Below are 56,033 nucleotides of genomic sequence, written 5' to 3' on the forward strand. Positions count from 1 at the left end.
AGGGCCTCGCGGATGGTGACCCGGGTGGTGCCGTAAAGCTCTCCCAGCAGCCGTTCGGAGGGGAGCTTGTCGTTGGCCTGCAGCCCGCCCGCCTGGATCTGGGTGGTGAGGGCATCCTTGATCTGCAGGTATTGAGGTTTGCTCATGGGGATCCTTGTGGACGAAAACATGCTTGGTAGAGACCAGTTTTGGTCCCCGATTCAGGATCTCTAGATTATCGCGATGATGGCGCCGAAAATGAATTTTTTGTTGCACGTAGGGGCACCCCTTTGACCCGGAAGGAGGCGTTCAGCACAATAAGCTTAATCTGGTATATACCAAATGGAGCAAGCCATGACCCACATCCCTGCCGCCCCCGCTGCCGTCGACTACCTGCTGCTGACCCCGGGCCCCCTCTCCACCACTCCCACGGTGCGCGCCGCCATGTTGCAGGACAGCTGCACCTGGGATGCGGACTACAACCTGGGAGTGGTGGAGCCCATCCGCCGCGAGCTGGTGCGGTTGGCCATGGCCCCGGAGTATGCCGCCGACTACAGCGCCGTGCTGCTGCAGGGCAGCGGCAGCTATGTGGTGGAGAGCGTGCTGGGCTCGGCGCTCGGGCAAGATGACTGCCTGCTCATCATCAACAACGGTGCCTACGGGGCCCGCATGGTGGAGATGGCGCGCTGCCTCGGCCTGAATCATCTCGAGCTCGACTGCGGCGAGACCGAGCGCCCCGAGGTGGCGACCATCGACGCCCTGCTTGATGGGCATCCCGGCATCACCCACCTCGCCATGGTGCACTGCGAGACCACCACCGGCATGCTGAACCCGCTGGAGGAGGTGGCGGAGCTCTGCCAGCGCCGCGGCATCCGCTTCATCGTCGATGCCATGAGCAGCTTCGGCGGCATCCCCATCGACATGGGGCAGCTTGGCATCGAGTTCCTCATCAGCTCCGCCAACAAATGCATCCAGGGGGTACCGGGCTTTGGTTTCGTCATCGCCCGCCGCGCCGCCCTCGCGGCCTGCGCCGGCCGGGCCCGCTCCGTCTCCCTCGATCTGCACGCCCAGTGGCAGACCATGGAGCAGCAGGGGGGCAAGTGGCGCTTCACCTCGCCGACCCACACAGTGCTGGCGTTTGCCCAGGCGCTGCGGGAACTGGAGGAGGAGGGAGGCATCACCGCGCGCCATCGCCGCTATCAGGAGAACCAGCGCACCCTGGTGGCGGGCATGGCCGCCCTCGGTTTCGAGCCTCTGCTGCCCACGGCCTGGCAATCTCCCATCATCACGGCCTTCTACTCCCCAACCCATCCCGACTACCGCTTCGTCGATTTTTATCAGCGCCTCAAGGCCCAAGGCTTCGTCATCTATCCGGGCAAGGTCTCACGGGCGGATTGCTTTCGCATCGGCAACATCGGCGACGTGACGCCAACCAAGGTGCGTGGCCTGCTGGCCGCCATGGCGGATGCTTGCTACTGGCAGGAGGGGGCGCGATGAGCGGTCACCCGACCCTGCCCGGCGGCGGCCTCGCCGACACCGAGGGGGACATCAATCTGGGGGCGGCGCGCCAGCGCTGGTGGGCGGGTCAGCCTGAACCCGTGCGCGATGGCTTGGCCGACGATGGCCGCTATTTCCTCCATCAGGCCCTCTCCAGCCCCTGTCTCGATCTCTTGACGGGGGCAGAGGGAAGCCGGTTGACCAGTGCCTCCGGCCATCAGTATCTGGATTTTCATGGCAACAGCGTGCATCAGCTGGGCCATGGTCACCCCAAGGTGGTGGCGCGGGTGCAGCAGCAACTGGCGAATCTGCCGTTTGCGCCACGTCGCTACACCCATCAGGTCGCCATCGACTGTGCCCGCACCCTGGCGGAGCTGGCCCCCGGCGATCTCAACCGGGTACTGTTTGCCCCCGGGGGCAGCGAGGTGGTGGGCATCGCCCTCAAGCTTGCCCGCTTCATCACCGGCAACAGCAAGGTGGTGTCGCTGTGGGATGCCTTTCACGGCGCCTCCCTCGATGCCATCTCGGTAGGGGGAGAGGCCTGTTTTCGGGCCGGGATGGGGCCGTTGCTCCCCGGGGTGGAGCGGATCCCGCCCCCTACCCGTTATCGCGGAGCCTGGTATCGCGGGGAAGGGGAGGATCTGCACTACGCCGACTACCTGGAATACGTGATCGAGAAGGAAGGGGGGATAGGCGCCTTCATCGCCGAGCCCATCCGCAATACCGATGTGCAGGTACCGTCCAAAGCTTACTGGCAGCGGGTGAGGGAGACCTGCGATCGCCATGGGGTGTTGCTCATCGTCGACGAGATCCCCAATGCCCTGGGGCGGACCGGTCACTGGTTCAGTTTCGAGGAGTTTGGCATCGAGCCGGACATCATCTGCCTCGGCAAGGGGTTGGGGGGCGGTGTGGTGCCGTTTGCCGCCCTCATCACCCGGGATCGTTTCAATCAGGCGGCCGCCATCTCGCTCGGTCACTACACCCATGAGAAGAGCCCCGTCGGTTGTGCGGCGGCGCTGGCCACCATCGAGGTGATTCGCGAAGAGGGACTGCTGGCCAAGGCGCAGGAGGATGGCCGCTTCATGGCCGCCGAACTTGGCAAGCTCGCCGAGCGTCACCCCCTGATAGGTCAGGTGCGCGGCATCGGCCTGCTGTGGGCGCTGGATCTGGTGACAGACCACCAGAGCCGGGCCCGGGCCAGCCAGGCCGCCGAGCGGCTGCTCTATCGCTGCCTGGCGCTTGGCCTCAGTTTCAAGGTCTCCCAGGGCAACGTCATCCAGCTCTCACCCCCCCTTAACATCAGCCGCGCCGATCTGGTGCAGGCCATTGCCATCCTCGATCAGGCCCTCGGCGAGATCGAAGCCTCACAGGAACAGGAAAACTCACATGACTGACATGCAGACCGCTTCTCACCCCGCCACTGACGTTCAGGGCGTGATCCTCGACTGGGCCGGAACCGTGGTGGACTTTGGCTCCTTCGCGCCGACGTCCATCTTCGTGGAGGCCTTTGCCCGGGCGTTTGATTTCGAGGTGACTCTGGAGGAGGCACGCCAGCCCATGGGTCTTGGCAAGTGGGATCACATCGCCACCCTCGGCCGTCTGCCCTCGGTGGATTCCCGCTGGCAGGCCCGTTTCGGCCACCCCATGAGCCGCGACGAGGTGGATCACCTCTATCACACCTTCATGCCGCTGCAGATAGCGGCGGTGACCCGCTTCGCCGCCCCCATCCCCGGAGTTCTGCCGGTGCTTGCCAGTTTGCGGGAGCAGGGGCTGCGCATCGGCTCCTGCTCCGGCTATCCGCGCCCCGTGATGGAGACTCTGGTGCCGGCCGCGGCCGAGCAGGGCTATCGCCCGGATCACTGGGTCGCCACCGATGATCTCAAGGCGGGCGGGCGTCCCGGTCCCTGGATGGCGCTGGCCAACGTGATAGCACTCGGGATAGGCGCGGTGCATCGCTGCATCAAGGTGGATGATGCCGTACCCGGCATCAGCGAGGGGCTGAACGCCGGCATGTGGACCGTGGGGCTCTCTGTCTCCGGCAACGAGTTCGGCGCCACCTGGGAAGAGTTTGCGGTCATGGGGCAGGAGGAGGTCGCCGCCCGCCGCGCTCCCGCCGAGGCCAAGCTGCGCGCGGCCGGGGCCCACTATGTCATCGACACCCTGGCAGACATCGCGCCCGTGATTGCCGACATCAACCGCCGGTTGGCGCTGGGGGAGCGACCCTGAGAAGAGGCGTTGTCCATCCATTTGACGAAAGGTAAGGGCTCATGGTCATGAGCCCTTACCGGGAGCTGACGGCCCGTTGTTCGCCCCGGCTTGGGCCTTTGCTGTGTCCGGTGCAGGTCGGCTCAGGTGTCAGCATCGAGTCAGCCTGCCGGGATCCTCGTGGATAGCGTCTTTGGGGGCGCGCTGGGCAATGAACGATGGGTGACGCACTTCTGGGTGGCCCGTTTCGTACCTGATATAGTTTTATATGCTGCATTTAATTGGCTTTAGTTGTGTTAAATATGTCAATTGGAGTTTTTATTTACTAAATATATTAATAATTATCACTTTCCCCCTTTTTATGGGATGGTTAGACTTGGTTTCGAGTGGTTCCCCCCCCTCTTTCATATGGCCCAGATGACTCGCGTCACCGGGCTTTTTGTTTTTTGTAGCCTGGTTGTTGCAATTCGTTAACGGCTGGTTCAGCGCCCATTGGGGTTGGGGTTGAACAATATGGCTACCGTTTCAAGCAAGACAATGACATGGATACAACTGACGCATTAGATCTCATCGCCCGGTTTGACGAGGCTGACGATGAGCGCACCATAGTGGCGCTGTTACGGACATTGACGGCACACATGGGGTTCGAGCATTTTCGCATGGCCCTGATCTTCCCCAATACCATACAGCGGCCGGATGTCATCATCTTCAACGGTTGCCCCCAGGCCTGGGTGGATGCCTATACCCAGGCCAACTTCTTCGCCATCGATCCCGTGGTGCAGCGTGGCATGGTGCAGAGTACCCCCATCCTGTGGGCGGACCTCATGAAGGAGGGGGTGTGCGATGCGCAGAGTCTGTCGGTCATGACCCTGGCCCGGGAGGCGGGGTTGTGCGATGGGATCACTTTCCCCTGGCACGGGGCCAACGGTCATGTCGGTCTGCTCTCCCTCATCACCACGGCGCCGCGCACCGAGTCACAGTGGCTGGCGGATGTGCCTTCCCTCACCTGGCTCTCCATGCACATCTTCGAAGCCGTGGCGCGAGTCTGTCTGGTGGGGATCTCCCCCCACGACGCCCTGAGCCTGCGGGAGCTGGAGGTGTGCCGTTGGGCGGCCGAGGGCAAGCAGACCAGCGACATCGCCCAGATCCTGGGGATCACCCCGCGCACGGTGACGTTCCATCTGAATAACGTGGTGACCAAGCTGGGGGCCAACAGCAAGTGCCAGGCCATCTCCTGGGCACTCAAGCAGGGGGTCGTCAGGCTGAATGTGGAGCTGGCATCGGTTGCCAATGTGGATGAGTAGCAGTGGACTCGTCGGTACTGCGCAATGGATTGCCTATTTATTAGCGTAATATTCTGTAAATGCAACTCTTGGTAGTCAAAGAAGCTGGTATGGGCGTCTTGTTGCGCCACTTGTGCTGATGGATATGTGAGGGTAAGTAGTAATTGATTGAAATATAAGGAATAAGCAAGGTGGCATGGACGCTGCTAACGGTTTCGGTTGAGTGTCATTACCGTTTAACCAATCAGGAGCAATTCCATGCCAACTCCATGTTATATCAGCATCGAAGGTAAAACCCAGGGCAACATCACCGCCGGTGCCTTCACCTCCGACTCCGTCGGCAACATCTTCGTGCAAGGCCACGAAGACGAGATGCTGGTGCAAGAGTTCCAGCACATCGTCACCGTGCCGACCGATCCGCAATCCGGCCAGCCGGCGGGTCAGCGCGTCCACAAGCCGTTCAAGTTCACCGTAGCCCTGAACAAGGCTGTGCCGCTGATGTACAACTCCCTGGCTTCCGGCGAGATGCTGCCGAAAGTGACCCTGAAGTGGTACCGCACCTCCGTCGAGGGCAAGCAGGAGCACTTCTTCAGCACCGTGCTGACCGATGCCACCATCGTCGACATCGACTGCCAGATGCCCCACTGCCAGGACCCGGCGAAGGCTGACTTCACCCAGCTGATCCAGGTCTCCTTGGCCTATCGCAAGATTGACTGGGAGCACACCGTTGCCGGCACCTCCGGTGCGGACGACTGGCGCGCGCCGATCGAGGCGTGATGCATGCAAGGAGCACCCCATGGGTGCTCCTTGTTTTGTGTGCCGCAGAGCCTGATGAAGCTCAAAACCCCGCTTGCTTAACTCCTCATCCCCTGACCCATGCCATGGCTTTCTTCTGCCCGTTTGCCGCGTGAGCGGGCACAACAAAGAACATGACGACGGATCTGCACGCACGCCTTGGGGGCGTGCGGTAGCCATGGCGGCGAAAAAGCGGCGGCCATGGCGGATCTCTCTCCCACCTTGAGGCAGCCGGCAGCGATGCGGGCCGACAGCAGAGGCGCACCGATGGCAGACAGCACAGGATTACAATTTACCGTCAAGGTGGGGGCCTTGCCCGAGAGCACCTTCGTGGTGGCGGAATTTGCGCTGGAGGAGGCGCTGAGTGGCCCCTTCCAGCTGAGGCTCGATTTGGCGAGCCCCCAGTCTGATGTCGATTTCGGCGCCGTACTGGACCAGCCCTGTGAGCTGATCATCTGGTACAACGGCGAACTGCAGCGGCGGGTGTGCGGGGTGGTGAGCGATGTTGGCCAAGGGGACAGCGGCTTTCGCCGCACCCGCTATCAGCTGTTGGTGCAGCCCGCTCTGTGGCGCCTCTCTTTGCGCCAGAATTCACGTATCTTCCAGGCCCAGCAGCACGATGAAATCCTCTCCATCCTCCTGCAAGAGCACGGCATCACCGACTACGCCTTCGCGCTGAAAAACGAGCACGCGAAGCGCGAATACTGCGTCCAGTACCGGGAAACGGACTTGGATTTCCTGAATCGCCTCGCCGCCGAAGAGGGGCTCTTCTACTTCCACGAGTTCGAGCAAGGTAAACACCGCATCGTCTTTGCCGACGATGCGGCCGCACTGACCCAAGGCCCCGAGCTCTTCTTCAACCTCGGCAACCGCTCGCTGGAGCTGGGCCCTTATGTACGTCAGTTCCACTACCGGGAAGCGGTGCGAACGTCGGATGTGGAACTCAAGGACTACAGCTTCAAGACCCCGGCCTATGGGCTTTCCCACAAGCAGCGCGGCGCCGAGCTCACCCACCAGCGCGATAGCTACCAACACTTCGACTCCCCGGGCCGTTACAAGCTGGACCAGAGCGGCAAGGCCTTTGCCCGGCACAGGCTCGACGCTCTGCGCAATGACGCCGTCACCGGCCAGGGCAAGTCCAACTGCGCGGCCCTGCTGCCGGGGCAGTATTTCTCTCTGACCGAACATCCGAACGGCGCGCTCAACACCGACTGGCAAGTCGTGCGCATCAGCCACGTGGGCCAGCAACCCCAGGCGCTGGAAGAGGAGGGGGGCAGCGGCCCCACCGTCTATTACAACGAATTCGGGGTAGTGAAGGCCAGCACCACCTGGCGCGCCCGCATCGGCAGCAAAGAGGCGCCCCACAAACCCATGGTGGATGGCCCGCAGATTGCGACCGTGGTGGGGCCGGAAGGGGAGGAGATCTACTGCGACGAGCACGGCCGGGTGAAGCTGCAGTTCCCCTGGGATAGATACGGCAGCTCTAACGATCAGAGCTCCTGCTGGGTGCGGGTGAGCCAGGGCTGGGCCGGCGGCCAGTACGGCATGATGACGATCCCGCGCATCGGTCACGAGGTGATCGTGAGTTTCCTGGAAGGGGACCCGGACCAACCCATCATCACCGGCCGCACCTATCATGCCACCAACCGACCGCCCTATCCGCTTCCGGCCAACAAGACCCGCACCGTGCTGCGCACCGAGACCCATCAGGGAGAGGGCTTCAACGAGCTGCGCTTCGAAGATCAGGCGGGCAAGGAAGAGATCTATATCCACGGTCAGAAAGACCTGAACCTGCTCATCGAAAGTGACACTGCCTGGCACATCAAGCACGACGAGCACAGGGACATCGACAACGAGCGGGTGACCCGCATCAAGGCCAATGACCATCTCACCGTCAACGGTGAGATGCGGGATCATATCAAGGGCGACTATTCGCTCACCGTGGATGCCTCCCTGCATCAGAAGCTCGGGCAATCTCTCCTGGTGGAGGCGGGCACCGAGGCGCATCACAAGGCGGGCATGAAGATAGTGATGGAAGCCGGTGCGGAGCTGACTCTGAAGGTGGGGGGAAGCTTCGTCAAGATAGACCCGAGCGGCGTCACCCTCAGTGGCGGCTCCATCAAGATGAACTCCGGCGGCAGCCCGGGCTCCGGCTCCGGCTGGGCGGGACAGATGCCCATCCAACCCGGTGAAGTGGAAGTGGTGGCACCGCCCCCCCCGATGGAACCTGCGCGTCAAATCGCGACGCTCAAATCGGCGGAACCGGTTTGCGAGATCTGTGAGCAATTGGCGTCGCAGGAGGGTGCCGGAGGATGACTTCTGCCCAAAATGGCATCTTCCCCGACATAGCGTTGTTCGAGGGAGAACAACTCTATCTGATGCTGGATGGAGCCCGTATTGACGGGGTGGAACGCGCCCTGTTCGAACAGGTGGAGACTCCGGCCTATCAACCCCTCTATCTCTATTCTCCTTGGGACAGCCTGCGGGAAGTAAGCCCCTGCCTGGTCAGCGTGACCCCGATGCTGCTGAAATGGTTCATACAAAACCGTGAGCCATCATGGGGTTACCTGTTATCGTCTCGGCTTCCATTGTTACCCATGGCCGAGAAACTTCGCTCCCTGATCGAAGTGGAGAGCCCCTACACCAGCCGGATCCTGCTCAAACTGGCGATGCCCGAAACCATGGGACGCCTGTTCATGGATGATGAACCCTGGCTGTGGCAGGGGGTGGAGCAGGTATGGATCCCGATGCGTCAAGGAACGGACTATGTCTGGTGGCACAAAAAGGCCAAATCGGAGCTGGGTAATCCTGTTGGCGCAAGATTCAGGTTGTCTGATCCCCAGTGGGAGCGCCTGGGTGAGGTGAGTTGGCTGCATATTCTGGATGGGATCAGAGCGCATATGTTCACCTGGTTCCCTGACCGTTGGCAGGAGCAGGCCGAGCCGGAGCGCTGGTTGACCCATTGGGCAGAACAAGCCTATGACATGGGGTTTGAGAGTGAGCGGGATCTGCTGTTGTTTTTCAATGTGCTCGGGTATCTCGGCAGCCATTGGTATGAGGAAGAGGAGCATCCTGGACTCAGGGCATTGGTCACCCAATCTTCGTCACAGACACCGTCACAGCGTATTGAGCGAGCCGCCGAGCTGGCAGAAACATTGAGTAAGAAGGATCGAGACGCATGAGTTCGCCCAATCAAGCCGCCCAGTGTGCAAGCACGACCAATGGCAAGAGCCCGGCAGGGGTCTGTCCACTTAAAAACAAGCAGATAGCCATAGTGCCGGTGCGTTATGCCATTGATGAGCCCTGCTCTTCACCCAAGACGCAACCTCATCCATTGCCTGCGGGGGCCGGCTTCGTTGCCCCTGTCAAATTCAAGTCTCATCACCATACCCTGCGTCAGCTGCGTGATGGCTGGCTCTATGCCTATGACGAGACAGCCAAGAATCTTGATGAGTATGAAGTAAAAGGGGCTGCTTTCATCAGCCAGAGCAAGGGGAGCAAAGGTCATCTGCTCTATCCGGCCACCCATACGCTGTCCTTCATCTATTCTCCCCAGCGTTGGACGGGGCGCATCAAGAAAGAGATGGTGAAAAATAGCGGCTTGCGCAGTGCCTGGATGCGACAAGTCAAACTGGGCAGCTTTGCCAGTACCATGAAGGCCCCCCATTGCGGCTTGCCTGATTCGCTCGACAAGGTGGCAGATCTGGGAATGTCGAATCAGGGGTTTGTCTTGTCCTGTACACCCCTCGCCAAACCAGCCGAAGAGGATCAGCAAGGGATCAAGCTGTTGGCGCATAAACCAGCCGGTTCACCTGCTGCCTACAAGGCGGGGATGCCGGATCCCAAGAGTGCCATGGTAGTGGCGCTTAATGACTATCTGGCCGATCTGGCCGACCTCTCCATGACGGTCAATCAACTGCTTGCCAAGCGTGAAGCCTTGCTGGGTAAAGATGATGCCACCATCAAAGTTAACAGTCACAAGCTGATGATGGCGGAGGTGACACGCAATCTTGCCAGGGTTCGACTAGACGAGAAGGACTTGCCTGCCTCCGTAAGGGGAAATGTGGCCAAGACCCAGGCATTTGAAGATGCGCTGGATGACTATCTGGGGGATCGCTATCTTGCCGACACAGAGGGCATGAGTTCGGAGCCTGGGGTTATCAACTTCAACTCCCCCATGGCGAGACAGGCCGATGCGAAGCTGAAAATCTTGCGGGAGCAATATGGTTTCAACCCCTCTCAAAAGCAGGTCAATCAATGGAAAGAGCGAGCCGCATTTCAGGACGAGGTCAACTGGGGCGGGCTCAATGCCTTTATCAAGCAGTATCAGGTGCCACTCAATGAGCTGGAGCTGGCACTGACTCTGGCTCATGAGGACTTGTTCAATGGTATGACTCGCCTCAAGGCCGATCCATTACCCTTTGGTCTGGACCACAAAACAGACAAAGGCCAAGCCTATTTGCAGGTTCTGTTTGCCGAGGCTGGGCAGGCGCTCTCACTCAGTTGCAGCACTGAAGCCCGGAAGAAAGCGTTGGAAAAACTGCTTGGTGAAAAGGTCAGTGATAACTTGCTGGCACTGGCTCCCTATGGTTTTGATGTCGTGTTGCACAAGGGGCTGAGCGAGCAGACGGTAGACAATGCCTGGCTCAGCACCGCCTCTAGCGACATGACGGCGCTGTTTGGCCGCACGGCGGATTTGGAAACATTACTGGGAGACGATAGGCTCAGGCAGAAGCCCTGGTTCCAGACGATCGAAGCCGTGATAGAGGTCATGAAGGTGGCTGGAAAATCCATTGCCAAGGGGGCCCACGCCCAGATCATGGCGGCAATCTTGCCCCACACCTGGAAGAACAGCCTGGCAGGCAACCTGAGGCTGATACTGCTGGAATCACTGCTTGGTGATAAACCGCTGGAAGTGAATCACGGTTATCGGATGCTTCACAGCAGCTTCCAGCAACGTGTCTGGGCTATTACCAAGGAAATATCGGCTATCAGCTCACCACCACCCGGGCGCAATACCACAGTGAAGGCCATCAACGGTCAGCTAAAAACTTTACAACAACAGCTTGATACCTTGATTGCCAGCGAAATGCCCCTGCTGGTGAAACTGAAAGGCGATCTATATCAGCAGCAGGCCAGACAATATATCGGTGACTATCTGGCGAGCGTACGCAGTGGAGTGAATCAACGCATCACCGCTATGAACGAAAGAGTTCCCAACTTGGCAACCTTTGGGGGATTGGTGGCCCTGCTCAACCTCTGGAACCTGAGTGTGGTGATTGCCGGAGCGGCGCAAAATGCCCAGTCTATCGGTTGGGAGCGGGCAAATATGCAGCTGGGCTCTACCGTTGCCTGGACGGGCAATGCCATCGCCGCGCTCTACCAGGGGGCCGCATGGGAGAAGTTAAAGCCGCTCACTACTGATGGGGGTAAACGAGCCCTGACAGCAATCTCGATAAAAGCAGCAATAAAAGAAGGTGAGCATGCGGTCTGGGTTAGAAGCTTTGCCTGGCGTATGGTGGCTTTTTCTAGCCTGGGGATGGCGGCGGCTGGGGTAGAAATGTGGGACTCCTTCCAAGCCAGCAAGGATCCCTTGATAAGCAGCATGGAAAAAACACTCTTGCAGATGAAAGCAGGGGTATTGCTGGGGCAAGGAATCATCTTTGGCGCACAACTCTTCTATCTGTTGGGGAATGGATTGGGTTTCTCATCAATCGCTGCTATTTTTGCGCCTTGGATGCTGGTTGGGCTCTTTGTGCTAGGTGCCGCCTATCTGGTGCTGACAGTGCTGCTGAATATCTTCAAACGCTCGGATCTGGAGAAGTGGTTATTGCAATCCACCTGGGGCAAGCAGCCTGCCAACTGGTCTACCGAAGATGAGCTGGCTCGCTTTGAAATGCTGATCAATAAGCCTGGGGCCAGTTTGAGTGTGGTTCACTCCAGGCCTCAGGGCTGGATGGACACTGGTCGCCCCCAATGGCAGTTGCAACTCTCGCTCCCTACGCACTTGCGAGGGCAGACTATAGGGCTGAAGGTCATCGGTCAGCCAATTGCTCGCGCCGGTCAAATGGTACCGGTGCGCTCCAAAGAGGATCTGGCGCGCTATCAGGCAGCCATGCAGCCTAGGACGCTGGAGACACAACGCGGACGTTGGGATGAGATGGTCTATACCCTGCCGCTGGGGATTGATACCAATACGGCTATCAAACTGGAGTTAGGGTATCTCGGGGGCATGATTCAGCGGGAGTTTATTTTCAAAGGCAGCAGTAGCAGTGGCGGTCCCGTGACATTGAATGGCAGCAGCGGCGATTTAGGAGCAATGCCCACGTTGGTGGTCGGCAAGCAAGGGAATAAATAATGGAAAAGACACACGAAATTATAGAGGGCAATGAGCAGGAGACGCCTTTCCATCTGCTACCTCAAAAAGAGCAGCAGTGTATTCTCGATGCCAATCAGAAAAAGGTGCGAGAGGCTCCAACTCTTCATGAATGGGACATCCGAGTTCCAGCAGCATTTGCCTGGCTGGGGATACTGTTTTTAATCGGAATACCTACCTTGATTGGTTGTGCCATGATATGGAATGAGTCATCCAATGGTTGGGTGTTTATTATAGTGGGAGCGATAATGTTTCCCTACCTACGCTATTTAGTTATGGCGGATAAAGACTACCATTATCGGTTAACTACGGAAGGTGTAGTCGTCACTTATCAAGATGCTATTCCCGAAGTGGCCTACACCATAGTGCGTGGTTTGGCTTGGCTTGGTGTGGTGGTATGTGTCGTAGCTGTTGTCATATTGGGGCCACTAGCCTTGGTTGGCGCTGGGGGTATGGCGCTCTTTGCGGTCTTTTTTACTGATTTTAAGAGTGAAATATCAGAACATGAAGCCATGTTTAAAAAAGACTGGCCCTACACACTGTCTATTTCTAAGAAAAAAAAGGCACTGAGATTTGAATCAACCCCCTTTAAAGTTGCATATAGCGACAATCTATATTGCAAGCCTGAGGATTTTGAGCGTGTTATTGAACTGATTAAAAATCAAATCAGATGCGTCGATATAAAGAACATCAAAGGTCATCCAATGACTTGATTCTTATATGGCACCTGTAAGGGGAGAGTTATCTAGATGCAATCTAGGTCCCCATAACAGAGCGCCCTTGCTACAGGCAAGGGCGCTCTGTTGTTTTCAGGGACGAGTTTGGCGCGATTATGGCGATACCGAAGGGGGCAGCACCATGGGACCTGCTACTGCGTGGGCAGCTTCATCACCTCGCAGCACCCGCACTATTTCGAGGGCGAATTCGATGGCGGTGCCGGGGCCCTGGCTGGTGATAAGGCGGTGGGTCTCGTCCCTCACTACCCGCTCGGTGCTGAGTTGAGCCGGGGGGAGCTCGGCCTGAAAACCTGGATGGCAGGTAACCCGCGCATCCCCCAGCAGTTGGTGATGCTGCAACACCACCACGGGGGCTGCGCAAATGGCGGCGCGCCAGCGGCCACGCAGAGCCTGCTCCTTGAGCAGGTCGATGGCGAGGGGGGTATCGCGCATGGCTTCGCTACCGGGCAGGCCGCCCGGCACGACGATGGCTTCGAAGCCACGACTGGTCAGCTCGTCGATATGACAATCCGCCACTATCTGTACCCCGCGGGAGGCGCGGATCTGGCGCTGCCCCGCCGGGCAGCAGGAGGCGACTACCACTTCGATGGAGGCCCGCACCAGGGTATCGACGATGGCGACGGTTTCGATCTCTTCCGAACCCGGGGCAACCAGTACCAAAACGCTCATTGCTCGCACCTCCTGCTTGATGCCCGTCACTTCACCGGGTCTATTGCTTCTCTTTGATGGCCTGGTAGAGGCCCTGATTGACGGGGACAGCGATGCCGTACTGCGTCGCCTTGGCAAGCAGGAAGCCGGTGATGGCTTCGATCTCGGTCTCTCGTCCCAGTTCCATATCCTGATACATGGAAGAGTAATTGTCGGCGGTGAGCTCCACCACCATCATCACCCGGCGCAGCAGATCCTCATTGCTGACGGGCAATCCTTCGGCCTGCATCACGTCCGCCACTTCCACGCAGATCTGTTGCAGGGCATCGGTGAAGCGGGTGCCACTCAGTTCGCCATTCTTGACCTTGTAAAGTGCCGTGAGCGGGTTGATGGCGCAGTTGATGGCGAGCTTTTGCCACTGGCGAACCCGGATCTGTTCATCCCATCCGGCCTGGCCGAGGGCGCGGGCGAGTTCATCCGCCAGATAGGCGTGCGCCTTGGCTGCCTCGTTGACCGGTCCGAGCCAGGTTTCGCCCTTGCCGGTGTGGCGGAACACGAAGTGGCCGCTCTGCATGGCGCCGTGGCTGGTGACGCCGGCGATGACCGGGTGGTGCGGGAAGCGTTGAACCACCTGTTCGGCGATGCCCATGCCATTGTGCAGCAGTACGATGGGGACGCCCGCGGGCAGTCGGCCGATCAGCGGGGTCAGGGCCGGGACGACCTGGCTTGCCTTGGTCATCACCAGCAGGCGTTTGATGGCGCCGGGCTGACTGATGAAGCCGCGCTCTATGGTCAGCAACTGGGTATGACCGTCGAGAGAGGTAAAATCGATGCCGGGGTGCAGGGTGGCCCGGTGCCGTTCGCGCAACAGGACGCGGGTCGATTGACCGCTTTGGGCCAGCAGGGAGGCGAAAACACCCCCCAGGGCACCGCAGCCCAGCAGGGTCCATTGGGGAGGGAGGGGGTGACGGCTGGTTTTCAGGTTATTGTCGCGTAATCCGCTTGGCATGGAGAGACTCAGTCAGGGTAGTGGTCGCATTCCGATCAACCGCTTACCGGGGATAAAGGAAGAGGTGGCCTGGCGGACACTAACGGGTCTCGCCATTCCTGTGCGGAGAGGATTCTAGCAGAGCCATCCCATCGAAATCAGCAAATTTGCCCGTTTTCTGGTAGATTTGCCCCCTGTTCACATTACCCCAAAGCACAACATACAGCACAGCATGAGGAGCCCGGCTATGCCGTCATTCGATATTGTCTCTGAAGTCAAAATGAACGAGGTGTTGAACGCCGTCGATAACGCCAATCGTGAACTGGCGACCCGTTTCGATTTTCGTGGGGTGGAAGCCAGCTTCGAACTGAACAAAGAAGAGGTCAAGCTGGAGGCAGATGCCGATTTCCAGCTCAAGCAGATGGTCGAGATCCTGCGCGGGGCGCTGCTCAAGCGCCAGATCGAGAACAGCTCCATGGACGTGGGTGACAGCGTTCACTCCGGCAAGCGTTTCCACCTGACCGTGAAGTTCAAGCAGGGGATCGACAAAGAGGTCGCCAAGAAACTGGTGAAGCTTATCAAAGACTCCAAGATCAAGGTGCAGGCTGCCATCCAGGGTGACGAAGTGCGCGTGACCGGCAAGAAGCGTGACGATCTGCAGGAAACCATGGCGCTGGTGCGCGGTGCCGAGCTGGGCCAACCGATGCAGTTCCAGAACTTCCGTGATTGATCGATAGCTCGATTGATGAGAAAGGGGAGGCATAAGGCTTCCCTTTTTTGTTTGGCGAAAGCCCATAAAAAAACCGGAGCAGTTGCTCCGGTTTTTTGTATCCCAGATACCCGTTCGATTAGAACTTGTAGGTAACGGAGAAGTAGTGGCCGAAACCAGTGGTTTTCAGGCCGAAGGAACCGTTCTGGATACCGTAGATGTCGTTGAAGTACTTCAGGCCGTAACCGACGGCGTAGCGGTCGGAGTGCCAGTACAGGCCGTTGAACATGGCGGTACCGTCGGTGGAGGTGTCCTTGGCATCAAACAGGTGATCCAGGTAACCCTGATAGGCGACGAAGCTGCCGTTGGAGAAGGTGTAGAAAGGCTTGAACCAGTTCATGGAGAACTGATAGCCGTTCCAGCCTTGCTCACCGGAGCCTTCGTTGACGTGGCGGGCATACAGGTTCATGCCAACTTTACCGAACCAAGGCACCTGTACGTCGGCACCCAGACCGGTCATGGCTTCGAACAGACCATCCGGACCACCTACGTTGACCAGGTTGGCGATGTAGACTTCCTGAATCGGACCGAAGGAGAGATCTTTGCCAGTCATGGCATCGATGGAGATACGCGGCGCGAACTTGATGAACAGGTTGTCTTGGTTGTGCTTGTCGTCGTGACGGTTCTGGAAGATGTCGAACACATCGACGTAACCGTACAGATCGAAGATACCAGAGCGGCCACCAAACTCCATTTCGAAGTAAGTATCGTTGTAGCCACCTTCAGACTCGCTGTAGGGCAGCTGGTCGATGGTGTGCATTACGTTGAACTGGAACCACTTGTAGTCGTTCTTGTGGATGTCACCGCTGTAATCGGCAGCAAAAGCCGGGGTGGCGGATGCAGCCAGCAGACCGGCAGCGATCAGAGTCTTGGTAAATTTGGCCATTTTATTGGTCTCTTGTGTGTTTAGTTGAGGTTTTCCGTAGCCTGCCCACAAGGAGCGGGAGGGATTCTAGCCAAATAATTTCAACGGATAAACAAGAGCCAGGGAACTTTGTCAGGATTTGTGAATCTAATCACCCCCTCATTTAGGCAAACGCTTGCTATTTGTTCGTTTGTGGTGACAAACACTTGCCTCGTTTGGCAACCATGATGATCAACAGCATCACGGGCACCCCGAGCAGGCTGGTGCCGATGAAGAAGTGGCTGTAGCCAAACAGCTCGACAAAACGGCCGGAGAACCCCGCAAGCAGCTTGGGCAGCAGCAACATGATGGAGCTGAACAGCGCATACTGGGTGGCTGAGAAGGCGACGTTGGTCAGGCTCGACAGATAGGTCACGAAGGCCGCCGTAGCGATGCCGGCGCTGAGGTTGTCGAGCGAGATGATCAGGGTCAGCAGCTCCAGGTTGTGACCAACCTCGTTGAGCAGAGCAAACAGCAAGTTGGTGCTGGCGGTGAGCACGGCACCGAGAAACAGGATGCGCAAGGTTCCCAGCCGCATCACCAGCACCCCCCCCAGCGCGGCCCCGACCAGTGTCATGATGACCCCATATACCTTGGTGATGGTGGCCACTTCCGTCTTGCTGAATTGCAGGTCCACATAGAAGCTGTTGGACATCACCCCCATCACCACGTCCGAGATGCGATAGCAGGCGATAAGCCCGAGGATCAGCAGGGCCGACCCTCCGAAGCGGCGGAAGAAATCGGCGAACGGGCACCAGATGGCCTCATAGACCCAGGCCCCCAGGCCCGCCAGCGGGGTTGGCCAGCCTTGCTGTTGCAGCAGCAGCTTGCGCTCGGCCTGCTGCTCGTTCTGGCGGGCGAGATCGATGTCGGGCTCATGACAAAACAGGGTGGTGATAATGCCGAGAGACATGAGCCCCGCCATGCACAGATAGGTGAGCTGCCAGCCGCGATAGTCGTAGCCGCTGTTGCTGCCAAGCCAGGCTGCGAGAGCCAGGGCGCCGGCGCCCGCCATGATCATCGCGAGCCGGTAGCCGGTCATGTAGGAGGCTGCCATGGCCGCCTGCAGGCGTTCGGGGGCCGACTCGATGCGGTAGGCGTCGATGACGATGTCCTGGGTGGCCGAGGCGAAGGCGACCAGCAGGGCGAAGAGGGCGAGCTGGGCGAGCTGGGTCTTGGGATCGCAATAGGCCATGCCCACCAGGGCGAGGGCCGTCAGCAGCTGGGAGAGCAGCATCCAGCTGCGCCGTCGTCCCAACAGGCGCGAGAGCAGGGGCAGGGAGAGGCGATCGACCAGGGGAGACCACACCCATTTAAAGCCATAAGCCAGGGCCACCCAGCTCATGTAGCCGATGTCGGTGAGGCTTACATCGGCTTCACGCAACCAGAACGAGAGGGTGCCAAAGACCAGCAGCAGTGGCAGGCCGGAGGAGAAGCCCATGGCAAACAGGATAAGAACCCGGCCTTCGAGATACACGGCGAGGGCGTCTCGCCAGCTGGTGAGGCGGCCCGGGTTACGACTGGGCGGGCGGAGAGTGTTCAAATGCCTGACTCCTCGGGGAAAAGGTGGCTATTTTGTCAGGTTCGAAGGGGATAGCCAAGGCAAGCAGAGTGTCGTCCGCGGGCCTTCAGGGTCGTGAGCCGATGCAGTGAGGCGGACAGGGCCCCTGCTCGAGGAGATAGTTGGCGCAGGCCATCAACTGCAGTCGCAGCCGGGGATCGGTATCGATCTGTTGCTCATCCCATAGATGCAGGCTGTGCAGCAGGTGCCAGAAGACGGATTCCCGCTGACTGGACGGTTGTTTGTCGGTGCAGTGGGGCAGGGCTTGCCAGTGGGAGAGCAGTTGCCAGCTCACATCTTCCAGCTGTTGGTAGGCAATTTCCCGTGCCAGGAAGTGACGAACAGCCTGGGACAGCAGCATGGCGTGTTGGGTTATGTAGGCCTGATAGATCACCGGCGCCTCCTTATTTCTCCTCTGGGGCCCCCGGAATGGGGGCAATGCCAGAGTATAGAAAGGGGCGCCGGTGACCTTGGCGGTGATGAGGCAGGATGTGATCCGCTCCGCGTTATTTCTCCGCCAGCAGCACGACTTTTTTCAGGATGATGGGGCTGGTCGGCACATCGTTGGCTCTCAGGATAGAGCTGTAACCCGTCTGCACCAGAGCCAGTTTGTCCAGCACCTCCATGCCTTGCACCACCTGGCCGAATACGGTGTAACCGGCGCCAGCATTGGCGTTGAGGTTGTCGTTGTCCGCCAGGTTGAAATAGAACTGGCGGGTGGCGCTGTCGACGGCCTGGGTACGGGCCATGGCGATGCTGCCGCGCTTGTTGGGCAGGCCTCCCTTGGACTCGTTCACCACAGGGTCGAAGGTCGGCAGCGGCTGGAACTGCTGGTTGTAGCCCCCTCCCTGCACCACGAAGTTCTGGATCACCCGGTGGAACAGGCTGCCGTCATAGCTGCCGTCCGCCACATAGCGCAGAAAGTTCTTCACCGTCTGCGGCGCCTGCTTGGGGGCCAGCTCCACGACGATGTTGCCGTGATTGGTCTCCATCCTGACCTTGGGGCCGGCAAACGCCAGGGGGGCGATCAGCATGGCCAATAACCAGAGTTTTTTCATGTATCGCTTCCTCGTTTAGCTCGGTTGGCCCTTGAGATAACCGCGCAGAGCCTCGTCGGCCATGATCTGCTGCAGTACGCTGCCCAGTTGCTGGTTCAGGGTGGACTCCAGATCGGCCATGCTCGGCTCACCCGGCTCCTCCTTGCTGGAGGACATGTTGAATTGCTTGGTCAGCTTGCTGCCCTGGAAATCGGCGATCACCTGCAGACTGACCTTGGATTTGGTCACATAGGTGAAGGTCTTCTCTTCCACGGTCACGGCGGCGGTGGAGATGGCCAGGGTCAGGTTGGTGGTACCGCTGTTGCCCACTTCAAGCCCCTGACTGCGCAGGCCCTCGGCCAGTTTCTCGGCCAGCAGGTTGTTGAGGGGCTGGGCACTGTTGACCAGAACGGGGGCCTTCTCTTTCTTCTTGATGGAGAAGACATAGGCGGCTTCGCGCTTGTCGACCCCTTCCATGGTGATCCGGTTGCCGGAGTAGTACTGCTGGTTGGCGGGGATGACTTGCGGGTTGAGCAAGGCGGTCTCCGGCCAGTGAGTGGCACAACCACCCAGCATCAGGGCGGCCAGCAGCAAGAGTGACTTTTTCATCATGGGTTTCCTTTAGCTTTATCTTTAGCGTTTGATGGCTTTCAAAATAACGAACTTGCTGTTCGATGCAACCACTTGTGCGTTGGCAAACAAGCGCTTGAGTTTATTGTGATAATCCAGATGGCGGTTGCCTACTATCCAGAGTTCCCCCCCCTGAGGCAACACCCGGTGCGCATCGGTGAACATCTGCCAGGCGATATGGTCAGTGATCGCCTGCAGTTGGTGGAAGGGCGGATTGCAGAGAATGCGATCGGCCGCTCCCGTTTCTATCCCATCGAGACAGTTATTGACCAGGAAGTGGGCGCGGGGCAGGGCATCGGGCAGGTTGTGCTCGACGTTCAGGCGCGCCGAGTCCACCGCCATGTGGGATTCGTCGATGAAAGTCACCTCCACCTCGCTGTCTCGCGCCAGCAGGGAGAGCCCCAGCACGCCGTTGCCGCAACCCAGATCGATCACCCGTCGGGCGCTGTGGATAGGCAGGTTGTCCAGCATGAAGCGGGCGCCGATATCCAGGCTGGTGCGGGAAAATACGTTGGCATGGTTGTGGATCAGCATGTTGCTGCCTTCCAGCGGCCAGGTGGTGGGGAAGGGATTATCCAGCGCAGGGCGCAGGGCGTCCGGCGTACAGTGAATGAGACGGGCCTTCTTCCAGGCCAGCGAGGTGCGGGTCTCGCCCAGGTATTTCTCGAACAGCTTGAGGGTGGAGGTGTGAATATCCTTCGCCTTGCCCGCCGCCAGGATCCGGGTGGTCGGGGTGACCACCTGGCGCAGGGCCAGCAGTTGCTGCTCCAGCAGCGCCTGATACTTGGACACCTTGATCACCACCAGAGCGGGAGCCAAGGGCAGCGGAGCCAGCGCATCCTGCAGGCGGATGTCGTGGGGATCCAGGCCATTCTCGGCCAGATTCGCCAGGGTCGCCCGTTCGCTGATATGGGAGTCGGTCACGCACCGGGGGGTATGGTCGTGCAGATAGGCAGTCAGGGCGCCGAAGCCGTCGTTCATGATGATGACGGGGCCGCACTGCTCGAGCGGCGACTCGGCGAGTTCGTTGATGAGATATTCGTCTGCCGCATCCCAGGCCTGCAGGGGATCCTGGCTCTGCCGCGGATACCGGTAAAGGGTCAGGCGGCAATGCGCCGTGTCGAGTAGGGTCTGCATAAGAGAAGTATCCAAGGTGATGCTTATATATGGCAACGACAGCCAGCGACGAGCCGGTCGTTGAAGTGGCGCTATTCTAGCGGGGACGCAGAATTTCACCAGCCCGGTGCGTGACTGGCTCATAAGGCCCTCGGCGTGATTTATCCCGGGTCGGCTCTGGCTTACAATGGCCGGACATCCATCTTGGGAGTGTTTGTCGTGAGCATGCAACAACAGATCGAGGCCAAACTGGCCGCCTTGTCCCCCAGTCATCTGGAAGTGATCAACGAGAGCTATATGCACCGGGTGGCGCCGGGTTCAGAGAGCCACTTCAAGGTCATTGTCGTGAGCCAGGCGTTCGAGGGGCAACGGCTGATCGGTCGTCATCGTCAGGTCAACGGCCTGTTGGCCGACGAACTGGCTGGTGCTATTCATGCGCTGGCCCTGCATACCTATACCGAGACTGAATGGCAGCAACGGGAGCAGGCGCCAACCACGCCGAGCTGTGTCAGCAAGCCCCCCTTCGCGTGATAATTGACGTTTTTATTACCTAATTTTTCAACAATTAACGGTTCCGTCACGAATCGGGGTGACCGGTGTTCCATCTGCGGTCGATGGAGTATCGGATTACTTTTTCTAATTACCTGTCTGACGTACAAAAATACCCCCATAGGGTTAGCTGGACGAAAAATCCTTTAAAACCACGGCTTGCGGAGATGAGGAGGAAATATTCAATGGGGGTTAATTTTGTGATAGCGCGGGGATTTTCCCCATTTGGCATGGCAGCTAACTTGCCTAAGGTGGTAAACTCAGGCGCTTTTGAATGATCCTGTATGTTGCTAATTTGTTTGTTTTTTCGACATTTTGTCGCGATGTAGGCGGGCTCATTCAACAACTCGTCGTGATGTATTTCTCGGCGCTAACCAACCTGTCTTCCCTTAACGGTAGTGCAAGTGAGTATGATTACAATTAAAAGAGGACTGGACATCCCCGTGCTGGGTGCTCCGGAGCAAGTAATCTACGATGGCCCGGCCATCACCCGTGTTGCTACACTCGGCGAAGAGTTCGTGGGGATGCGTCCTACTATGTTCGTCAAAGTAGGTGATCGCGTCATTAAAGGTCAGGAGCTCTTCGAAGATAAGAAGAATCCCGGCGTTAAATTCACGGCCCCTGCCACCGGTGTGGTTTCTGAGATCAACCGTGGTGCCAAGCGTGTTCTGCAATCTGTCGTCATCGATCTCGATGGCTCCGACGAGCAGGTAACCTTTGAACACTTTGCGTCTGCCGAGCTTGCACAGCTCGAGCGCAGCAAGGTGCAGGAGATCCTGGTCGCGTCAGGTCAGTGGACCGCGCTGCGTACCCGTCCATTCAGCAAGGTGCCGGCCGTGGGTTCCACCCCCCGTGCCATCTTCGTCACCGCCATGGACACCAACCCGCTGGCAGCCAATGCCGAGATCATCATCAAGGAACAGTCACAGGCTTTCCTCGATGGTCTGGCCGTGCTGACCCGTTTGACTGATGGCGCCGTTCACGTCTGCAAGGGCGAGGCGAGCCTACCCCATGCCGAACTGGCACAAGTCAAAGAAGCCGTCTTCGTCGGTCCGCACCCTGCCGGTCTGCCTGGCACCCATATCCACTTCCTGGACCCGGTCGGTGCCAAGAAAGTGCAGTGGCACATCAACTATCAGGATGTGATCGCCTACGGCAAGCTGTTCACCACGGGTCAGATCTTCACCGACAAGGTGATCTCCCTGGCCGGTCCGAACGTGGTCAAGCCGCGCCTGCTGCGCACCCGTCTGGGCGCCTGCATCAGCCAGTTGACCAACAACGAGCTGCGCGCCGACGAGAACCGTGTCATCTCCGGTTCCATCCTGAGTGGTTCCAAGGCTGCGGGAGTCCATGACTACCTTGGCCGTTATCACAACCAGGTGAGCGTGCTGGGCGAAGGCCGAGAGAAAGAGTTCCTGGGCTGGGTCAACCCCAGTGCCAACAAGTTCTCCATCACCCGCACCACCTTGGCGCACCTGGTGAAAGGCAAGCTCATCAACTTCACGACCACCACCAACGGTAGTGATCGCTCCATGGTGCCTATCGGCAACTATGAGCGCGTGATGCCGCTCGACATCCTGCCGACCCTGCTGCTGCGGGATCTGATCTCCGGTGATAGCGACAGCGCCCAGGCGCTCGGCTGCCTGGAGCTGGATGAGGAAGATTTGGCGCTCTGTACCTTCGTCTGCCCCGGCAAGACCGAATACGGCCCGATCTTGCGTGAGTGCCTGACCAAGATAGAACTGGAAGGTTAAGCGATGAGTTTCAAGCAACTTCTTGAAAATATGGAACATCACTTCGAGCCGGGTGGCAAGTACGCTAAGTACTATGCCCTGTTCGAAGCGGCGTACACCCTGTTTTATACCCCCGGGTCCGTGACCCGCAATGCCGCTCACGTCCGTGACGCCATCGATCTGAAACGCATGATGATCATGGTGTGGCTGGCCGTGTTCCCGGCCATGTTCTGGGGCATGTACAACGTCGGCAACCAGTCCATCGCCGCCATCGCCCATCTGGGCAGCGCGGCCGGTGCCGATACCTGGCAATACACCATCGCCACCCTGCTGGGTGCCTCGCTGGATCCGGCCGTGGCCGGCGTCGGCAGCAAGATGCTGATCGGTGCGGCGCACTTCTTCCCGATCTACATCACCGTCTTCATCGTCGGTGGTTTCTGGGAAGTGCTGTTCGCCATGGTGCGCAAGCACGAGATCAACGAAGGCTTCTTCGTGACCTCCATCCTGTTCGCCCTGATCGTGCCGCCCGAGCTGCCCCTGTGGCAAGCCGCTCTCGGCATTACCTTCGGCGTGGTGCTGGCCAAGGAAGTGTTCGGTGGTACCGGCAAGAACTTCCTGAACCCGGCGCTGGCGGGTCGTGCCTTCCTGTTCTTCGCCTACCCGGGCCAGATCTCCGGTGATGCTGTCTGGGTTGCCGTCGACGGCTACTCCGGTGCGACTGCGCTGAGCCAGTGGGCCCAGGGCGGCCAGATGGCGCTGATCAACGGTGCGACCGGCGAAGCCATCAGCTGGATGGATGCCTTCCTCGGCAACCTGCCAGGTTCCATCGGTGAAGTCTCCACCCTGATGATCCTCATCGGTGCGGCCATGATCGTCTACATGCGGATCGCCTCCTGGCGCATCATCGCCGGTGTGATGATCGGTATGGTTGCGACCTCTCTGCTGTTCAACGTCATCGGTTCCGATACCAACCCCATGTTCAACATGCCGTGGCACTGGCATCTGGTGCTGGGTGGCTTCGCCTTCGGTATGGCGTTCATGGCGACCGATCCGGTCTCCGCTGCCTTTACCAACAAGGGCAAGTGGTGGTATGGCGCCCTCATCGGCGTCATGGTGGTGCTGATCCGGGTCGTGAACCCCGCGTTCCCGGAAGGCATGATGCTGGCCATTCTGTTTGCCAACCTGTTTGCCCCCTTGTTTGACCATTTCGTGGCACAGGCGAACATCAAGCGGAGGATCGCACGTGGCCTTTAATAAAGACTCTACTATCGGCACCCTCACCGTCGTAACCGGTCTGTGCCTGGTCTGTTCCATCGTGGTCTCCGTGGCCGCCGTGGGACTGCGTCCGGCCCAGCTGGAAAACAAGGCGCTGGACAAGCAAAGCAATATCCTGTCCGTCGCCGGTGTCGATGTCAGTTCTGTGGCCAAGCGTGACCTGGCCCAGTTGTATGGCGACAAGATTGAAGCGCGTCTGGTGGATTTGACTACCGGTGAGTTCGTTGACGGCGATGCCGACAACTTCGACACCAAGGTCGCCGCCAAGGATCCGGCCCAGAACATCCGTCTGGCCCCGGCCGACGACAAGGCTGGCCTGCGTCAAATCTCCAAGCTGGTTCCCGTGTTCTTTGCCAAGGATGCCGACGGCAAGGTCGACAACATCATCCTGCCGATCTACGGCCAGGGTCTGTGGTCCACCATGTATGCCTTCGTCGCGGTCGCGGCCGACGGTCAGACCGTCAAAGGCATCACCTACTATGATCACGGCGAAACCCCGGGTCTGGGCGGCGAGATCGAGAACCCGGCCTGGCGCGAACTGTTCGTCGGCAAGAAGCTGTTCGATCAGGACGGTCAGCCGGCGCTGCGCGTGATCAAGGGCCATGCTCCGGCAGGCTCCGAGCATGAAATCGATGGCCTGTCCGGTGCAACCCTGACCGGCAATGGCGTACAGCACACCTTCGACTTCTGGATGGGTCCCAAGGGCTTCGGTCCCTTCCTGGCCAAGGTACGTGCAGGAGAAATCAACAATGGCTGACAAGAGCGAAATGAAAAAATTGCTGTTGACGCCTGTGCTCGGCAACAACCCCATCGCACTGCAGGTGCTGGGTGTCTGTTCCGCGCTGGCCGTTACCAGCCAGATGAAGACAGCGTTCGTGATGACGCTGGCCGTTACCGCGGTCACCGCCTTCTCCAACCTGTTCATCTCCTTGATCCGCAACCACATTCCGAACAGCGTGCGGATCATCGCCCAGATGGCGGTGATCGCATCCCTGGTTATCGTGGTTGACCAGGTGCTCAAGGCGTATGCCTATGACATCTCCAAGCAGTTGTCGGTGTTCGTCGGCCTCATCATCACCAACTGTATCGTGATGGGTCGTGCCGAAGCCTATGCCATGAAGAGCGCCCCGCTGCCCTCCTTCCTGGACGGGATCGGCAACGGTCTGGGCTACGGTGCCGTGCTGCTGGCCGTGGCCACGGTGCGCGAGATCCTGGGGTCCGGCACCTGGTTCGGCATCGAGCTGCTGCCGCTGGTGAACAACGGTGGCTGGTATGTGCCTAACGGCCTGCTGCTGCTGCCGCCGAGTGCATTCTTCATCATTGGTCTGATCATCTGGGGCGTACGCACCAAGGATCCCAAGCAGGTGGAGGCAAAGGATTAAGGTATGGAACACTATCTGAGTCTGTTGATTCGTTCGATCTTCATCGAAAACCTGGCGCTCTCCTTCTTCCTGGGGATGTGTACCTTCCTGGCGGTGTCCAAGAAGGTCAAGACCGCCATGGGTCTGGGTATCGCCGTGATTGTGGTACAGACTGTTGCCGTACCGGCCAACAACCTGATCTACAACTATGTGCTGAAAGACGGCGCCCTGGTACAGGGCCTGGATCTGAGCTTCCTGAGCTTCATCACCTTCATCGGTGTGATTGCGGCCCTGGTACAGATCCTGGAGATGGCGCTGGACAAGTATTTCCCCGCGCTCTACAACGCCCTGGGTATCTTCCTGCCGCTCATCACCGTGAACTGCGCCATCTTCGGTGGCGTCTCCTTCATGGTGCAGCGTGACTACAACTTCGTGGAGTCTGTGGTCTATGGCGTGGGCTCGGGTGCCGGTTGGATGCTGGCCATCGTCGCGATGGCAGGGATCCGCGAGAAGATGAAGTATTCCGATGTTCCGGAAGGCCTGCGTGGCCTCGGCATCACCTTCATCACCGCGGGTCTGATGGCACTGGGCTTCATGTCCTTCTCTGGTATTTCCCTGTAATCGGAAAGGAAATATAGATGGAAATTATTCTGGGTGTGGTCATGTTCACCGTGATCCTGCTGGCCCTGGTAGCAGTTATTCTGTTCGCCAAGTCCAAGCTGGTGACCGCGGGTGACGTGACAATCAGCATCAACGGCGACCCGGCCAAGGCTGTCACCAGCCCGGCGGGTGGCAAGCTGCTCGGCGTCCTGGCCGGCAGCGGTATCTTCGTCTCCTCCGCCTGTGGCGGCGGTGGCTCCTGTGGTCAGTGCAAGGTGCGGGTGAAGTCCGGCGGCGGCGACATCCTGCCGACCGAACTGGATCACATCAGCAAGGGCGAGGCCCGTCATGGCGAGCGTCTGGCCTGCCAGGTCACCGTGCGCGCCGACATGGACATCGAGCTTCCCGAAGAGATCTTCGGGGTGAAGAAGTGGGAATGTACCGTCATCTCCAATGACAACAAGGCCACCTTCATCAAGGAACTCAAGCTGCAGATCCCGGATGGCGAGAGCGTCCCGTTCCGCGCCGGTGGTTATATCCAGATCGAAGCCCCTGCACACCACGTGCAGTACAAGAACTTCGATATTCCCGAGGAATATCGCGGTGATTGGGATCGCTTCAAGATCTTCGAGCTGGAGTCCAAGGTCAATGAGCCGATCATCCGTGCTTATTCCATGGCCAACTATCCGGAAGAGTTCGGCATCATCATGCTGAACGTGCGGATCGCGACCCCGCCGCCGAGCAACTGGACTGCGCCTCCCGGCCAGATGTCCTCCTACATCTTCAACCTGAAAGCAGGGGACAAGGTGACCATCTCCGGTCCGTTCGGCGAATTCTTCGCCAAGGACACCGACGCCGAAATGGTGTTCATCGGTGGTGGTGCGGGCATGGCGCCGATGCGCTCTCACATCTTCGATCAGCTGCGTCGCCTGAAGACCAAGCGCAAGATGAGCTTCTGGTACGGTGCCCGTTCCAAGCGCGAGATGTTCTATGTCGAGGACTTCGACATGCTGGCCGCCGAGAACGAGAACTTCACCTGGAACGTCGCCCTGTCTGATCCGCAACCGGAAGACAACTGGGATGGCTACACCGGCTTCATCCACAACGTGCTGTTCGAGAACTATCTCAAGAACCACGAGGCGCCGGAAGATTGCGAGTTCTACATGTGCGGGCCTCCCGTCATGAACGCGGCCGTCATCAACATGCTGAAAAACCTCGGTGTTGAAGACGAAAACATCCTGCTGGATGACTTTGGTGGTTAATCCATGCACAGCGTTGTAAAGACCTGGCTAGCCTTCGGGCTAGCCTTTTTCTTGACTGGGTGCGGTCAGGAAACGGTCCAATCCAAACCGGAGATCCACATCACCGGCAGCACCATGGGTACCTACTACTCCATCAAGGTGGCGGATGACGCCGTCCAGGATGGAGCCAAATTACAGGCCGAGGTCGATGTCCTGCTGGAGCGGGTCAACGATCAGATGTCCACCTACAGACCCGATTCCGAGCTCTCCCGCTTCAACCAGCACAAGGACAACACGCCCGTGGTGGTCTCCCGGGACACCGCACGGGTGGTGACCGAGGCCATACACATTGGCCGCGAGAGCCGCGGCGCGCTGGACGTGACCGTGGGCCCCCTGGTCAATCTGTGGGGCTTTGGCCCGGACGCGAAACCGACCAAGGTACCGTCCGATGACCTGATCAGCCAGACCCGCCAGAAGACCGGGCTCGGCAATCTGCACGTGATCACCTCCGCCGATGCGGATACCCTGCAAAAAGACATCCCGGATCTCTATGTGGATCTCTCCGCCATCGCCAAGGGCTTCGGGGTGGACAAGGTCGCCGAGTATCTGGAATCCTTGGGGGCACGCAACTACCTGGTGGAGATCGGCGGTGAGCTGCGCCTCAACGGGGTCAACGGCAAGGGGCACCCCTGGCGGGTGGCCATCGAGAAGCCGACCGTCAATGTCGGCTCGGTGCAGGAGGTGATCCAGCCCGGGGACAACGGCGTGGCCACCTCGGGGGATTATCGCAACTACTACGAGATGGATGGCAAGCGCTTCTCCCACACCATCGATCCGCTGACGGGCAAACCCATTCAGCATCGGATGGTGTCGGTGACCGTGATCCACCCCTCCTGCATGACCGCGGACGGGCTGGCGACGGCGCTCACTGTCATGGGGCCAGAGAAAAGCCTGGCCTATGCCAAGGAGCAGGGGCTGGCCATCTTCGTGATCACCAAGACGGACGATGGCTTCAAAGAGTCCTACTCGGATGCCTTCAAGCCCTATCTGGTGAAGAAGTAATGAACGGCCATCCCTTCGGGGGTGGCGTTGACGTATTGAGTGCACGGGTGCCTCTCGCGGCATCCGGTTAAACAGTAAGGGGTAATAGCATGCAGACTTTTCTGATTACCTTCGGGGTGTTTCTGGCGGTGGTGGTGGCCATGGCCATCGGTTACATCTTCCAGAAGAAGACCATCTCCGGCTCCTGTGGCGGCCTTGGCACCATAGGGATCGAAAAGGAGTGCGACTGCCCGGAGCCCTGTGACAACCGCAAGCAGAAGATGGCCAAGGAAGAGGCCCGTCGCAAGATGCTGGAAGAGCACCGCATCATCTGAGCGGCACCGTCGTCATGGCGCCTGACAGAGCGAGCCGACCTTGAGGTCGGCTCGCTTTTTTTGTGGGCAAGGGCCAGTGCTCAGTAATCGTATTGTTGGCAGGATTTTTTATTGAACTCGGCCTTCCTGCGGGTCAGCTCCTCCCGGGTACCCAGCTCATCCCCTTGCTTGATGGCTTTTTCCAGTATCTCGATACGCTCGAACAGCCAGCTGCACTCGGCAGTCGGGTGATCCTTGGCCGCCGTGATGACGGGCAGCAGACAGAGTCCCAGCCAGATCTTGTTCATCCCTCTTCCTCCTTGATGATGGGTTCCTGAAGAGTCTATATGCTCCCCGCGTTGCTACGACTGGCAGAAATCACAGCACTGGGGTAGCATGGGCTCAGTTAACTGTTTATTTGTACAGTGTCATGCGCAAGATCATTCACATCGACATGGACTGCTTCTTCGCGGCGGTGGAGATGCGGGACAACCCGGCCCTGCGAGAGGTGCCGCTCGCCATCGGCGGCTCGGCGGACAGGCGCGGGGTCATCTCTACCTGCAACTATGTGGCGCGCCGCTTCGGGGTGCGCTCCGCCATGCCGAGCGGCCTGGCCAAGAAGCTCTGCCCGCCGCTGGTGCTGATCCCGGGTCGCATGGCGGTCTACAAGGAGGTCTCCCGCCAGTTGAGGGGGATCTTCCTGCGCTACACCGAACTGGTGGAGCCCCTCTCCCTCGATGAAGCCTATCTGGACGTGACGGATAGCCCCCATTGCGGCGGCAGCGCCACCCTGATGGCCGCCGAGATCCGTGCCGCGATCAACGCCGAGCTGGGGCTGACCGCCTCCGCCGGGGTGGCGCCCAACAAGTTTCTGGCCAAGCTCGCCTCCGAGCAGCGCAAGCCGGACGGCCTATTCGTCATCCGGCCCCAGGAGGTGGACGAGTTCGTCCGCCTGCTCCCCCTGGCCAAGTTGCCCGGTATTGGCCGCAAGACCGCCGATCGGCTGGAGTCCCAGGGGCTCTACTCCTGCGAGGATGCCAGGGCCATGAGCAGTGAGGAGCTGATCGCCCGCTTCGGCAAGTTGGGGGAGATGCTGACCGGTCGCATCTGGGGGCTGGACGATCAGCCGGTACAGGCTTCCAGGGTGCGCAAGAGTGTAGGGGTGGAGACCACCCTCAGCAGCGATGTGCTGGACGAGGAGGCTTGCTGGGCCGTGCTGAGCCGGCTCATCCCCGAGCTGGAGCTGCGCTTTGCCAAGGATTGCCCCGCGGAGATGCTGATGGGGCAGGGGATCAAACTCAAGTTTGCCGATTTTCAGCAGACCACCGTCTATCGCAAGGGGAGCTACCAGGCCGCCCGTTTCCACGATCTGCTGCACGAGGGGCTACACAGGGCTCAAGGAAAACCCATTCGCCTGCTCGGACTGGTGGTGGGGCTGCCGAGCACCGGGGAGCGCAATCAACTTAGCCTGGATCTGGGCTGATTTAGTTAAGTTTCTGTTTCCAAATCCGATACAGTGGTTACATCTGTAGAAGTTAGGAAATCATGCATGAGTTCTCTTTCTGTTCAGGGACGGATCACCCTGATAGCCGGTTGTTGCCTCCTGGCCAGTGCCGCTGCACTGGTCGCCTCATCCCTCTTCAACGCGGCCCGTATGCAGGAGCAGGTGCTCGCTTCCACTACCCTGGAGGCGCAGCACGCGGCAGAAAACTGGATGCAGGCCATGGGCGCCACCCAGGCGGCCAGAGTGACCAGCTACCTCGACGAGGCCTATTTTCGCGCCACCTTGCTGGCCGAGAATATTCTGTTTCAGCGCAAGAATGCAGAGGATAACTTCGTCCATTCCGAGGCATTGCGCGGCGCCGTGAGTCAACAGCTGCAGGATGCAGCGGAATCTTCTGCCAACATGATCGGGGTCTACGGCGTGTTCGAGCCCAATCAGCTGGATGGCGAAGATGCCAACTATCAGGGCTCGACCGCCCTCGGGGCCAACGACAAGGGGCGCTTCTCCAGCTACTGGGCCAGGGTGGATGGCAAGGTGACCCTGGAGGTGATGGACGAAGCCATGCTGGCGAATGCCAAGCCGGGCGCCAACGGTCATCCCGAGAACGAGTGGTACAAGTGCAGCATCCAGTCACGGGCCCTCTGTCTGCTGGAGCCCTATCTCGACGAGGTGGGTGACCAGCAGGTGTTGATGACGTCGGTGACGGCTCCCTTGCTGGAGGAGGGCAACCTGCTCGGCATGGTGGGGGTCGATATCTCGCTGACCACCCTGCAGAGCCTGGTGGAGGAGATGGGCAAGACCCTGTATGGCGGACAGGGCAAGGTGCTGCTGCTCAGCCACGAGGGGCGGGTCGCCGGGGTGGAGGGCTTCCAGATCGCGCCAGGCAGTACACTTGAGCAGCAGGACAAGGGGTTGGTGAGCGACCTCAACGGCTGGCTCGGCAAGGGGGAGGTGGTGACGCGCTGGAGCCCGGACGGTGCCCTACTGCAGACCTTCGTGCCGGTACGCATGCGCGGCACGGATCGCAAGTGGGGTATCTATATCGAGCTGCCTCGCGCCGTGGTGCTCGCCTCCGCCCTGCAGTTGCAGGGGGATCTCGAGAGCCAGTCCGACCGTAGCGTCCTCTCCCAGCTGTTCATCGGTGGCGTCATCTCGCTGCTCGCCCTGCTCTGCATCTGGTGGATGGCGCAGCGCATCGTCGCCCCCATCCGCACCGTGGTGGCCCGTCTCAAGGATATCGCCAGCGGGGAGGGTGATCTGACCCAGCGGATCAACTTGCAGCGGGACGACGAGATTGGCGAGCTGGCCAAGTGGTTCAACAACTTCCTGGACAAGCTGCAGAGCACCATCAGTCAGGTGATCGATACCGTGGCGGGCACCCGGGCCAGCGCGGTGCAGGCGGCGCAAGGGGCGGATCGCACCAGCGCCGGCATGCAGGCCCAGTATCAGGAGGTGGATCTGGTGGCGACCGCGTTCGAGGAGCTGAGCGCCACCGCCTTGCAGGTGGCGGGAGATGCGAACTCGGCGGTACAGGCTGCCAACCAGGCCGACAGGGCCGCCCAGGAGGGCAAGGCGGTGGTGGCGGATACCCAGGCGGCCATGTCCCGCCTGATGGTGGTCATCAGCGATGCCAAGCCGGTGGTGGAGCGGCTGGCCGCCAACAGCGACAACATCAACGACATCCTGGCGGTGATCCAGGGGATCGCCGAGCAGACCAACCTGCTGGCCCTCAATGCCGCCATCGAGGCCGCCCGCGCCGGAGAGCAGGGCCGCGGCTTTGCGGTGGTGGCCGACGAGGTGCGCAACCTGGCGGGTCGTACCCAGAACGCCATCGTCGAGATCCAGAACCTCATCAGCCAGTTGCAGTCAGGCACCGAGGCGGTGGTCAAGGCGATCATGACGGGTCACAGCCAGGCGGACGTGACGCTGACCAAGGTGGAACTGTCGGTGAGCGTGCTCGAGCAGATCATCCAGGCGGTCAGCACCATCCATCAGATGAACGAGCAAATCGCGACGGCAGCCCAGGAGCAGAGCGGGGTGGCGGACGAGATCAATCGCAACGTCAGCAACATCCGCGAGGTGAGCCACAGCATCCGGGCCGAGGCGGCGACCTCCGCCGACAACGGACGGGAACTGTCGCAACTGGCGGACAAGCAGCAGCATCTGGTGGGGCAGTTCAAGGTGTAAGGATTACAAAAAAGGCGCCATCCAACCGGAGGCGCCAAACACATTCAGATGACAGACTGGGTTAAATCCGATGGATTTAGCCCTTTCTTCCCGCAGAGGAAGAAACACAACACCACAATCATTGTCGGCTTGCTCACAAAAACCACATGTAAACCAACATGGAAGCAAAGAATGCGAGCCATATGACAACGGATTGCGAGGCGAATTATGTTTATTCACTGGTCGACCCGCAACCGACAATTTATAATGCGCCCCATTAGAAAAATTCATCGTCGGCCGATCCCATGTCTCGTCGTTTACCTCCGCTCAATGCACTGAAAGCGTTTGAAGCAGCGGCTCGTCACCTGAGTTTCACCCGGGCAGCGGAAGAGCTGTTCGTGACTCAGGCCGCCATCAGCCACCAGATCAAGGCGCTGGAAGAGTATCTCGGCATCAAGCTGTTTCGCCGCAAGAACCGCTCCCTGCTGCTGACCGAAGAGGGTCAGAGCTACTTCCTCGACATCAAGGACATCTTCGCCTCCATCTCCGAGGCGACCGACAAGTTGCTGGCCCGCAGCGCCAAGGGGGCGCTCACCGTCAGCCTGCAGCCGAGCTTCGCCATCCAGTGGCTGGTGCCAAGGCTGGTGAAATTCAGCGAGCGTCACCCGGATATCGACGTGCGGATCAAGGCGGTCGACATGGACGAAGGGTCCCTCACCGACGACGTGGACGTGGCGATCTACTACGGTCGCGGTAACTGGCCGGGGTTGCGCTCGGACAAGCTGCATACCGAGTATCTGATCCCGGTCTGTGCCCCCCTGCTGCTGAGCGGCCCCAAGCCCCTGCGCACGCCGGAGGATCTGACCCGCCATACCCTGCTGCACGATACCTCCCGCCGCGACTGGAAGGCCTGGTTCCGTCAGCTCGACATCGATGCGCCCAACGTGAACCAGGGGCCCATCTTCAGCCACTCCACCATGGTGATCCAGGCGGCCATCCATGGTCAGGGGGTGGCGCTCGGCCACAGCGTGCTGGCCCAGCCGGAGATCGAGGCGGGTCGACTCATCTGCCCGTTCGAGCAGGTGCTGGTGAGCAAGAACGCCTTCTATCTGGTATGCCAGGAGCAGCAGTCCGACCAGGGCAAGATAGTGGCCTTCCGCGACTGGATGCTGGAGCTGGTGGAGCAGGAGGAGGCCCGCCGGCGGGCCCGACTCGCCGATGGCTGAGGCGCTGGATGTGATCCGGGAGGGGGCGAGCGACGCCCCCGTTCGCATTCTGCTGGCCCATGGTGCCGGTGCCGACATGGCGCACGATTTCCTCGCCCGGCTCTCGGCCCTGCTGGCGGGGCCGGATATCGAGGTCGTGCGTTTCAATTTCCCCTACATGAGCAAGCGCGCCCTGGATGGCAAGCGCCGCCCGCCGGACCGGCAGCCCGTGCTGCTCGCCCACTGGCGGGAGATGGCAGAGGCCTTTGCCCATCCCAGGCTGTTTGTGGCGGGAAAATCCATGGGGGGACGGATGGCGGCGGAAATCGCCGACGAGATGAATGCTGCAGGATTGCTCATTCTCGGGTATCCTTTCCACCCCCCGGCCAAGCCCGACAGCTGGCGGGGCGAGGTGCTCAAGCAAATCAAGACGCCGACCCTGCTGTTGCAGGGGGAGCGCGATACCTTCGGCACTCGCGTCGAACTGGCTGACTTCCCCTTCTCACCCGCCGTATCGGTCCACTGGCTGACCGATGGTGACCATGGCTTCAAGCCGAGGAAGGCGAGCGGACTCAGCGAGCAGGATAACCTGCGGCTGGCCGCGGACAGCATGAGAAACTTCATCGCGACCACCCCGAGCCGGGGCTGATGGCTTGATAACAAGGAGAGAGGGATGCATATCCAGCGACACTGGCTGGTACTGGCCGGGTTCTTCGGCCTGACGGCCACCATGCTGGGGGCCTATGGGGCCCACGGACTGGCGGCGACCGGGATCAGTCCCGAGCGTCTGGCGGCGTTTCATACCGCCGTGCAATATCAATTTTTTCACGCATTGGCCCTGTTGATCCTGGGGTGGTGCGGGGTGCGCGGCAAGGTGATCACCTTCGCCGGTACCGCTTTTGTGCTGGGGATCCTGGGATTCTCTGGCAGTATTTATGCCATGGTGCTGCTCGGCAGCAAGGGGCTGGGGCTCATCACCCCGGCCGGTGGCCTCTGTTTTATGTTGGGATGGGCGGCTCTGATATGGGCCGGCTGTCGTCTTGGAGGAAAGAATGAATAATCTGCTGCTGTATTGCCGCCCGGGTTTTGAGAAAGAGGCGGCGGCAGAGATCACCGAGCGTGCCGGCAACATGCAGTGCTATGGTTTCGCCCGGGTCAAGGACGACAGCGGTTATGTGATCTTCGAATTGTATGACGAGGAGCAGGCGGATCTGCTGGCGCGCAAGCTGCCGTTCCGTGAGCTCATCTTCATCCGCCAGATGCTGGTGGTGACCCATGAGCTCAAGGATCTGAGTCTCTCGGATCGGGTCACTCCCATCCTGGAGGCGGCCAGTGAGTACGCCATCTGCGGCGATCTGCGGGTGGAAACCGCCGATACCAACGAGGCGAAAGAGCTGTCGGCCTTCTGCCGCAAGTTCACCGTACCCCTGCGCCAGGCCCTGCGCGGCAAGGATATTCTGACCAAGAAGGAGACGCCGCACCGCCCGGTGTTCCACGCCTTCTTCCTGGCGAACGACCATCTGATGCTGGGTTACTCCTACTCGTTCAACAACTCCGAATTCCACATGGGCATCCCGCGTCTGCGCTGCCCGGCGGATGCCCCGAGCCGATCCAGCCTCAAGCTGGAAGAGGCCTTCTACGTGTTCGTGCCGAAGGAAGAGTGGGACTTGCGCCTCACTTCCGGCATGAAGGCGGTGGATCTCGGTGCCTGCCCGGGTGGCTGGACCTATCAGCTGGTGCGCCGTGGCATGATGGTGACCGCGGTGGATAACGGCATGATGGCCCAATCCCTGATGGATACCGGTCAGGTCAAGCACATCCGTGACGATGGCTTCGTCTGGCGGCCGAGCAAGAAGAACATCTACTGGCTGGTATGCGACATGGTGGACAAGCCGGCCCGGGTGACTCACATGGTGGCCGACTGGTTCAGGGAGAACGACTGCCAGGAGGCGATGTTCAACCTCAAGCTGCCGATGAAGAAGCGCTACGCCGAGGCGGTGCACAACATCGAGGTACTGCGCGGCCTGCTCAAGGAGATCGACAACGCCTTCGTCATCCAGGCCAAGCAGCTCTATCACGATCGCGAAGAGATCACGGTGCACGTCTACAACAAGTACTGGGTCTCCAAGCTGGAAGCCAAGGCATAAGCTACCCGCCGATGTCCTCTGCGCCCGAGAATGGCTGAGGTCTATGGCATAAGCGATAAAAACGAAACCGGACGGGCCAACCCGTCCGGTTTCGTGCTATCTGGGACCATCAGAAGCGATAGTCGACCCGCATCATGGACTCGTCATCCGTGAGCTTGAGCTCCACCTGCAGGGGAATGGTCTTGTCGCTCGGGTTGAACTGCATCTTGACCCCATCACCCCTGAGTTTGACGGCGGTATTGATGCCGCTGACATTGAACTTGATCCTGGGTTTCTGCTTCTCGAAGGAAAGAGTCACGCTCTTCTCGGCGGTCAGATTCAGTTTCTGGTAGGGGGTGATGCTGCGGGAGCCATTGCTGTCGGTCATGACGTCCACGCCAAAAGAGAGGGGGTTGGGGGCCTGGAGCAAGTCATTGGTATCCACGGTGGATTGCCAGACCTGCTTGGCGGGTTCGGCCTGCTGGGGCGGCGGTGTCAGCCAGGCATTGTCGATGGGCCTGTCCAGGGCCATGGCAGCGCTGCTGAAAAACAGCAAGATGAAGGTCACGCGCATAGTGGATCTCCTTATCCTCCCTTTGAACATAGTATTCATCTGGCGTGGGGGGTAGGGGGATCCGGGATAAAACAAAGGGAGCCGAAGCTCCCTTTTTAAATCAATGAGTTGCTTGCAATCACAGGCGGTCGATGATGGCCTGGGTGAACTCGCTGGTGGAGGCTGAGCCCCCGAGATCCCGCGTCACGCGATCACCGGATTCGATAGTGGCTCGTACCGCATCGCGGATACGCTCGGCCTTGTCCTGCATCCCCAGATACTCCAGCATCTGGATGGAAGCGAGGATCACCGAGGTCGGGTTGGCGATGTTCTTGCCCGCGATATCCGGCGCCGAGCCGTGTACTGCCTCGAAGATGGCCGCCCCTTCACCGATGTTGGCACCCGGCGCCATGCCGAGCCCGCCCACCAGACCGGCGCAGAGATCCGAGAGGATGTCGCCAAACAGGTTGGTGGTGACCATGACATCGAAACGCTCCGGGTACATCACCAGGTTCATGCAGGCGGCGTCGACGATCATCTCTTCGCTCTGGATGTCCGGATAGCGACTGGCCACTTCCCGCGCTACTTCCAGGAACAGGCCCGAGGTGGACTTGAGGATGTTGGCCTTGTGAATGATGGTGACCTTCTTGCGCCCTTCCTGGCGTGCCAGCTCGAAGGCGAAGGTGACGATGCGCTCTGCCCCGTCGCGGGTGATGATGCTCATCGCCTCGGCGCTCTGGTTGTCGCTGCTGCGCTTCTGGCCGGCGCCCGAGTACATGCCTTCGGTGTTCTCACGCACCGTGATGATATCGATGTTGTCGTAGCGGCTCTTGGTGCCCTTGAAGGAGATGACGGGGCGTACGTTGGCGTAGAGGTTGAACTTCTTGCGCAGGGAGACGTTGATGGAGGTAAAGCCGCCGCCGACCGGGGTGGTGAGCGGGCCCTTCAGGCTGACCTTGTTCTTCTCAATCAGATCCAGGGTAGCCTGGGGCAGCAGTTCGCCGTGCTTCTCCAGTGCGACCAGACCGGCGTCTGCGTATTCGTAGTCAAAATCACAACCGGCGTGGGTCAGGATCTGGATGGCGGATTCGATGATGCTGGGGCCGATGCCGTCGCCCGGAATGACGGTAATTTTTCTTTTTGACATGAGGCGTATCCACTTCTAGGGGACAGAGGGGGAGGATTCGGCGGTTTTATACCATTTTTGCACCACTTTCTCCATGTTTCTTTACATATCTCCCATTTATATCAACAGTCAGCCAGGCCAGAGATGGGCGTTATGCTGGCCGGTTTTCACTCATGGGATCGTGTCGGGCTGGGGCGGGTAGCGGATATCTTTCAGGTTGAAGCCGAGGGGGATGTCTCGCTGCAGCCTGACCAGCCGCTGGGCCAGCAGGGCTTCGTCTTTGTGCTGACGCAGCTTGAGCAGGGCCTTGCCGGCGTCTTCCTGCTCGCAGGCGATGAGCAGGCTGGCCAGATCCCCGTGCTGCTGCAACAGCTGGGTTGCCGTCTTGGGGCCGATGCCGGGGACCCCCTTGATGTTGGAGCCGCCTATGCCGGTCAGCGCCCAGAAGTCCACCAACTGGGCGGGGGCGACCCCATATTGCTGCTGGACGAAGGCCGCATCCAGCCAGCGCTTGTTGAAATGATCCCGAACCTGGATCTGCGGGCAGATGAGCTGGCAGAACCCCTTGTCGGTGGAGATGATGGTGGCCCTTGCCTCGTGCTGGGCCACCCCGCAGGCCAGCGTGGCGACGAGATCGTCCGCTTCGTCGGTTTCGGAGAGCAGCGCATCGACGCCGCACTCCCAGAAGGCATCCTGCAGCTCGGACAATCCCTCTTTCAACTCTGCCGGCATGGGGGTTCGCCGCTCCTTGTAGGCCGGATAGATCCCCTTGCGCCAGCTCTGCACATCGCTCTCCCCATCGAAGACCGCGATGGCGTGGGTCGGCTCACTGGCCGCCAGCAGCTTCTTGCAGGTATTGATGAGGTTGGCCCGGGTGGCGAGCAGCGCCTGGACCGGGGTGAGCCCCTGCTGGGCCTGTACGGCATGCAGGCGGCGGATGAGGTTGAGGGCATCGATGATGAGCAGGTGTGGCCTGGGCTGTGACATGGGGCTCTCTCGCAGATCTGGGAGCCCATTGTAACAACTGGGGGGCATGATGCTAACCCTCTCTTGACACAAGGTCTTGATAATGAAAGAGGAGCCTCTGGGCTCCTCTCTGGATCATCGCGTATTCGCGCTTGCCTATTTCACGATCTCGTAGCAGGGAATGTACTGGCTGCCAGGCAGCTTCATCCGCTGCTGCTTGACGAAACTTTCCAGCAGCCTGTCCATCAGGTGCATCAGCTCCTTGTCCCCGTGGATCTTGAAGGGCCCCTTCTTCTCGATGGCGCGGATGCCGCCTTCCTTCACGTTGCCCGCGACTATGCCCGAGAAGGCGCGGCGCAGGTTCGCCGCCAGCAGCTGGGGTGGCTGGTTGCGGTGCAGATCCAGGCTCGCCATGCTGGCGTGATCCGGCTCGAACGGCAGCTGGAACTCGGGCTCTATCCGCAGGGACCAGTTGAAGGAGTAGGCATCCCCCACCGACTTGCGGTACTCGCGGATCTTGGGCATGGCTTCTTTCATGACCCGCGCCACCTCGGGCGCATCGCCGATGATGATGCGATAGAGGCTGGTGGCCGTCTCGCCCAGGGTGGCCTTGACGAAATCGTCGATGGCGCGGAAGTAGTCGGCGCTCTCCTTGGGGCCGGTCAGCACGATGGGGATGGGTTGGCGCTCGTTGGCCGGGTGCATCATGATGCCGAGCAGATAGAGCAGCTCCTCGGCGGTACCGACGCCGCCCGGGAAGATGATGATGCCGTGGCCGAGGCGCACGAAGGCCTCCAGCCGTTTCTCGATGTCCGGCAGGATCACCAGCTCGTTGACGATGGGGTTCGGCGGCTCGGCGGCGATGATGGAGGGCTCGGTCAACCCGATGTAGCGGCCGTTGCGCACCCGCTGCTTGGCGTGGCCGACGGCGGCTCCCTTCATGGGGCCCTCCATGGCACCCGGGCCGCAGCCGGTGCAGATGTTGAGTTCCCGCAGCCCCAGTTCATTGCCCACCGCACGGGTGTACTGGTACTCCACCTCGTTGATGGAGTGACCCCCCCAGCAGACCACCATGTTGGGATCGGCCCCTGGCAGGATCGCCTTGGCATTGCGCAAGATGGCGAACACCACGTTGGAGATATGAGTGGAGCTGGTCATGTTGACCTGGCGGTTGGATTCCAGCTGGGTGGTGACATAGAGGATGTCGCGCAGCACGGAGAAGAGATGTTCCTGGATGCCGCGGATGATTTCGCCATCGACGAAGGCATGCTCGGGGGCATTGAACAGCTCGAGTTTGACCCCACGCTCGCGTCGGATCACGTGGATATCGAAAGATTTGAAGCGCTCCAGTATCTCCTTGGAGCTGTCGGTGTGACTGCCCGAGTTGAGTACCGCCAGCGAGCAGTTGCGAAACAGTTGATAGATATCGCTGGAGGCGGTCTGCTTGAGGCGGTCCACCTCGAGTTGTGACAGCAAGTCCATGCTGCCGACCGGATTGATGTGGGTGATCATAATTTCCCCTTCACTCGCTTGTTATCGTTGTGTTTTCCCTGGGGAGAGAACGGGATGCAACAGCATCCCTCATCTTCGATAGTAGAGGCAAGGAGGTGGGGAGGGGAATAGGGGGCGAGTGCGTTTGTGCGCTTTTTGACCGGCAGTCAGGCCGGATTCAGGCCAGATTGACCTGATCCCGTCCCGAATGCTTGGAGCTGTAGAGTGCCTTGTCGGCCCGCTCGAACGCATCCGTCGCGTGATCACCCGGGCGGAACAGGGTGGCACCGATGGAGATGGTGATCTCGACCCGGGTGTCCCTGAATCGGAACGGAATGTTCTTGACGGTCTGGCGCAGGTTCTCGAGGGGTTTGAAGTACTTGTCCGGATTGATGTTCGGCAGCAGCACCACGAACTCCTCCCCCCCGAAGCGGGCGATGAAGTCGGTGTCCCGCAAGGCCTTCTGCAGCGCCTTGGCGACCACTTTCAATGCCTTGTCACCGGCCATGTGGCCGTAGTTGTCATTGATGTTCTTGAAGTGATCGATGTCGATGATGGCCAGACACAAGGGGGTGCCGTAGCGCAGCCAGCGCTTGTATTCGAGCTCGATCCGCTCATCCAGCGCCGCCCGGTTGTGTACCTGGGTCAGGCTGTCCAGGAACAGCTTGTGCTTCTGGATGGTGAGCCGCTTCTTGTACTCGGCGGTCTCCTCCTTCATCAGCCGCAACTTGGCTTCCATGTTGGAGAGATGGGTCAGCAGGTGGCGCTCGCGCCCTGCCATGGCCTCTCTTTCCTGTTGCAGACGGCGGATGGTATCCAGGTGCTCGCCAATGGCCCCCTTGAGGGCTGCCGGCGAGTCATGGATGGTCAGGGTCTGATCGATGGCCGTCAGCTCCCGTTCCAGGGCCTGCCCGCTCAGATGGGAGGCATTTTGCAGGGCCCGCCCTTCGTCCAGGGATTCGGTGAAGCCGAAATGGACCGAAGAGAGGCTTTCGTTCAGGGTGCTGAGGAACGTCTGGGAGGATTTGCGCTCCTCCCGGGTGCCCTCGATGATGAGCTCGATGATCTGCAGACAGATCTCCGCCAGCAACTGCGGCGTGACGCCATTCAGCAACTGGCGGCGAATGTCTGCCAGGCTCTCGCCGACGGCGCCGGCGAAGTCGAGTTCGGTGATGAGTCGCTGCAACTCGTCGGCAATCTGGGCATGGGCCTTCACATCGAAGGGATCGGACGCCTCGGGGGAGGAGAGTTCGGTGGTCATCTCCTGGGTCGGGGCGAGCAGTGGCTGGCGAGGCAGTAGCTGGATCTTGATGGCCTGCTGGTAGAACTCCAGCAAGCGGATCACCTTCTTCTGATGATCGCCGATGCCATAACCCTTGGGGCTTGCCAAGAACTCCTTGAGGGAGCGACGGCTCTCTTCCGGGAACCCCTTGAGCTGCTTGAGCTGTTTGCTGCCGAGTTCGATGGCGGACAGGGTCAGCCCGATGGACTCCTCCAGCGCGTTGCTGTGTTGTTGCAGCAGCTTCTCGATGAGCGCCAGATCGCCATCGAGTGAAGAGAGGGGAGGGTTGCCATCCAGTTTCTGCTTGAGCTTGGCGAGGCGGTTGTCCAGTTCACGATCGTGGCCGTGGCAGGCTTGCATCAATTTGCCGATAAACTGGATGCCGCGGGTTCGTTCGGCATCGGAGAACGAGGCCATGCCATCGAGCTCCTGCTGTTTCTGCTGGAGGGATTCCCTGAGTCTTGCCAGTTGTCCTGTTACGGCAGCGATATCATTCATTGTTCAGGTCGCCCTGTTGTCATTATCGTTTTGTGTCGTCCAGCAACAGTAAGCCAATGAAAGACCCCGTTGAGTACCTTTTTTACGGATTATCCAGCACTTTCGTCCGTGTGAGTGCTTGCCAGTTAACCCATTGCTTTTCATGAGAAGAATTTACTTTTACCAGTCCCTTGTCAATCGCCATCAAGCCGCATTGCCACACATCACCATTAAAGAATGCGGCCTGCTGACAATCGATGGCAGCCAGCTCCAACCAGGCGTTTTGCTGGTGTTTTTCACTGAGTTGCATGGCTCCGGACAGTGCCAGATAGCAGAGGTCGAACAGGCCGTGATGATCGAGGGCCGTCGCCGCCTTGGGGAGGAAGGGGTGGCTGACAATGCCAAGGCTGATGTGCCTGTCCAGTTCGTAGTCGCAGGGGAAGGCGGCGAGGCTTGCCAGCAGCTCTTGGGCCAGCTGGTGCAAATGGGCTACGTGGCGCTGTGGCACCACATAGAGCAGATGCCCCTCGCGCAGGTCGTAGATCCGACCGTCCCGGGGCGTCAGCTTGTTGACGTAGTCGCCGAAGGCCTGCTCTATCTCCCGGCTGACCTGATAGCCGTGCTGTTCCAGAGCGCTGACCAAGAAAGGTACCCGGAACAGCAGATAATGCAGCTTGTCATCAAATTCGCTGTCGGTACGTTCACTTAAATACCAACGCTCGGATTTTTGCTGGCGCTTGGCCATCTCCCGCGGCCAGCGACTCATCAGCCGTTGCCAGTTGGCAAGACCGCTGCGTGGTTCGATCAGAAGCGCCTCCCCCAGTTGCTTGGCCCTCAGGCGGGCGACCCGAAGCTTGAGCCAGAGGGTGAAGAACAGATAGATGAAGAGCGCCAGCAGCAGGCCGGTGCTGACACTGGACCAGAGGTAGCGCTCCTGCTGATGTTCGCTGGCATCGAGCTTGTTTTCCAGCTCCTTGACCTGCTGGGCCCGCTCCACCTGGGCATAGTTGTCACGCACCGCCTCCTGCTCCAAGTCCAGTTGCTGCTGACGCACCAGTTCACTGCGCTGGTGGTACTGCTTGTAGCTGTCCAGTGCCTGCTTGAGGTAGCCCTTCTGCTCATAGGCGATGGCCAGCAGGCGGAAAATATTCAGCTGGCGGTGGATGTCGCCGGTGCGATTGGCGAGGCTCAGGGCATTCTCCAACTGCAGGATGGCGATGGCCGCCTCCTTTTGCTTGAGGTGCAGTTCACCGAGCAGCAGCAGGGTATCGATGAGGGATGACTTGTCATCTCCCAGCTCGTGGGATTGGCGGGCGGCGTTGAGATAGTTGCGGGCCAGCGTCAGGTTGCCGGTCTGCAGATAGGTCTTGCCTATCTCGAACTTGAGGTGGGCGATACGGGTACGATCGCTGCCCTCGTCCAGCAGATCCAGCGCATTGAAGAAGTAGACCAGCGCCATGTTCATCTCGCCCTGTTCCCGGTTGAGGCTGGCCAGTACGATCAGCGCATCGCTCAGCAGGGATGGGTTGCCGAGGGCGTGGAAGTAGTTGGCGGCCTCGTTGGCGTACTGCAGCGCCTTCTGGGGCTCCTGCTCTTCCTGGTAGAGCTTGACCATCTGGTTCGACAGCAGGCCGAGGAAGAGGGGATCCTGCACGCCCCTGGCCTGTTGCTGGGCATCGATGTATTCACCGAGGGCGAGCTGGGGCTGCTTGAGGGCATGGTAGAGATCGCCGCCGACGGCGCTGACCCAGGCCTGGGAGAGGGGGTTGCGTGCCTGTTCGGCCCAGATCCTGGCATCGGCCAACTGCTGCTTGGCGATGTCGAACCTTTGCCCCTCGATGCTGGCGTTGATGTGCAGCAGGCGGCTGTAGACCTGAAGCTGGCTCTCTTTGAGGCTGGGGTTGGTCAGCAGCTTGTCCAGGTCATCGAGCAGGATGGCGCTGGCGTTGTGGGAACCCTGCAGCATGTTCTGGCTGCGGATCTTGAGGTAGAGGCCATGGGCCTCCAGCTCGAATTGCTGCTCTTTCTTGGCGAGGGCGATGCCTCGATCGAGGGACGCCTGGGCCTCTTTGTATTCTCCCAGCTGATCGAGACACTCTCCTTTCAGCAGGTGGGCACCGGTTGCCTGGGTGGCGGTGCCGTAATTCAGCATGGGCTCGCGATAGCCATATTCCTGACGATTGCTGATGATCTGCTTGGGATTATTGGCGGTGCGCTCGAGGAAGGAGGAGGCCAACTGAACGCATCTGGCGGGATCGGTCAGCACCAGGGTCTGGGCCTGCTGCAGATCGATCGACAATTGCTCCTTGGCCAGATCCAGATCCGGAGCCGACAGGGAGGTCATCATCATTGCCAGAAAAAACAGTTGATTCATTGGATTAAGAGCGGCACAGGGGTGCAGGCATGTTATCCAAGCCGACCCCTGTGCGTCCACCATTTACTGAGGGACGAAAGGCATCAGAAACCCCTTCCATGAATGCATCCGGCGCTCATTGGCGGATGAGCCGCAGGTTGGCGGGAACCGCCTCCCAGTCGCTGCGGAAGGGGTTGATGTCGAGCCCGCCACGGCGGGTGTAACGGGCATAGACGGTCAACTGATCCGGGCGGCAAAAGTGCTTGAGATCCATGAAGATGCGCTCGATGCACTGCTCGTGGAATTCATTGTGCTGGCGAAACGAGATGAGGTAGCGCAGCAGCTTCTCCCGATCAAGGCGCGGGCCGTGGTAGCGGATCACCAGCGAGCCCCAGTCCGGCTGGCTGGTGACCAGGCAGTTGGACTTGAGCAGGTGGCTGTGCAGCGTCTCTTCGACGATCTCGCTGCCTGCGGCCCCTTGCAGCAGGGTCTCGTCGAACTCGTAGTGGTCGATCGTTATATCCTGCTCATCGATGCACTCACCGGGCAGGCTGGCTATCTGATGAGGCGCCTGGTCCAGGGGGAAGAGGGTGACCTGAACCGGCGCACCGGCGCAGGCGCTCAGATCCCGGGTCAGCATCGCCTGCACCGCGTCCATGGAGTCGCAGCGGGTCTGGTTGAAAGAGTTGAGGTAGAGCTTGAACGATTTGGACTCGATAAGATTCGGGCTTTGGGCCGGGACTGAGACCTCGCCGAGGGCCACCACGGGCTTGCCCCTGGCATTGAGCCAGGAGAGCTCATACAGGGTCCAGACGTCGCAGCCTTCGAAGGGCAAGTCCGCCTCACCCAAGCCAAGGTCGTCACGGTTCAGGCTGCGGGGCACGGGTTGCAGCAGGCTCGGGGTGTACTGGCTGATGTAGGCCGCCTGCTGGCCCAGGCTCAGGCCCTGCAGCGCGCTGGCGCCTGCGTATCTCTCTTGTTTGCTCATGCTTGTCTGCCCAGGAGTTTGATGGTGCAATAGCCGGATTTTTCGGTCATTCAGCGCGGCTATTTGGGGTCGTTATTGTGGGGGATTTCGATGTCGGATCAAGTCTTGTCTGCCCTTGGGCAGTTTTTTTTACGCTGGCAACGCGATGGTGAGGCGAGACGAGGGTTGCCTCTGTGTGACTGGGAGGCGGATTGGCGCTCCCCTTGCGAACTGGACGGCCCCAAGGAGGGCAAGGTCGCCTGGCGCCCGCAGCAGCGTCCTGAGCCGGCGGACTTCGACGCCATGAACGAGGCGCTGGAATTGACCCTGCATCCCGCCGCCATCGCCCTGTTCGGTCACTGGTTCAGCCGCCCTCTTCCTTGCCTCTACAAGGGGCTGCGCATCGAGCTCATCCTGCCCTGGAACGAAGCGGATCTGGATCTGCTCAAGGAAAACCTCATCGGCCACCTGCTGATGCTGCGTAAATTGAAGCGCTCGCCGTCGCTTTTTATCGCCACGACCCGCAACGAGATGACTCTGGTGTCGCTTGACAACGAAACCGGTCAGGTGTGGCTGGAGTGGCTGGATTCCGGCCGCCGCCTGACCCTGGCCCCCTCGCTGCCCGCCTTCCTGGCGCGGCTGGAAACCCTGCCCCAGTGAGCGGTCACTGACCAGGAGACCCTCGCCATCCGGCAAGGGCCTCCTGTCTTGACGCGGCGGATTAGCGAACGTGGGTCAATCCTTGAAATCCCAGGAGAGATTGGAGACGAGGCGGCACCCATCGCACTTGAAGTCGAAGATCTCGTGCAGGGGGGCGGCGAGTGTCCAGTCGCCACCGCAGCCAGGGCAGGGGCGACGACGCTCCTCCTCGGCACTCAGACCGCCGACCCGATAGAGGTAGTAGTAGGTCGGGATGCCGGAGAGGGCTTCCAGCCGTCTGACCAGATCGCTGCCACGGCGGTGCAGTCGGCTTCCCACCTCGCCAATCTCGTGCAGGGCGGCGTGTTCGGCGATGGAGCCATTCATCTGCAACTGGTCGCAGGCCTCCCAGTCTTCCTGCCACTTGATGATCTGCTTGTGATCGCCGTTGGCGATGGCGGGCAGACGATAAAGTGGGATGGGGGCGAAGTGGTCACCGCAGCGCAGGGGCGAGCAACTGTGCAGGAAACTGGTATAGAGCAGCATCCAGCTGGGCCGCTCACCATCCTGGCCACAGGGGTCCGTGCTGTCTGAGAGCAAGTCCATGCCCTGCAACTGTACCTTGGGGGCCAGCAGCCCGGCCTGGTGCAGGCCCTGTTCGGCCAGGGCGACCTGTTCGCTCTGGTTGTCAGGGTGCAGGCTGTCCTGCTCCGGGCAGACCACCCGGCTGATGAAGCAGCCCTCCTGCATGCTGGTGGGAAACTCCCGCCCCAGGATCTGGCCCTGGTAGCGCAACATGTCGAGATAATTGACGATGGCGGCTTCGGCCTCACCGAGGGAGGTGTCGCGATAGCATTCGAAATGCAGTTCGAGGATGTACATGGCAGCCTTATTCAGCGCGCTGCAACAGCAGGGCGGTCAGGCGATCGACTTTTTGTTCGAGGCGGTTGAGCTGATCGCTCAGGGCTTGCAGGTTGATCCCATCGGGTTGGGGCTGCGCCGCCGCGGGCTCGGCGGCCGGTTCGACCGTCTGCGGCTGCTGCTTCCACTGGCTCAACACCTTGAGCAGCTCGGCCATGGGCACGGGCTGGCTGAGGCGCGCCTTGACCATGGCGGTGGAGGGGGTGATCCCCTTGGCGTTCAGCTCGTTGGCAATGCGGATGATCTCTTGGGCTGACATCTGGTTTTCTCACTGCGACCTGACGGGGGTCGTCTTGCTGCGGGATTAAAGAGGAGAGAGCTTAAACAAAGCCTGCCCATCAGGAAAGCAGGCGCGATGGGGCTGCGTTAATTTGGCTGGCGCAGCATCACATCCAGTTGGTCGATGGCTTCCGACCAGTCCGAATCATGCCAGAGGGCATCGCGCAGGAAACCGGCCTGGGCCGGGTTCCAGAAGCTGGCCTCGGGCAGCAGGGTCTGGTTGTCCAGGCTGTGCTCGCGGATGAAGCGGTGCAGGCTCATCTCGTCATTGGCAAGGCCGAGCTGGGCGAAGAGGGCGGCCATGTCGTGGGTCAGCAGTTCCATTTCGTCTCTCCTTGGCGGGATTTTCGAAATTATAGCCAGACTGGCACGCCCCGTGGGCAGGCGCCGCCCTGCATTGGGAGTCAGGACGGTATGCGATGGGGCGGCAGTTCGACCCCGACCACGTGCAGCCCCTGCATGCAGAGCTGGCCCTGATAGTAGCTCTCGCCATCGCTTGAGAACTCGAACTGGTAATAGGTGAGCAGACGCAGCGGCTTGTGCCCCAGCGCCCTGTGGCTGCGGGCCAGAGAGAGCAACTGCAGATCGTGGTGCTGGCAGTAGCGTCTCATGTATTGCCAGGCAATTTCTGCCTGACGGCGCTGTTGCCAGAAGGCGCCACCGGCAAGCAGCAGGAGCAGGATTCCGAGCATTTCTCCCATCAGCGGGTTCCTTGTGCTGAACATCATCTGTGATGGCCGATCGCCAGGCGATCCGTTGGGGGCGCCTGGCGATCATGCCGGTAAACTCGCGGCCCTAGGCCGAGGCGAACAGCCGACCGATGGCCTGACCGAGCGCGTCGCTACGCTCGGGATCACGCAGCCTGGCCAGCATATCATTTCGCAGGGCCGGCAGGGTGACCAGCTCGGCAAAGACCTGATTGAAAAACTGGGTGGGCTGCAGCGCGAGCTGCTCCAGGAACAGACTCAGCAGTGCCGGGGTGGCCAGATCGGGCCAGAGCCGACCGGCGATGGCGAGCAGCAGGGCCGGGCTCGGCTGGGTTTGCAGCAGGGTCAGCAGCTTGTTGGTGCGCAGGCTGTTGCCATTGCAGGCGGCGAGCGCCCGGCACAGGTAGGCCAGGGTTTCGGCATTGGGGGCCGCGCACGCCTGCTCCTTGCCAATCCGCTCGAGCAGGGCCCCTTGCAGCGCCGGGGGCAGGGGAGCGTTCTCCAGGCTTTGACACAAGGCATAGAGCGGGGCATCTGGCAATCTGGGCAGCGCCTTGCACAGCAGCGCGAGGTTGCGCTCATCCTGCAGGCGTTCGGCCAGATCGGCGAAGCCTTGCAGCCCCAGGGTCTGCCAGCCTTCTTCTCCGGGCGCCGCCAGATAGTGGCAGAGGGCATCAAAGTAGGCGGAGGGGGCCTGCTCCAGCTGGCGGGCCAGCTTGGCGTGCAGGCTCGCCATCTTGGCTTCGGCGGGGCGGAAGGTGTAGGGGTTCTCGGCCAGCCGTTCGGCTTTCTCCTCGTCCAGCTCACCGGTCAGCTTGTAACCCAGGGTCTCGACCACCTGATCCATGAAGTGCTTGGGACCGGCGGCCATGAGCAGGCCGCGCTCATCGAGGGCAAATTTGAGGAACCAGAGATAGTGTCTGGCTTCATCCGGCTGGAAGAAGTGCACGGCGAGCCAGGCGTGTTGCTGCAAGGGCCAGGGGTAGGGCTCCTGTTGTTGCTCGATGCGCGAGAAGTGATCGCTCGCCAGCGGGCGCACCTGGCGGCCCATGTCGAACAACTGGAACTGGGTATTGGCCTGGGTCAGGAATTCGGTCAGCGTGTTGATGCTGGGAGGAGTGGCAGACATGAGGGGATCCGGCAGAGAGTGATGTCGGCGATTATAAGGAGGCCGCACCCGATAGCCAACCCGGGGTGAACATGACGGGGCCGTGGCAGCCGGGGGAGGGGCGGTGTATAGTAGCGCCCCTTTTTGATAGGCATGTTTGATGAGTGAGGCCCCCTGGTCGGGTGGGCCCCGCGATGAAGAGGAGGTCGAGATGAGTCAATATCTGCTGGTAGCCGGACTGTTGGGAGAACTGACCGCCGAGTTGCAGCGCCTTGAGCGCTGGCAAGCGGAACACCCGGGGAGTGACGCCCTCGCCAGCGAGCTGCCGTTTTGCGTCGATACCCTGAGCTTTGATCAGTGGCTGCAGTTCGTGCTGATCCCGCGCATGGAACAGCTGGTGATGCTGCAGGCACCGCTGCCGACCAGCATCTCCCTCTATCCCATGGCGAGCGAAGTCTATAAAGAGGAGCTGGCCGAGGTGGAGGGGCTGCTGCGTCTCATCGGCCGCTTCGATCTGCTGCTCTCCGGCAAGATAGTGGAGCAATGAGGCTGATGGCCGGTGTGGCGCATCGCGACGAGATCCGGCTTCACAGCTCTATGCCAATATAACGTATCGAGTTATTGCCATTTGGTGGTGTTTTTATGAAGTTAACCCTGCTCTATCAGGATGACTGGCTGGTGGCGGTGAACAAGCCGTCCGGTCTGCTGGTGCATCGCAGCTGGCTCGACAAGGCCGAGACCCGCTTCGCCATGCAGATGACCCGGGATCTCATTGGCGGACGCCATGTCTACCCGGTGCACCGGCTGGACAGACCCACCTCCGGGGTGCTGCTGTTTGCGCTGGACCCTGCGGTGGCCCGCACCCTGACCGAGGCCTTCGCCGCTCGCCGTGTGCAGAAGGAGTACCTGGCGCTGGTACGCGGCTGGGCACCGGAGCAGGGGCTCATCGATTACCCGCTCAAGGAGCAGCTGGACAAGATAGCCGACGCCATGAGCGATCCCGATCGCCCGGCCCAGGAGGCGGTGACGGCGTTTCGCCGTCTCCATCAGGTGGAGCTGCCCCATGCCGTCTCCAAGAAGCACCCCACCAGTCGCTACAGCCTGGTGCGGCTCTTCCCCAAGACGGGGCGCAAGCATCAGCTGCGTCGCCATCTGGATCACCTGTTCCACCCCATCGTCGGTGATACCACTCATGGCGACGGCCGCCACAATCGCTTCTTCCGCGAGCACTATGGCTGTGATCGCCTGCTGCTGGTGGCCCATCGCTTGAGCTTCGAGCACCCTGTGCTCAAGGTGCCGATGCGGATCCAGGCGCCGCTCGGGCCGCAAGTGCTGGAGCTGTTTGCCAAGCTGGGCTGGCCCGCCAGCGAGAGCGACTACGCCCTCTGACCCCCGTTATCATCTGTTGCCTCTGGCCGGGCTGTGGCATGCTGTAGGCCACGTCAGTCAGAGGAACAGGTGATGATTCAACAAGATACCCTGCCAGTTACCCCCTACGCCCGGCCTGTTGCCAAGGCCTGTGCTCCCCGCGTGCCCGCCTGCCTGTCTCACTCACCCCATGGGGAGGTGCGCTGATGGCCGAGATCGATATCCTGGTCGGCTCCGTCTACGGTTCGGCCATGCTGGTGGCCGAAACCCTGAGCGACCATCTGCAGGCCAAGGGCCATGTTTGTCATCTGTTCGATGAGGCCGAGCTGGCCGACATCGATGCCTCTCGTTTCTTGCTGGTTGTCACCGCGACCACGGGGCAGGGGGACATCCCCCCCAATCTGCAATCTTTTGCCAGTGCCCTGAGCGATGGCGCCCCTTATATGAAGGGGTGGCGTTATGCCCTCATCGCCATGGGGGACAGCAGCTACGAGCATTTTTGCGGGGCGGGTCGCAGGCTGGATGAACTGCTGCAGGAGCTGGCGGCCGAGGCCCTGGTACCCAGGCTGGAGATCGATGCGACGGTGGAAGATGAACCCGAAGTCGCAGCCTTGGCCTGGCTGAAAACCTGGGAAGACAGGCTTTAATTTCTCTCTCTCGGCCGTTGGAAATTATCCCCCGTGGAACCATCCCGGGGGATCGTTATTTTGGGACTCACTTAACCTTCTCTTCAAATATATCCCTCAACTTGTCAGGTTATTTTTTCCCTGAAAAACGACCTGCTTATCCTCGTTATTAATCGGCACGGCGACAAATCAGAAAATTAAAAGTTCCCCATTGAAAGCGATTTCAGTCATGTTTTTGCAACGGAGTTGGCATTTGATGACTTAATTGTCATCGAGAATTAATATTTGAAATCGATTTCAAGGGTGTGTTTTTTCTTTTATTTCACTTTTTGTGGTGATGCATTGCTTGGTTTCTCTGTTTTTTTATGTTTTTTTGCTGCTAGGGTCTCGGGCGAGCGATTTGTCAGCATTTTGTGAATCAGCTCATGTTTGTCGCGAAATTGGCTACTTATAATCGACCCCGGTTATCACCAAAACGTTTTTACGGTGATAAGAACTTGAATATTCAGGATCACACTCCCAGCGGGAATAAGGAAAATGAAAATGAAAGCAAAGTGGCTCCCGATTGCAGCAGCAGTAACCGCTGCCCTGGCTTCCCAAGCCGCCTTCGCCGTTGATTTCCACGGCTACTTCCGTTCAGGTGTCGGTGTTTCCGGTGACGGGGACATGGTTAAATACAACGTCAACAAAGTAGGTCGTCTGGGTAACGAAAACGACACCTACGGTGAAGTGCAATTGGGTCAGGAAGTCTTCAATAAGGACGGCAAGACTTTCTACGTAGATTCCATGTTCGCCATGTCTTCCAACGGTTCTAATGACTGGGAAGGTACCGGTACCGTCTGTAACTTCGACGCCAAACAGTGCAACGGTGACTCCGACTTTGCCCTGCGCCAGTTCAACGTCCAGGCCAAGGGCCTGCTGGGCTTTGCACCGGAAGCGACCCTCTGGGCCGGTAAGCGTTACTACCAACGTCACGACATTCACATCTCTGACTTCTACTACTGGAACATCTCCGGTGCCGGCGCCGGTATCGAAGGCATCCAGGCCGGTCCTGGCAAGATCTCCCTGGCTTGGGTTCGCAACGACCGCAGCGCGGCCGATGTATTCGGTCAGTACACCCAGACCAGCCCGGGTGTGTACCAGAAGAATGAAGATCTGAACGTCAACACCTTTGATGCGCGCTATGCCGGCATCCCGCTGTGGCAAGACGGCTCTCTGGAAGTGGGCGTCATGTACGCCATGGTCAACGAGACCGACGCCCAGAAAGAGCTGAAAAACGACAACATGAAAGACGGCGTCATGCTGACTGCCGAGCTGACCCAGGGCATCTTCGGTGGCTTCAACAAGACCGTGCTGCAGTACGGTACCGAAGGCTACTCCAAGACCATGGCCTACTACGGTGATGGCTCCTGGTACGGTGCCGAAGCCAAAGACGGTGCCGATGGCTACCGTATCATCAACTGGGGCGTTATCCCGATGGGCAACTCCTGGGAGATGGGTCACCAATTGGTCTACGGGGTAGGCAACGAGATGTGGGATGGCAACGACAAGGCCGAGACCTTCTCCGCCGTCGTGCGCCCGATGTACAAGTGGGATGACTTCAACAAGACCATCTTCGAAGGCGGCTACTTCAAGGACAAGACCAGCTACACCAATGGTGCTGCGTCTGACAAAGACGGTGGCTACAAGCTGACCCTGGCTCAGGCCTGGTCTGCTGGCGCCAGCTTCTGGGCCCGTCCGGAGATCCGTGTGTTCGCCTCCTACCTGGAAAACACCGAAGACAATGAAGTCTTCGAAGGCAACACCTCCAAGGATACCTGGCAAGTGGGTGTTCAAGCAGAAGCTTGGTGGTAAGCCGTTCTTTAAGTTAAGTTAGTCACTGCCCCCTTCTGGGGGCAGTTTTGTTTCGTCGGATATGGCCATCGGGTTATGGAGATAAGAAGAATGAAACTGGTAAAGATGTCTATCGCGGCCGTGGTTACCGCGCTGTTGGCCGGTTGTTCCGGTAGCATGGTAGTCCCCGTGCAAGAGCATGCGTCCATCCTGAGTAATGCCGATGAGGCCAAACAGGTGCTCGCCCAGGCGACCAGCTGCTGCAAAGGATTCAACGAATTCAACTATGTCGCCCTGCCAGAGGGAGACACGCTGCTGGCCATCGATGGCAAGCAGCCCAGTTATCAGTTTGACGAGGGCATGAGCTACTTTGCCGCCTATCGTCTGCCGATCAACACCGGCAACCTGGCCATCACGCTCGCCTCCCAGGTCAGCAAGACGGTGCTGATCCCCAAGGTGATCATGCTGGACTCCCAATTCAAGGTCACCCGCGTGCTGGGTGAATCTGTGTTCAGTTACCAACCGGCCCACCTGCTTGACAACGATCGCATCGAAGGTCGGGTGTTCGTCGATCGCAGCATGCCGGGCAACCCCGCAAGCGAAGCCTACATGGTGGTTTATGCCCCGGCCACTGAGCTCGCCGGCAGCACCACTATACTGCACCCGGCCAAGGCCTTTGCCCGTGCCAATCACACCGTCGAGCCGGATATTGCCGACCCCGTCATCCCGCACTCGCCCTGGGGCCTGGTACAGATCAAGACCGTCGACATGGCCAAGGATCAGGGCCTCGAGGCCGTCTTCAAGCCCGAATATGCCGACAAGGTGGAGATGAGTAAGGCCAAACCGGCTACCACCGCCGTGGTGGCGACGGCGGCAACGGCCACGACCGCTGCCGTGGTGGCCGCCCCCAGCAAACCGGCTCCCGCCATGCTGAGCGAGACCGAAACCTTCTACAACAGCCAGATCGAGAAGGCGGTCAAGGCCGGTGATATCGACAAGGCGATGCAACTGGTGAGCGAGGCTGAACGGGCCGGTTCGACCAAGGCGAAGTCGGTCTTTATCGATGCGGTGAAGCGTTCGCAAAAGAACTAAATAACCGCATTTTGTCCGCGATAATATTTATGTGAGGCCTCCTTGTTGGAGGCCTTTTTAATCGCTAGACTAGATCATAGAAAATAGCAATGCGTTACGAATGGTTACATTGAGTTTCTTTATGTATTAATGGGATTCTCTAAAATACAATAGGAAACAGCACTTCATATTTATCCGTAATACTATAAAGATGCGGAATTATATTCTGAAAATTAGATGATTCGCCCTCTCGTAATATCTTGTGATCTCTCCTCCAAATTCATTATTCCCCTCTGCCTGATGGAAGAAATTCCGATATCGCTGGGTTATATTCAGCTGGTCAAAATAAGCAAACCCGGTCGAATTCAGTACAAGGTCAGATGACGAACGCTGTCACCTATAAATTGGCTGGATCGTGTACGGAAACAAATCCATTCAGGAGCGCACACATGTTAAAAAATGCTTTCTCTAATCTGCAAAAGGTCGGTAAGGCGCTGATGCTGCCCGTATCCGTCCTGCCTGTTGCAGGTATTCTGCTGGGGGTGGGGGCTGCCCACTTCAGCTGGTTGCCGGAAATTGTATCCCAGTTGATGGAGCAAGCCGGTGGTTCCGTATTCGGTCAGATGGCGCTGCTGTTCGCCGTGGGTGTGGCCCTTGGCTTCACCAATAACGACGGTGTATCCGGTCTGTCCGCCATCGTCGGCTACGGCATCATGGTCGCCACCCTGAAGGTCATGGCCCCTGTGATGGGTGTCGAGAGCATCGATACCGGTGTACTGGGTGGTATCCTCGCCGGTGGCGTCGCCGCCTGGGCGTTCAACCGCTTCTACAAGATCCAGCTGCCAGAGTATTTGGGCTTCTTCGCCGGTAAACGTGCCGTGCCCATCATCACCGGTTTCGTTTCCATCGGTCTGGGCGTGATCCTGTCCGTGATCTGGCCGCCGGTAGGGGGCGCCATCGGTGCTTTCTCCGACTGGGCTGCCAACCAGAACCCGGTACTGGCCTTCGGTATCTACGGCGTGGTTGAGCGCTCCCTGATCCCGTTCGGTCTGCACCACATCTGGAACGTGCCGTTCTTCTATCAGGCCGGTACCTGTGTCAACGCCGCTGGCGAAACTGTACACGGCATCATGACCTGCTTCCTGACCGCCGATGACGCTTCCCGTGCTGCCGGTAACGGCTTCGGCCAGCTGGCTGGTGGTTACCTGTTCAAGATGTTCGGTCTGCCTGCTGCTGCCTTTGCCATCGCGCACAGTGCCAAGCCGGAAAACCGCGCCAAGATCGTCGGTATCATGGCTTCTGCCGCCCTGACCTCCTTCCTGACCGGTATCACCGAGCCTATCGAGTTCTCCTTCCTGTTCGTGGCACCGGTACTGTACGCCATCCACGCCCTGATGGCGGGCCTGGCCTATGTGCTGACCAACTCCCTGGGGATCGTACATGGTCACACCTTCTCCAACGGCTTCATCGACTTCGTGGTGCAATCCCCCCGTGCCGACAACATGCTGCTGCTGGTGGGTCTGGGTCTGGTCTACGCCGTCCTCTACTACGTGGTCTTCACCGTGGTCATCCGTGCTTTGAACCTGAAGACTCCGGGCCGTGAAGACGAAACCGCGCAGGAATCCACTGCCGCCCAGAGCAAGGACGAGATGTCTGCCGCCCTGGTGACCGCCTTCGGTGGCAAAGAGAACATCGCCTCCCTGGACGCCTGCATCACCCGTCTGCGTGTCGGTGTGAAGGACGTGGCCAAGGTTGACCAGGCAGGTCTGAAGAAGCTGGGCGCCGCCGGTGTGGTAGTGGCTGGCTCCGGTGTCCAGGCCATCTTCGGCACCAAGTCCGACAACCTGAAAACCGAAATGGACATCTGGATGAAGAGCAACTAATCCTTGCCTGACATCGAGAGTTCAGAAAAGGGAGGCGCAAGCCTCCCTTTTTGCTGGGCGGGATCCGGCCATGTTGCGGGGGGATGGTTTCCCCGGCATCGACAAGGCCCGGATTGCCATTCGTGAGACCTGGTCGTTCATCTTTTTCAGATTGTTTGACTGCCTCTCTTTGTTGTAGTGGTTATTCACACTGCCTGTGGCAATAAAAAAAAGCGCCTGATGGCGCTCTTTTTACGATGGAGCAGTGCTTATAGCTTCTCCAGATCCCGCTCTATCTCGCTGATCTTGTTCTGCACCACTTTTTCCAGGTGGCGCAGATCGCGCAAAATCTTCTGCTTGATGTCCGGATCTGCCTGGACATGCAGCCCCTGGGTCAGGTTGTCCAGCTCATCCACCACATATTTGAGGTTGGCGTTGATCTCGGTGACATCCTTGTACTCATGGGTACCCGAATTGATGAGGATGGTCTTGCGCTGGCGCGGATACTTGAACTTGACGCTCTTGGCGAAGAATTCGCCCTTCTGCTTCTTGAAGTAGATCTTGAGGATATCGTGGTTGGCTTCCTGGCGCAGGGTGTAGCTGTCGACAGAGGCGGGATCCTGGATCCCAAGGCTCTTCAGATTCTCGTACATCGGGCTTCCTCGATTTGAAACGTTCCTGACCCATCTATCTTAACCGAGTCGCCATGGCTTGCCTGTGACAGGGGCGCCAAAACAAAAAAGGCGCCATTAGGCGCCTTTTTA

The 56,033-nt window shown here is 59.6% G+C and carries 55 protein-coding genes (1 of these 55 running past the window's edge); 32 read left to right on the forward strand and 23 right to left on the reverse strand.

From position 1 onward, the window contains the following. Positions 1–146: the beginning of a phosphonate utilization transcriptional regulator PhnR gene (gene phnR / locus VZC39_RS04815; protein WP_349921304.1), read on the reverse strand. Its footprint begins 562 nt before the window's first position; the window shows 146 of its 708 coding nt (coding positions 1–146); it begins with the start codon at positions 144–146; the stop codon falls past the left edge of the window. Between the two features lie 187 nt (positions 147–333). Between phnR and phnW the strand changes: the two genes are divergently transcribed. The 9 genes from phnW to VZC39_RS04860 all read left to right on the forward strand — a co-directional run bounded on the left by phnW (position 334) and on the right by VZC39_RS04860 (position 12,848). Next, positions 334–1,476 (forward strand): 2-aminoethylphosphonate--pyruvate transaminase, encoded by a 1,143-nt coding sequence (phnW, locus tag VZC39_RS04820; RefSeq protein WP_434666202.1) that lies wholly within the window; start codon positions 334–336, stop codon positions 1,474–1,476. Then, complete coding sequence (locus tag VZC39_RS04825; protein ID WP_434666205.1) at positions 1,473–2,870, forward strand: aspartate aminotransferase family protein; 1,398 nt, start codon at positions 1,473–1,475, stop codon at positions 2,868–2,870. The genes phnW and VZC39_RS04825 overlap by 4 nt, the downstream gene beginning before the upstream one ends. Beyond that, positions 2,863–3,702: a phosphonoacetaldehyde hydrolase gene (gene phnX, locus VZC39_RS04830; RefSeq protein ID WP_434666208.1), complete on the forward strand. Its 840-nt coding sequence runs from the start codon at positions 2,863–2,865 to the stop codon at positions 3,700–3,702. Before VZC39_RS04825 ends, phnX begins: the two co-directional genes overlap by 8 nt. Before the next feature lie 521 nt (positions 3,703–4,223). Next, on the forward strand, positions 4,224–4,985 hold the full coding sequence (locus VZC39_RS04835; protein WP_349921308.1) for a LuxR family transcriptional regulator: 762 nt from the start codon (positions 4,224–4,226) through the stop codon (positions 4,983–4,985). Positions 4,986–5,222: 237 nt separating this feature from the next. Next, entirely contained in the window at positions 5,223–5,741 is a 519-nt protein-coding gene (gene hcp1, locus VZC39_RS04840) for a type VI secretion system effector Hcp1 (RefSeq protein ID WP_349921309.1), read from the forward strand. Between the two features lie 285 nt (positions 5,742–6,026). Continuing rightward, entirely contained in the window at positions 6,027–8,075 is a 2,049-nt protein-coding gene (locus VZC39_RS04845) for a type VI secretion system tip protein VgrG (protein WP_434666213.1), read from the forward strand. Beyond that, on the forward strand, positions 8,072–8,941 hold the full coding sequence (locus VZC39_RS04850) for a DUF4123 domain-containing protein (protein WP_434666216.1): 870 nt from the start codon (positions 8,072–8,074) through the stop codon (positions 8,939–8,941). Before VZC39_RS04845 ends, VZC39_RS04850 begins: the two co-directional genes overlap by 4 nt. After that, complete coding sequence (locus VZC39_RS04855) at positions 8,938–12,117, forward strand: T6SS effector BTH_I2691 family protein (RefSeq protein ID WP_434666219.1); 3,180 nt, start codon at positions 8,938–8,940, stop codon at positions 12,115–12,117. The genes VZC39_RS04850 and VZC39_RS04855 overlap by 4 nt, the downstream gene beginning before the upstream one ends. Further along, positions 12,117–12,848: a hypothetical protein gene (locus tag VZC39_RS04860; RefSeq protein ID WP_434666222.1), complete on the forward strand. Its 732-nt coding sequence runs from the start codon at positions 12,117–12,119 to the stop codon at positions 12,846–12,848. The genes VZC39_RS04855 and VZC39_RS04860 overlap by 1 nt, the downstream gene beginning before the upstream one ends. A 117-nt stretch (positions 12,849–12,965) precedes the next feature. On the opposite strand, the gene VZC39_RS04865 is transcribed toward VZC39_RS04860, so the two are convergent. Then, positions 12,966–13,541, reverse strand: a complete 576-nt coding sequence (locus tag VZC39_RS04865) for a DJ-1 family glyoxalase III (protein WP_434666225.1) — start codon at positions 13,539–13,541, stop codon at positions 12,966–12,968. A gap of 40 nt (positions 13,542–13,581) precedes the next feature. Then, entirely contained in the window at positions 13,582–14,529 is a 948-nt protein-coding gene (locus VZC39_RS04870) for a ketopantoate reductase family protein (RefSeq protein ID WP_434666228.1), read from the reverse strand. A gap of 226 nt (positions 14,530–14,755) precedes the next feature. On the opposite strand from VZC39_RS04870, the gene VZC39_RS04875 reads away from it, so the two are divergent. Next, positions 14,756–15,238, forward strand: coding sequence for a YajQ family cyclic di-GMP-binding protein (locus tag VZC39_RS04875; RefSeq protein WP_010673357.1), 483 nt, complete (start codon positions 14,756–14,758; stop codon positions 15,236–15,238). Positions 15,239–15,356: 118 nt separating this feature from the next. Here VZC39_RS04875 and VZC39_RS04880 read toward each other — a convergent pair whose 3' ends face one another. From VZC39_RS04880 to VZC39_RS04905, 6 genes are all read right to left on the reverse strand, one after another. After that, entirely contained in the window at positions 15,357–16,163 is an 807-nt protein-coding gene (locus VZC39_RS04880) for an outer membrane protein OmpK (protein ID WP_434666234.1), read from the reverse strand. A 157-nt stretch (positions 16,164–16,320) separates the two neighbouring features. After that, a complete protein-coding gene (locus tag VZC39_RS04885; protein ID WP_434666237.1) occupies positions 16,321–17,724 on the reverse strand; it encodes an AmpG family muropeptide MFS transporter in 1,404 nt (467 codons plus the stop codon). Between the two features lie 85 nt (positions 17,725–17,809). Then, positions 17,810–18,103, reverse strand: coding sequence for a hypothetical protein (locus tag VZC39_RS04890; protein ID WP_349922383.1), 294 nt, complete (start codon positions 18,101–18,103; stop codon positions 17,810–17,812). Between the two features lie 145 nt (positions 18,104–18,248). Beyond that, positions 18,249–18,800 (reverse strand): peptidylprolyl isomerase, encoded by a 552-nt coding sequence (locus VZC39_RS04895; protein WP_434666240.1) that lies wholly within the window; start codon positions 18,798–18,800, stop codon positions 18,249–18,251. Between the two features lie 15 nt (positions 18,801–18,815). Continuing rightward, on the reverse strand, positions 18,816–19,388 hold the full coding sequence (locus VZC39_RS04900; protein WP_349921320.1) for a YajG family lipoprotein: 573 nt from the start codon (positions 19,386–19,388) through the stop codon (positions 18,816–18,818). A gap of 24 nt (positions 19,389–19,412) precedes the next feature. Continuing rightward, positions 19,413–20,546, reverse strand: a complete 1,134-nt coding sequence (locus VZC39_RS04905) for a methyltransferase (RefSeq protein ID WP_349921321.1) — start codon at positions 20,544–20,546, stop codon at positions 19,413–19,415. 204 nt (positions 20,547–20,750) lie between these two features. Here VZC39_RS04905 and VZC39_RS04910 point away from each other — a divergent pair, with 204 nt between their 5' ends. The 9 genes from VZC39_RS04910 to nqrM all read left to right on the forward strand — a co-directional run bounded on the left by VZC39_RS04910 (position 20,751) and on the right by nqrM (position 28,660). Next, positions 20,751–21,056, forward strand: coding sequence for a BolA family protein (locus tag VZC39_RS04910; RefSeq protein ID WP_349922384.1), 306 nt, complete (start codon positions 20,751–20,753; stop codon positions 21,054–21,056). A gap of 428 nt (positions 21,057–21,484) precedes the next feature. Further along, positions 21,485–22,828 carry a Na(+)-translocating NADH-quinone reductase subunit A gene (locus VZC39_RS04915; protein WP_349921322.1) on the forward strand — a complete coding sequence of 448 codons (1,344 nt, stop codon included), beginning with the start codon at positions 21,485–21,487 and terminating at the stop codon, positions 22,826–22,828. Between the two features lie 3 nt (positions 22,829–22,831). Next, positions 22,832–24,061, forward strand: coding sequence for an NADH:ubiquinone reductase (Na(+)-transporting) subunit B (locus VZC39_RS04920; protein WP_349921323.1), 1,230 nt, complete (start codon positions 22,832–22,834; stop codon positions 24,059–24,061). After that, on the forward strand, positions 24,051–24,839 hold the full coding sequence (locus tag VZC39_RS04925; protein WP_349921324.1) for a Na(+)-translocating NADH-quinone reductase subunit C: 789 nt from the start codon (positions 24,051–24,053) through the stop codon (positions 24,837–24,839). The genes VZC39_RS04920 and VZC39_RS04925 overlap by 11 nt, the downstream gene beginning before the upstream one ends. Continuing rightward, a complete protein-coding gene (locus VZC39_RS04930) occupies positions 24,832–25,464 on the forward strand; it encodes an NADH:ubiquinone reductase (Na(+)-transporting) subunit D (RefSeq protein WP_100857978.1) in 633 nt (210 codons plus the stop codon). The genes VZC39_RS04925 and VZC39_RS04930 overlap by 8 nt, the downstream gene beginning before the upstream one ends. 3 nt (positions 25,465–25,467) lie before the next feature. Continuing rightward, complete coding sequence (gene nqrE / locus VZC39_RS04935) at positions 25,468–26,064, forward strand: NADH:ubiquinone reductase (Na(+)-transporting) subunit E (protein ID WP_100857979.1); 597 nt, start codon at positions 25,468–25,470, stop codon at positions 26,062–26,064. Between the two features lie 17 nt (positions 26,065–26,081). Then, the gene (gene nqrF / locus VZC39_RS04940; protein WP_349921325.1) at positions 26,082–27,305 is read left to right on the forward strand and encodes an NADH:ubiquinone reductase (Na(+)-transporting) subunit F; all 1,224 of its coding nucleotides are present in this window, start codon (positions 26,082–26,084) and stop codon (positions 27,303–27,305) included. A gap of 3 nt (positions 27,306–27,308) precedes the next feature. After that, positions 27,309–28,346, forward strand: a complete 1,038-nt coding sequence (locus tag VZC39_RS04945) for an FAD:protein FMN transferase (RefSeq protein ID WP_349921326.1) — start codon at positions 27,309–27,311, stop codon at positions 28,344–28,346. 89 nt (positions 28,347–28,435) lie between these two features. Further along, a complete protein-coding gene (gene nqrM / locus VZC39_RS04950; protein ID WP_349921327.1) occupies positions 28,436–28,660 on the forward strand; it encodes a (Na+)-NQR maturation NqrM in 225 nt (74 codons plus the stop codon). Between the two features lie 80 nt (positions 28,661–28,740). Here the strand turns inward: nqrM and VZC39_RS04955 are convergent, their stop codons facing one another. Next, positions 28,741–28,947: a hypothetical protein gene (locus VZC39_RS04955; protein ID WP_349921328.1), complete on the reverse strand. Its 207-nt coding sequence runs from the start codon at positions 28,945–28,947 to the stop codon at positions 28,741–28,743. Between the two features lie 122 nt (positions 28,948–29,069). Between VZC39_RS04955 and dinB the strand changes: the two genes are divergently transcribed. From dinB to rlmM, 6 genes are all read left to right on the forward strand, one after another. Continuing rightward, a complete protein-coding gene (gene dinB, locus VZC39_RS04960) occupies positions 29,070–30,122 on the forward strand; it encodes a DNA polymerase IV (RefSeq protein WP_434666250.1) in 1,053 nt (350 codons plus the stop codon). Positions 30,123–30,188: 66 nt separating this feature from the next. Continuing rightward, complete coding sequence (locus tag VZC39_RS04965) at positions 30,189–32,330, forward strand: methyl-accepting chemotaxis protein (protein WP_434666253.1); 2,142 nt, start codon at positions 30,189–30,191, stop codon at positions 32,328–32,330. 284 nt (positions 32,331–32,614) lie between these two features. Next, complete coding sequence (locus tag VZC39_RS04970) at positions 32,615–33,535, forward strand: transcriptional regulator GcvA (protein WP_349921331.1); 921 nt, start codon at positions 32,615–32,617, stop codon at positions 33,533–33,535. Then, complete coding sequence (locus VZC39_RS04975) at positions 33,528–34,163, forward strand: alpha/beta family hydrolase (protein WP_349921332.1); 636 nt, start codon at positions 33,528–33,530, stop codon at positions 34,161–34,163. Before VZC39_RS04970 ends, VZC39_RS04975 begins: the two co-directional genes overlap by 8 nt. Before the next feature lie 24 nt (positions 34,164–34,187). Continuing rightward, positions 34,188–34,574 (forward strand): DUF423 domain-containing protein, encoded by a 387-nt coding sequence (locus tag VZC39_RS04980; protein WP_349921333.1) that lies wholly within the window; start codon positions 34,188–34,190, stop codon positions 34,572–34,574. Continuing rightward, positions 34,567–35,661 (forward strand): 23S rRNA (cytidine(2498)-2'-O)-methyltransferase RlmM, encoded by a 1,095-nt coding sequence (gene rlmM / locus VZC39_RS04985; RefSeq protein WP_349921334.1) that lies wholly within the window; start codon positions 34,567–34,569, stop codon positions 35,659–35,661. The genes VZC39_RS04980 and rlmM overlap by 8 nt, the downstream gene beginning before the upstream one ends. Positions 35,662–35,770: 109 nt before the next feature. On the opposite strand, the gene VZC39_RS04990 is transcribed toward rlmM, so the two are convergent. The 7 genes from VZC39_RS04990 to queF all read right to left on the reverse strand — a co-directional run bounded on the left by VZC39_RS04990 (position 35,771) and on the right by queF (position 44,876). Then, a complete protein-coding gene (locus VZC39_RS04990; RefSeq protein WP_434666258.1) occupies positions 35,771–36,214 on the reverse strand; it encodes a hypothetical protein in 444 nt (147 codons plus the stop codon). A gap of 118 nt (positions 36,215–36,332) precedes the next feature. Beyond that, complete coding sequence (locus tag VZC39_RS04995; RefSeq protein WP_349921336.1) at positions 36,333–37,340, reverse strand: isocitrate dehydrogenase; 1,008 nt, start codon at positions 37,338–37,340, stop codon at positions 36,333–36,335. Positions 37,341–37,490: 150 nt separating this feature from the next. After that, the gene (gene xni, locus VZC39_RS05000; protein ID WP_434666261.1) at positions 37,491–38,306 is read right to left on the reverse strand and encodes a flap endonuclease Xni; all 816 of its coding nucleotides are present in this window, start codon (positions 38,304–38,306) and stop codon (positions 37,491–37,493) included. A 135-nt stretch (positions 38,307–38,441) separates the two neighbouring features. Further along, on the reverse strand, positions 38,442–39,797 hold the full coding sequence (gene ppnN, locus VZC39_RS05005) for a nucleotide 5'-monophosphate nucleosidase PpnN (protein ID WP_349921338.1): 1,356 nt from the start codon (positions 39,795–39,797) through the stop codon (positions 38,442–38,444). A 157-nt stretch (positions 39,798–39,954) separates the two neighbouring features. Continuing rightward, positions 39,955–41,556 carry a GGDEF domain-containing protein gene (locus VZC39_RS05010; RefSeq protein WP_349921339.1) on the reverse strand — a complete coding sequence of 534 codons (1,602 nt, stop codon included), beginning with the start codon at positions 41,554–41,556 and terminating at the stop codon, positions 39,955–39,957. 82 nt (positions 41,557–41,638) lie between these two features. Next, the gene (locus VZC39_RS05015; protein ID WP_434666265.1) at positions 41,639–43,909 is read right to left on the reverse strand and encodes a hypothetical protein; all 2,271 of its coding nucleotides are present in this window, start codon (positions 43,907–43,909) and stop codon (positions 41,639–41,641) included. A gap of 115 nt (positions 43,910–44,024) precedes the next feature. Continuing rightward, complete coding sequence (gene queF / locus VZC39_RS05020; protein ID WP_349921342.1) at positions 44,025–44,876, reverse strand: NADPH-dependent 7-cyano-7-deazaguanine reductase QueF; 852 nt, start codon at positions 44,874–44,876, stop codon at positions 44,025–44,027. Between the two features lie 90 nt (positions 44,877–44,966). On the opposite strand from queF, the gene syd reads away from it, so the two are divergent. Next, a complete protein-coding gene (gene syd, locus VZC39_RS05025; protein ID WP_349921343.1) occupies positions 44,967–45,515 on the forward strand; it encodes a SecY-interacting protein in 549 nt (182 codons plus the stop codon). 75 nt (positions 45,516–45,590) lie between these two features. On the opposite strand, the gene VZC39_RS05030 is transcribed toward syd, so the two are convergent. From VZC39_RS05030 to VZC39_RS05050, 5 genes are all read right to left on the reverse strand, one after another. Continuing rightward, a complete protein-coding gene (locus VZC39_RS05030; RefSeq protein WP_349921344.1) occupies positions 45,591–46,376 on the reverse strand; it encodes a Zn-ribbon-containing protein in 786 nt (261 codons plus the stop codon). A gap of 7 nt (positions 46,377–46,383) precedes the next feature. Next, positions 46,384–46,674 (reverse strand): hypothetical protein, encoded by a 291-nt coding sequence (locus VZC39_RS05035; RefSeq protein ID WP_349921345.1) that lies wholly within the window; start codon positions 46,672–46,674, stop codon positions 46,384–46,386. Between the two features lie 107 nt (positions 46,675–46,781). After that, positions 46,782–47,018, reverse strand: coding sequence for a DUF2789 domain-containing protein (locus tag VZC39_RS05040; RefSeq protein WP_349921346.1), 237 nt, complete (start codon positions 47,016–47,018; stop codon positions 46,782–46,784). Between the two features lie 80 nt (positions 47,019–47,098). After that, positions 47,099–47,395 (reverse strand): DUF3301 domain-containing protein, encoded by a 297-nt coding sequence (locus VZC39_RS05045; RefSeq protein WP_434666269.1) that lies wholly within the window; start codon positions 47,393–47,395, stop codon positions 47,099–47,101. A 94-nt stretch (positions 47,396–47,489) separates the two neighbouring features. Continuing rightward, entirely contained in the window at positions 47,490–48,530 is a 1,041-nt protein-coding gene (locus tag VZC39_RS05050; RefSeq protein WP_434666271.1) for a DUF3549 family protein, read from the reverse strand. Between the two features lie 190 nt (positions 48,531–48,720). Here VZC39_RS05050 and VZC39_RS05055 point away from each other — a divergent pair, with 190 nt between their 5' ends. The 6 genes from VZC39_RS05055 (at position 48,721) to ptsG (ending at position 55,290) form a co-directional block, all read left to right on the forward strand. After that, a complete protein-coding gene (locus VZC39_RS05055; RefSeq protein WP_349921349.1) occupies positions 48,721–49,056 on the forward strand; it encodes a YqcC family protein in 336 nt (111 codons plus the stop codon). Between the two features lie 95 nt (positions 49,057–49,151). Continuing rightward, entirely contained in the window at positions 49,152–49,898 is a 747-nt protein-coding gene (truC, locus tag VZC39_RS05060; RefSeq protein WP_434666275.1) for a tRNA pseudouridine(65) synthase TruC, read from the forward strand. A 185-nt stretch (positions 49,899–50,083) separates the two neighbouring features. Continuing rightward, complete coding sequence (locus VZC39_RS05065) at positions 50,084–50,524, forward strand: flavodoxin (protein ID WP_434666278.1); 441 nt, start codon at positions 50,084–50,086, stop codon at positions 50,522–50,524. A gap of 522 nt (positions 50,525–51,046) precedes the next feature. Beyond that, positions 51,047–52,357 carry a maltoporin gene (locus VZC39_RS05070; RefSeq protein WP_349921352.1) on the forward strand — a complete coding sequence of 437 codons (1,311 nt, stop codon included), beginning with the start codon at positions 51,047–51,049 and terminating at the stop codon, positions 52,355–52,357. A gap of 90 nt (positions 52,358–52,447) precedes the next feature. Then, a complete protein-coding gene (locus VZC39_RS05075) occupies positions 52,448–53,428 on the forward strand; it encodes a MalM family protein (protein WP_349921353.1) in 981 nt (326 codons plus the stop codon). A 428-nt stretch (positions 53,429–53,856) separates the two neighbouring features. Further along, positions 53,857–55,290 (forward strand): PTS glucose transporter subunit IIBC, encoded by a 1,434-nt coding sequence (ptsG, locus tag VZC39_RS05080; RefSeq protein ID WP_434666280.1) that lies wholly within the window; start codon positions 53,857–53,859, stop codon positions 55,288–55,290. Between the two features lie 248 nt (positions 55,291–55,538). On the opposite strand, the gene VZC39_RS05085 is transcribed toward ptsG, so the two are convergent. Then, positions 55,539–55,922: a DUF3461 family protein gene (locus VZC39_RS05085; protein ID WP_434666282.1), complete on the reverse strand. Its 384-nt coding sequence runs from the start codon at positions 55,920–55,922 to the stop codon at positions 55,539–55,541. Between the last annotated feature and the right edge of the window lie 111 nt (positions 55,923–56,033).

This window comes from Aeromonas sp. NJAU223 (genome assembly GCF_051125555.1).
Taxonomy (GTDB): Bacteria; Pseudomonadota; Gammaproteobacteria; order Enterobacterales; family Aeromonadaceae; genus Aeromonas; species Aeromonas veronii_G.

Coding starts and splice junctions, on each gene's coding strand:
- VZC39_RS04860 (WP_434666222.1), top strand. CDS start 12,117: ATGGAAAAGACACACGAAATTATAGAGGGCAATGAGCAGGAGACGCCT.
- nqrE (WP_100857979.1), top strand. CDS start 25,468: ATGGAACACTATCTGAGTCTGTTGATTCGTTCGATCTTCATCGAAAAC.
- VZC39_RS05075 (WP_349921353.1), top strand. CDS start 52,448: ATGAAACTGGTAAAGATGTCTATCGCGGCCGTGGTTACCGCGCTGTTG.
- VZC39_RS04970 (WP_349921331.1), top strand. CDS start 32,615: ATGTCTCGTCGTTTACCTCCGCTCAATGCACTGAAAGCGTTTGAAGCA.
- VZC39_RS04870 (WP_434666228.1), bottom strand. CDS start 14,529: ATGCCAAGCGGATTACGCGACAATAACCTGAAAACCAGCCGTCACCCC.
- VZC39_RS04850 (WP_434666216.1), top strand. CDS start 8,072: ATGACTTCTGCCCAAAATGGCATCTTCCCCGACATAGCGTTGTTCGAG.
- VZC39_RS05085 (WP_434666282.1), bottom strand. CDS start 55,922: ATGTACGAGAATCTGAAGAGCCTTGGGATCCAGGATCCCGCCTCTGTC.
- xni (WP_434666261.1), bottom strand. CDS start 38,306: ATGTCACAGCCCAGGCCACACCTGCTCATCATCGATGCCCTCAACCTC.
- VZC39_RS05015 (WP_434666265.1), bottom strand. CDS start 43,909: ATGAATCAACTGTTTTTTCTGGCAATGATGATGACCTCCCTGTCGGCT.
- VZC39_RS04980 (WP_349921333.1), top strand. CDS start 34,188: ATGCATATCCAGCGACACTGGCTGGTACTGGCCGGGTTCTTCGGCCTG.
- syd (WP_349921343.1), top strand. CDS start 44,967: ATGTCGGATCAAGTCTTGTCTGCCCTTGGGCAGTTTTTTTTACGCTGG.
- VZC39_RS05035 (WP_349921345.1), bottom strand. CDS start 46,674: ATGTCAGCCCAAGAGATCATCCGCATTGCCAACGAGCTGAACGCCAAG.
- nqrM (WP_349921327.1), top strand. CDS start 28,436: ATGCAGACTTTTCTGATTACCTTCGGGGTGTTTCTGGCGGTGGTGGTG.
- VZC39_RS05070 (WP_349921352.1), top strand. CDS start 51,047: ATGAAAGCAAAGTGGCTCCCGATTGCAGCAGCAGTAACCGCTGCCCTG.
- VZC39_RS04915 (WP_349921322.1), top strand. CDS start 21,485: ATGATTACAATTAAAAGAGGACTGGACATCCCCGTGCTGGGTGCTCCG.
- VZC39_RS04865 (WP_434666225.1), bottom strand. CDS start 13,541: ATGAGCGTTTTGGTACTGGTTGCCCCGGGTTCGGAAGAGATCGAAACC.
- VZC39_RS05045 (WP_434666269.1), bottom strand. CDS start 47,395: ATGGGAGAAATGCTCGGAATCCTGCTCCTGCTGCTTGCCGGTGGCGCC.
- VZC39_RS04880 (WP_434666234.1), bottom strand. CDS start 16,163: ATGGCCAAATTTACCAAGACTCTGATCGCTGCCGGTCTGCTGGCTGCA.
- dinB (WP_434666250.1), top strand. CDS start 29,070: ATGCGCAAGATCATTCACATCGACATGGACTGCTTCTTCGCGGCGGTG.
- phnW (WP_434666202.1), top strand. CDS start 334: ATGACCCACATCCCTGCCGCCCCCGCTGCCGTCGACTACCTGCTGCTG.
- ptsG (WP_434666280.1), top strand. CDS start 53,857: ATGTTAAAAAATGCTTTCTCTAATCTGCAAAAGGTCGGTAAGGCGCTG.
- VZC39_RS04835 (WP_349921308.1), top strand. CDS start 4,224: ATGGATACAACTGACGCATTAGATCTCATCGCCCGGTTTGACGAGGCT.
- VZC39_RS04945 (WP_349921326.1), top strand. CDS start 27,309: ATGCACAGCGTTGTAAAGACCTGGCTAGCCTTCGGGCTAGCCTTTTTC.
- VZC39_RS04910 (WP_349922384.1), top strand. CDS start 20,751: ATGCAACAACAGATCGAGGCCAAACTGGCCGCCTTGTCCCCCAGTCAT.
- VZC39_RS05050 (WP_434666271.1), bottom strand. CDS start 48,530: ATGTCTGCCACTCCTCCCAGCATCAACACGCTGACCGAATTCCTGACC.
- VZC39_RS04875 (WP_010673357.1), top strand. CDS start 14,756: ATGCCGTCATTCGATATTGTCTCTGAAGTCAAAATGAACGAGGTGTTG.
- VZC39_RS04825 (WP_434666205.1), top strand. CDS start 1,473: ATGAGCGGTCACCCGACCCTGCCCGGCGGCGGCCTCGCCGACACCGAG.
- VZC39_RS04900 (WP_349921320.1), bottom strand. CDS start 19,388: ATGAAAAAGTCACTCTTGCTGCTGGCCGCCCTGATGCTGGGTGGTTGT.
- VZC39_RS04930 (WP_100857978.1), top strand. CDS start 24,832: ATGGCTGACAAGAGCGAAATGAAAAAATTGCTGTTGACGCCTGTGCTC.
- VZC39_RS04955 (WP_349921328.1), bottom strand. CDS start 28,947: ATGAACAAGATCTGGCTGGGACTCTGTCTGCTGCCCGTCATCACGGCG.
- VZC39_RS04990 (WP_434666258.1), bottom strand. CDS start 36,214: ATGCGCGTGACCTTCATCTTGCTGTTTTTCAGCAGCGCTGCCATGGCC.
- queF (WP_349921342.1), bottom strand. CDS start 44,876: ATGAGCAAACAAGAGAGATACGCAGGCGCCAGCGCGCTGCAGGGCCTG.
- VZC39_RS05055 (WP_349921349.1), top strand. CDS start 48,721: ATGAGTCAATATCTGCTGGTAGCCGGACTGTTGGGAGAACTGACCGCC.
- VZC39_RS04965 (WP_434666253.1), top strand. CDS start 30,189: ATGAGTTCTCTTTCTGTTCAGGGACGGATCACCCTGATAGCCGGTTGT.
- phnX (WP_434666208.1), top strand. CDS start 2,863: ATGACTGACATGCAGACCGCTTCTCACCCCGCCACTGACGTTCAGGGC.
- VZC39_RS04895 (WP_434666240.1), bottom strand. CDS start 18,800: ATGAAAAAACTCTGGTTATTGGCCATGCTGATCGCCCCCCTGGCGTTT.
- ppnN (WP_349921338.1), bottom strand. CDS start 39,797: ATGATCACCCACATCAATCCGGTCGGCAGCATGGACTTGCTGTCACAA.
- VZC39_RS04975 (WP_349921332.1), top strand. CDS start 33,528: ATGGCTGAGGCGCTGGATGTGATCCGGGAGGGGGCGAGCGACGCCCCC.
- hcp1 (WP_349921309.1), top strand. CDS start 5,223: ATGCCAACTCCATGTTATATCAGCATCGAAGGTAAAACCCAGGGCAAC.
- VZC39_RS05010 (WP_349921339.1), bottom strand. CDS start 41,556: ATGAATGATATCGCTGCCGTAACAGGACAACTGGCAAGACTCAGGGAA.
- VZC39_RS04995 (WP_349921336.1), bottom strand. CDS start 37,340: ATGTCAAAAAGAAAAATTACCGTCATTCCGGGCGACGGCATCGGCCCC.
- VZC39_RS04920 (WP_349921323.1), top strand. CDS start 22,832: ATGAGTTTCAAGCAACTTCTTGAAAATATGGAACATCACTTCGAGCCG.
- nqrF (WP_349921325.1), top strand. CDS start 26,082: ATGGAAATTATTCTGGGTGTGGTCATGTTCACCGTGATCCTGCTGGCC.
- VZC39_RS05065 (WP_434666278.1), top strand. CDS start 50,084: ATGGCCGAGATCGATATCCTGGTCGGCTCCGTCTACGGTTCGGCCATG.
- VZC39_RS05040 (WP_349921346.1), bottom strand. CDS start 47,018: ATGGAACTGCTGACCCACGACATGGCCGCCCTCTTCGCCCAGCTCGGC.
- VZC39_RS05030 (WP_349921344.1), bottom strand. CDS start 46,376: ATGTACATCCTCGAACTGCATTTCGAATGCTATCGCGACACCTCCCTC.
- truC (WP_434666275.1), top strand. CDS start 49,152: ATGAAGTTAACCCTGCTCTATCAGGATGACTGGCTGGTGGCGGTGAAC.
- VZC39_RS04905 (WP_349921321.1), bottom strand. CDS start 20,546: ATGCAGACCCTACTCGACACGGCGCATTGCCGCCTGACCCTTTACCGG.
- rlmM (WP_349921334.1), top strand. CDS start 34,567: ATGAATAATCTGCTGCTGTATTGCCGCCCGGGTTTTGAGAAAGAGGCG.
- VZC39_RS04890 (WP_349922383.1), bottom strand. CDS start 18,103: ATGCTGCTGTCCCAGGCTGTTCGTCACTTCCTGGCACGGGAAATTGCC.
- VZC39_RS04845 (WP_434666213.1), top strand. CDS start 6,027: ATGGCAGACAGCACAGGATTACAATTTACCGTCAAGGTGGGGGCCTTG.
- VZC39_RS04855 (WP_434666219.1), top strand. CDS start 8,938: ATGAGTTCGCCCAATCAAGCCGCCCAGTGTGCAAGCACGACCAATGGC.